Genomic DNA, 56,195 nt, shown 5'->3' on the forward strand with positions numbered 1-56,195 from the left:
TTACGATGCCGCGCTCCAGCGCGTGCAGCGGGCCGGCGACGCCGCGGCATCCACCATCTCGCAGACGGTGTCCAGCGATTCGCTCAACGACTCGTGGTGGGACAACGTCCTGGACTGGGTGAACCAGAACGCGGAGTGGCTGAAGGTCGTCAAGGACATTCTGACGGTCGTCACCGCCATCGTCGGCGTGCTGTCGATCTTCTTCCCCGTGCTCGCACCCATCGCCCTGGGGCTCGCCGTCCTGTCGATGGGGCTCAGCTTCCTGCTGGCCTCGTCGGGCGACGGGTCGTGGTTCGATTTCGCACTGGACGCCATCGGCGTGCTGACCTTCGGCGTCGGCAGCGCCGCGCTGGCCGGCATCAAACTCGGCACCGTCGCCCTGCGCGGCGGCCGCGCGGCCACACTCGCGGTGCGCAGCCCCGGGATGGTGTGGGGCAACGGCGCGCGCCAGGTCATCGGCAATCTGCTCGATCGGGGCCTGGTGGGATCGATCCGCCAGCCGCTGCGGATGGTGGCCGACGAGAGCGCGAGCGTCCTGTCGGCACGGCCGAACTTCGCACAGGTCGTCACGCACTGGGGCGACGACGCCATCAAGGGCATCCGCGAGTCGGACAGCATCATCATCTCCGAGTTCGACCAGATCGCGTCGCAGGCGCGGCTCGGCGCCGGCGGCGCCATCGACAACCTCGTGACGAGCGGCGTCGACAGCCTGAAGGGAGTCGTCGGGACGATGGGCAAGATCGGCTCGTCGCTCGACTCCTACAACCTGGTCGGAATCGGGATCAACCGCAGCGACCAGCTGGTCAACTGGGTTCAGGACCAGACCGGGGTCCAGACACCGCTGGGTACCCTCACGACCGGCCTCAACGAGGTGTACGGATTCGTTCCGGGGCTGTTCGAGGCGCCGATGGGAGCGGACTGGCGCTCCGCCTCCACCCCGTGACGCTCGAGCGCCGCGTGGCATGGGAGGCCCGCTTCGGGGACGGCCTCTTCCTCGCCACCATCCTCTGGATTGTCTTCGGTGCACTCCCGACGATCGGCTTGCTGGTGGGACAGCTCGTGACCGGTTCGTTCGTGAGCAAAGGCATCGTGCCCGACAGCTTTCCCGCCTTCATGCCACCGTGGTGGGCGGCCTACCCCATGACCCTGCTGCTCGTGGTGTTGGCCCTGGGGTCGCTGCCACTGCCCCTGCGGGGTCCGCGGGCAACCACGCGGAGCACACTTCTGACGGTGCTCGTGCTGACCTTCAGCACGACGCTCTACATCGCCGCAGCCGCCGGGGCGGCGGAAGCCCACGAGGGTCGCGTCAATTTCTTCGGGGTCGACAACCTCGTGTTCATCCAGTTCTTCCTGATCCTCGTCACCGTCGCACGCATGCTGCTGAGCGGACTGCGCCTGCTGCCGCGAACGTGGCGGGAGTACAGAGACGACGACGGTACCGTGGTGCCGCCGAAAGAGATCGTGCGTCGCGCCCCGCGCCGCCCGTGGGACTGGAATCGCAACCGGATGCAGCGCCGTCCGCCGGGGCAGTGAAGGACACCATGAACGAGATCGCGCCCCCGCGCTACCGGCTCGTGCTGCCGCCGGGCTTCCTGCTCATCCCCGTCGGCCACTCCACGGACGACGAGATCACCGCCCTCGTCCGTCGGCATTATCGCGACCTGCCTCGCGACAGCTACGGCCCGCAGATCGACCGGACCGCCGCTCAGCTGGTCGCCGCTGCGCGCAGCGCCCGCGAGGCCGGCGTACTCGACCTCATCGTGCCGATGGGCGTGCCGTGGCGCGCGCCGGTGTCGCTGGCGATCGCGATCAGCACCGGCACGGCACCCGCCGTCGACGACCCGGAGCCCTCGGCATCCGAGATCAGCGAGACCGTGACGACATCCGCAGGCGAGGCCGTTCGAGCGACCGAGAGGTTCGCCGTGCCCACAAGAGCCGACGAGATGGCACCGTTGATGAGAGTGCGCTTCCGATGGCCGATTCCCGATAGCGACCGGCAGCTGGTCGCGATCTGCACGATCAGCGGCACGGTCGACCCCGAACTCGCGCCGATCGTCGACGCCCTCGCGGAGCTCGGCGATCTGCTGCTGCAGACGCTTCGCTGGGACTGAGAGGAACTTCATGGCCATCGACATGGACTACGACCTGGACCGCTGGGTCTACGTGCCGAACCTCTTCCCCTGGGAGTCGTTCGGCGACGAGGAGCAGTGGGCGGATGCCGTCGCACGCGCCTTCGGCGGCGAAGGCCGCACGGCCGCACCCGCAGAGCTGGTCGACTGGCTGCGGGCCTACCTGGTCGGCGCCGTGCGCAGCAACCGATCGGGAACGATCCGCTTCGTGCATCTACCGAACATCACCGCACCGCACGCCATCGTCGACGTCTACGACATGCCGCATCGCGACGACGTCGCACTGATCGACCTCACGCATGAGAAGCAGGGACCTGCAGTGCGCGAGCCCGAGGTCGTCCCGTTCGACTCCGAGCATCTCGGCGCGGGGATCAAATCCACGCGATGGGTGCGCACCGAGGCCGACGCGATCGCCCGAGCCACCAACTGGGTCTGGCGCACCGGCGAGCGCGACATCGTGGTGATGACCGCCAGCTCCGACCTCCCTCTCGCCGAGGCTCTCGACCCGGTGGTCGACGAACTGGCCCGTACGATCCGCCTGGCCTGAGGCCGCGATCAGGAGGCCATCGCCTCCAGATCTGCAGGCACCGGCGTCGTGCACGTGAAGCGCGCGCGGTAGGCGGTGGGCGTCAGCCCCAGAGTGCGCCCGAAGTTCTGCCGCAGCACGGCCGCCGACCCGAAGCCGCACGCCGACGCGATGGCGTCCAGGCCCAGGTCGGTCTGCTCGAGCAGACGCTGTGCGTGGATGATCCGCTGGCGTCCCAGCCAGGCCGCGGGCGTCGTGCCGTAGTCGGCTTTGAATCGACGCGCGAAGGTGCGCGGTGACATGTGAGCACGGGCGGCGAGCTGATCCACCGACAGATCGAGGGTGAGGTTCTCGAGCATCCACTCGGTGACCGGTGTGAGCGAGAGCGACGTGGATTCGGGCAGCGGCTTCGCGATGAACTGCGCCTGGCCGCCGTCGCGCTGGGGAGGGACGACCATGCGGCGCGCGATCGTGTTGGTCATCTCGGCGCCGAGCTCGAGGCGCAGCAGGTGAAGGCATGCGTCCAGCCCCGCTGCCGTGCCGGCGCTGGTGATGATGCGCCCGTCCTGGACGTACAGAACGTTGGGGTCGACGTCGATGCGCGGATACATCTCGGCCATCGTGTCGGCGTAGCGCCAATGGGTCGTCGCACGCCGGCCATCCAGCACCCCGGCAGCCGCCACCACGAACGAGCCGCTGCAGACCGTGAGCACCCAGGCGCCTCGCTCGACGGCGCGGCGCACCACGGCGGACACGCGTTCGTCCACGTGCGCCCACTGGTCGCGCGGGATCGGGGTGATCACGACGAGATCGGCCTCGTCGGCGAACGACAGATCGTCGTCGACGTTGATCGAGAAGCGCAGGTTGCTCGGCACCGCGCCCGGGTCGGGCGCGACGACGCGGAAGTCGAAGTTCGGGATGCCGTCGTCCGACCGATCGAGCCCGAACGCCTCGCAGGCCAGACCGAACTCGAAGGGAGCGAAACCGGGCTGGACGACGCAGGCGATGGTCTTCATGGCAGGAATCCTACTCCTTTGAGCAGTTCTGCCACTCGTGACTCTCCGGCTACGGGCATAGCTTTTCTGCCATGCTCATCTTCTTCCTTGTTCTCGCACTCGTCATCGTCGTATCGGTCGGCGCGACCGTTCGCGCCCTCATCACCGACGACTACCGGCCGGTGCGGACCGACCGGTCACGCCTGCCGTGAGGACGCCGCCTACCCGGCGGGCGCCGGGCCCGTGGACTCGCGAACCAGCAGCGCCGTGCTCAACCGCCGCTGATGCACATCGATCGTCGTTTCGTCTGACGCGGCGATAGCCTCCACGAGATACTCCGCCGCCAACCGGCCCTTCGAGACGATCGGCTGGCGCACTGTCGTGAGAGTCGGTCGCGTCCATCCCGCTTCGATGAGGTCGTCGAATCCCGAGACGGACAGGTCGCGCGGAACGTCCACCCCCGCCTCTCGCGCACCGTCGAGCACGCCCACGGCCAGGATGTCGCTGAACGCCACGATGGCCGTCGGACGACGAGATGCCTCCCATGCGCGACGGAATGCGGACGCGCCGCCGGCACGCGTGTTGGGCGCTTCGACGATGTCGATCCCGTCGTCCAACAAGTCGATACCGACCTTCGCCAACGCGCGGACCGCCCCGTCCAAACGCTGTCGGACGGCGCCCCGCCACGCCGCGCGGCCCCCATCGGCCTCCGTCTCGAAGGCGACGAAGGTGAATCGGCGATGTCCGAGACCGACGAGGTAGTCGACGACTTCCTCCATCGCCGCACCATCGTCGATGTCGACGCGGGAGACACCATCGTGATCCTCACTGTCGACAAGCACGAAAGGCACTCCCCGCTGTTGCAGCGCCGTCACTTCGCCCCGATCGAACTCCAGACCGCAAACGATGAAGCCATCCACGGCCGCGTAGGGGATGGCTTTGAGCATCGATCCGCGCAGGGGCGGAGCCAGCAGCAGAGTGAAGCCCTCGCGCTGACACACCTGCCCGATCCCCTGCATGAAGAGCGTGTAGTAGGGGTTTTCCAGAACGCGGTCGAGTTGCTGCGGCAGCAGCAGACCGAGGCTGTCGGTACGGCGCCGACGCAGCATCCGGGCGGCCGGGTCCTGGGAGTACCCGAGCTCGGACGCCGCGGCGAGAATGTTCTCGAGCGTCGTCGCAGAGAGCTTCCGCGGGTCGTTGTAGGCCAAAGAGACGGCCGACTTCGAGACCTTTGCGCGGTCCGCGACGTCCTGCATCGTCGGTCGCCGGTTCATGCGCCGGCCCCGCCGAATGGGCGGCGTGCCATCAGCGCGCCGCCGGCGCGAATGCGCCAGTTCCGGGCCGAGGCGTCTCCGTCGACGTCGACGACCGTCCAGTCCTGATCTCCGCGCAGCTCGGCGTGCGCCGCCGGGTCGACGTCGATGCCCTGTCCCCGATGCACGATCGCCACCACCTGCTCATCCTCCCAGAGACGCGACACGAGGACGGTGTCGGCATCCAGCGCCGACACCTGCTGCGTTCCGCGACGCAGCGCCGGCCACTGCGCTCGCCGTCGCGCAAGCGCACGGACACCCTCGTACAAGGCCGTCGACCAGCGCTTGCGATCCCACACCATGCCCGCCCGGCATCCCGGATCGTTCTGCCCGCGCATGCCGACCTCGTCGCCGTAATAGAGCATGGGCGCTCCCTCGGCGGCGAACAACAGCGTGAACGCAGCGAGAGCCGACTGCTCGTCGTCGCCGTGTCGCGTCAGCAGGCGTTCCGTGTCGTGGCTGCCGAGCAGGTTGAGCATTCCGCGATGGAATCCCTCCGGGATGCGAGCACGCAGGCGATTCATCCCCTCCGCGAACGCGAAGCCGTCGATCGTACGATCCGCGGTGAAACCGAGCACCAGGTCGCGCAGGGTGTAGTTCATGGTCCCGTCGGCGAGGTCACCCGTGAGCCACTGCTCGGGCTCGCGCCACTCCTCCGCGACGATGTAGAGCTGATCGTCGCGGTCCTTCACGATCCGGTGGAATTCGCGCCAGAAGCTCTGGTTGATGAAGTACGGGACATCGAGCCTCCACCCGTCGATTCCCTGGTCGATCCAGTAGCGCGCCACATCGCCGTGGTGCGCGCGCACCTCGGGGTTGTAGGCGTTCCACTTGGGGAGGTACCAGCAGCCGGAGCACGTGCGGTAGTTGGGGTTGCCCTCTTCGACGTTCACCGGAAAGCCTTCGACGGAGAACCAGTTCACGTAGGGGGAGGCCGCCTCACGTTCGACGACGTCACGGAATGCCCAGTGTCCATCGCCGCAATGGTTGAGCACGGCATCGAGCACGACGCGAATGCCGCGCGCGTGAGCATCGTCGATGAGCGATCGGAACGCATCGAGGTCGCCGAGACGATGGTCGATACGAAAGTAGTCGATCGCGTCGTAGCGATGGTTGGTACCTGCCTCGAAGATGGGCGTGAGGTAGATCGCGTTCGCTCCCACTGCGGCGATGTGATCCAGGCGTGCGCGGATGCCAGCAAGATCCCCGCCGAAGAAGTTGTCGCGCGTCGGCTCGGCATCCCAGGCCACCACGTCCGGCGGGTTCAGCGACGGATCCCCGTTGGCGAAGCGGTCGGGGAAGATCTGGTAGAAGACGGCATCGGCGAGCCAATCGGGAGCGGGCATGGTCAATCCTTCAATCCGGTGGTGGAGATGCCGCGAACGAGCGCGCGCTGGAAGACGAGGAACACCACGATGGCCGGGATCGTCGCCGTCAACGTGCCGGCCATCAGATAGTTCCAGCTCGTGCCGTAGCGACCGACGAACGACGAGAGTCCGATCTGGATCGTGCGGAAGTCATCGGTGTTGGTGACGAGCAGCGGCCAAAGGAAGTCGTTCCATGCGAAGAGGAAACTGAAGATCGCGAGGGTGGCGAACGCGGGCCTCGACAGTGGCACGATGATGCGGAAGAAGGTGCCGATCCGGCTGCAACCATCGATGCGCGCGGCATCCTCGAGCTCGGTCGGAATCGTCGAGAAGTACTGGCGCAGCAGCACGATGCCGAACACGTCGGCCAGGCGCGGCACGATCAATCCGGCGTACGAGTCGATCCATCCAAGATCGGCCACGATGGCGTACGCGGGGATCACGGTCACGAACGTCGGGATCAGCAGCATCGCGAGCAGGACCACGAAGAGCGTATTGCGAAGAGGGAAACGCAGGCGCGCGAACGCGTAGGCCGCGAGCGCGTCGAGGACGAGGTGTCCGAGCACGATGCCCACGGTCATGATGATGCTGTTGAGGTAGTACTGGGCGAACGGCGCAGCCTGCCAGGCTCTGACGTAGTTCTCCCAGTGCCACGACGTCGGCAGGATCGATGTGTTGGTGTAGGTTTCCGCACGACTGAGGAGCGACGTCGTGAACATCCACAGGAACGGGACGACCACGACCACGGCCCCCAGAATCAGGACGATGTGGCGCGCCGCGCGTGCACCGAGCGATTGCCTCATCGCGCGTCCTTCCCCGAGCCACTGACCCGCCACTGCACGAGGGTCACTCCGAGCACGAGCAGCAGCGTCACGAACGCGATAGCCGTGCCGTAGCCGAAGTCCCCGAGCCGGAACGCCGTGCGGTACATGAACATCCCCAGCACATCCGTGCCGCCGCGCGGGCCACCTTCGGTGAGGACGTAGACCAGGTCGAACGCTTGGAAGCTGGTGATGAGCGCCTGGACCACCACGAAGAACGTCATGGGCGACAGCAGCGGAATCGTCAGGAACCTCAGCCGCTGTCGTGCCGACGCACCGTCCAGCTGTGCGGCCTCGTAGATGCCGTGCGGGAGGGCTTGCATCGCCGTCAGATACAACACCGCGTTGAACCCGATGTTCTTCCAGACCGTCAACAGGGTGAGTGCCCCCAACGCGAGCCAGCGGTCCTGCAACCAGTCCGGCCCGTCAATGCCGATCTGAGCAAGGAGCGCATTGACGAAGCCCGACGGGTCGAGCATGTAGCGCCAGACGATGGCGGCCGCGACCGAAGACGTGACCGCCGGAAGGAAGTAGATCCCCCGGTAGAGACCGCGCCCGCGCAAGGGCGCGTCGAGCAGCAGGGCCACCGCGAGCCCCGTGACGACGCTCAGGACGCAGACACCCGTCGCGTAGAGCACGGTGACGAAGAGGCTGTTCCAGAACTCGGGATCCTGCGACAGCCGGAGGTAGTTGCCGACACCGATGAACTCCTTCGTGGGGTCGAAGCCGTTCCAGGCCGTGAGACTGATGTACCCGGCCGAAACGATCGGGTAGAGGACGAAGATCGCCAACACGACGAGGGCGGGCGCGAGAAACAGCGCCGCCGTGAACACCTGCTCGCGGTCGTAGCGATGTCTGACGCGGGGGTGGGACCCGCCCGACGTCGCAGACGTCGGACGGGTCCCTCGGGTTGTGATCGTCACCGCAGTGCTCAGCCCTTTGCGATGACGGCGTTGACGGCTTTCTCTGCCGCTGCCAACGCGTCAGACACCGTCGCCTCGCCCGCGAGCGCCTTCTCGATCTGCTGCGCGAACGCGAGCGAGATCTGGGGATAGAGGGGCGTGTTGGGCCGGGCGTGAGCGACAGCCATCTGCTCGACGAACGGTCGCAGCAGGGGCTGAGTCTTATCCACCCAGCCGAGGTAATCCGAGCCGGTGGCTACCGAGTTCAGCACGGGGAGCATGCCGGTCTTCTCGCTCCAATCGGTGACCTGCGCGGGCTGGAGGAACCATCCCAGGAAGTCGGCCGCCGCCTTCGTCTTGGCGTCGGAGTTCTGGAAGACCATCGCCTGCTCGCCGCCGAGATTGGTCGCCGGGGCACCATCCTTCGGATACGGCACCTGCGCGGCGCCGAACTCGAACGGTGGGTCGGCGGCCCAGATGCCGACCATCCACGAGCCCTCCTGCGCGGACCCACCCTGCCCCTTCTCGAACTCGCCCCACCGGGCGTAGGGGCTGGCGCCGGAGGAGATCAGATCGACCCAGTACTGCAGGGCCTTCGCACCCTCTGGGGTGTTGAAGGCCGCCGCCGAATTGTCGGCAGTGAGGAACTCGCCGCCCGCCTGCCACAGGTTGACCTGGAAGTTCCAGGTCAGACCCTCGCCGTTGTCGCCGGCCTGCGTATACAGGTCGTACCCGGGCATGCCGGTGGCGTCGAGGATCTTCTTCGCATCAGCCTTGAGCTCATCCCACGTGGTCGGGGGCTTGTCCGGATCGAGGCCCGCCTTCTGGAAGAGGGTCTTGTTGTACATGTAGCCGAGGTTGTTGGCCGAGACAGGAACGGATACCTGCGACCCGTCGATCGTGCCGAATCCGGTGAGCGCCGGATTGATGTCCGAGAGCGTGTCGGCGGGCAGCAGAGGGGACAGATTCGCAAGCGATCCGATCTGCGCGATCTGTGGGACCCAGACGAGATCGCCGATTGCGACATCGGGAAGCGTCTTCGAGGTCGCGGACGCCCGGAGCTTGGTGAGGAAGTCGGCGTTTGGGACGTTCGTGGTGACGATCTTCACACCCGGATGAGAGGCGTTGTAGGAGTCGACCATGGCATCGAAGGTGTCGGCGTTCGTGCCGTCCCAGTAGTGCCAGATCGTCACGGTGGTGGTGTCGGTGGCCGCGCCGGTCGACGGGGAACAGCCGGCGAAGGCGAGGGTGCCGGCCACCCCCACGGCGAGTGCGGCGGTCATTCTGCGGTGCATCATTGCTCCAATCGGGTGGTGTTCTCAGTGGTGTTCGGGGGAGGTCGGATCGGACGACGCCGGCGCGCGCACGGGCAGCGCGAACCAGGCCGTGCTGTCCGAGGCAACGTTGTCTGGTGCGGCCGGAGCCGTGGCGAGGATGAGCTCGCCGGTGGGCCAGATCTCGGGGATGACGAAAGCGTCCGGCCCCGTGTTGACGACGCACAGCGTGCAACCGCGTTGGAACGCGAGCACGTTGCTCACGCCGGTCTCGAGCCAGAGGAGCGGGTCGGTCGGCGCAAACCGCTCGCGGCGCCGCCGGAGAAGCGTGCGGTAGAGCGAGAGCATCGAATCCGGGTCCACGTCCTGCGCCGCTCGCGCGTAGGCTCCGAACCACGCCGGCTGCGGAAGCCAGGTGGCGCTCGCCCCGCTTCCGAAGCCGAAGTCGCCGGGATCCTTCGTCCAGGGCAGCGGGACGCGACATCCGTCTCGGCCAAGATCCGCGCCCGCAGAGCGGAGCCAGATCGGGTCCTGTCTCGATGCCTGCGGCAGATCGAAGACCTCCGGAAGCCCCAACTCCTCGCCCTGATAGAGGTACACGGTGCCGGGCAGCGCCAGCAGCATCGCGACCGCCGCGGCAGCGCGGCGAGACCCCAGAGCGATGTCGACCGATCCGGTGCGGCGCGCCGCCGAGATCATGTCTGACGGATCGACCGCGTCCAGCAGCTGGGTCTGCCCATATCGGGTGACGGTGCGGTGCACGTCATGGTTGGACAGCGTCCAGGCAGGCGGACCCTCGGACGCGGCGAGCCCCGTCGAGATCGCCTCCCGGAGGCGGGCCGCGTCCCACGGCTGGACGAGGAGATCGAAGCTGAACGCCTGATGCAGCTCGTCCGGTCTGAGGTAGGCCGAGAGTCGGCTCGCCGACGGCACCCAGACCTCACCGACGAAGTACTTCGGGTCGGGGTAGGCGTCGCCCACCGCCCGCCAGTCCCGGTAGATCTCGTGCACTTCCGGCTGGTCCCACATCGCTGCATTGTGACCGCCGGTGCCGTCGTCGGCTCCGGGCCAATCGGGCAGCCCCAGCGCTTTGACGTGGCCGTGCGCGACATCGATCCGGAAGCCGTCGACCCCGCGATCGAACCAGAACCGCATGACGTCGCGGAAGTCCTCGGCAACGTCGGGGTTACGCCAGTTGAGGTCGGGTTGCGCGGAGTCGAACGAGTGCAGGTACCACTGGCCCGGTTGCCCGTCGGCTTCGACGATGCGCGTCCACGCAGATCCGCCGAACACGCTCAGCCAGTTGTTGGGCGGAAGCTCGCCGTCGGGCCCGGCGCCGGCGGCGAAGTGGAAGCGTCGACGCTCTCGGCTGCCCGGCCCCGCCCGCAGGGCCGCTTGGAACCAGGCATGCCGGACGGAGCAGTGGTTGGCGACCATGTCCATGAGGACGCGGATGCCGAGGCGATGGGCGTGCGCCACCAGCGCGTCGAAATCCTCGAGCGTGCCGTAGGTGGGATCGATCGCACGGTAGTCCGCGATGTCATAGCCGTGATCAGCCTGGGGCGAGACATAGCAGGGGTTGAGCCAGATGGCGTCGCAGCCGAGGGCGGCGATGTCGGTGAGACCGGCGATGAGTCCGCGGAGGTCACCGATGCCGTCTCCGTCGCTGTCGCGGAACGACCGCAGGTACACCTGGTAGACGACGGCCCCCTGCCACCAGGCAGGAGCGGGAGTGTCGGTGTCGGTGACGGTGACGGTGTCGGTGACGACGCGTGGTTCGAGAAGAGTCATGGAGATTCCTGAGGTGGTGCCCGGGCGGCGCATATGGCGGCCGCACCGCCCGGGCGGCTGTGTCCTTCCGCTCAGAAGGTGGGATAGATGTCGATCGTGCTTCCGCCGGTGCCGGTGAAGTTGCCTCCGCTGGACCAGGTCGCGTCGTCGATCAGCGGTTTGAACTGGAACGTCTGTCCTGCGGGGATGCGCTCGAGTTCGAACTCCCACACGTCACTGGCGACGTTCCTGGCGCCGCGACCCGCGGTCCAGGTGAAGGGATAGGCATCCCCGCGGATCGCGATCGAGTGGCCGAGCCCGGTGTTGTAATGCACGCGGATCTTCGTCGTGTTGCGCGCGGCGGGCGCGTAGGCCGATACGGGCGTCCCCGGTGCGTACACCTTCGACTCGTGCTCACCGAGGCTCACGGTGATCTGCTTGCCCGTGGTGCCACCGGCGGTCACCGTGACCGTGTCGGAGGTGTTCATGAGGTTCGTGAGCACCGTGCCGACGGGCAGCGAGCTCTCGGCGCGCAGCGGGATCGTGCGGGTCTGCGTGTTCCATGAGTTGGACGAGATCGTGATGGCCTCCGCGCCCGTGGAATCGACACGGCGCGAGAACCCGTAGACGTTGGTGTCCGCCCACATCTCGCGCTGGGTGCCGACCTGCAGGGCCGGGTACGCCTTCTTGATCGCGGTTAGACGCTGGATGTGCGTGTAGATCGGAGAGGTCTGGCTGAAGCTGGACATGTCCTTGCGGTTGTCCTTGTTGGCGATCGGCACCTCACTCGCATTCCCGTTGCCGTTATCGGCCTGCTCGGTGCCGTAGTAGATCACCGGCACGCCGCGAGACGTCAGCAGGAACGTGAGCGAGGAGCGCAGGCGCTGATAGTTGTCGTCCGCCCAGGTCAGAAAGCGCGCCCGGTCGTGATTGTCGAGGAAGGTCTCGAGCCGGTTCGGATTCTGGTACTTGTAGTCCTGCGCGAACAGGGTGCTCAGTCCCGTCATGCTCGTGTCAGCGGCGAAGGCGCTGCGGGCGGCGAAGAAGTAGGGGAAGTCGAGGACGCCCCACTCGTAGTTCTGATAAGGCGCGACGTAGTCGACATCGCCGACGAAGACCTCACCGAACGTGGGAACGCCCATTGCCGTCTGAAAACTTGCCAGCCACGACTGGGGGATGGAGCGCGCGGCATCGACACGGATGCCGTCGAAGCCCATGTCGACCCAGTCCTTGTACGTGTTGATCAGGTAGTTCGACACGGTGGGGTTCGACTGGTCGAGATCGTCGAGTCCACCCAGGTCGCAGTTCTCGATCTGCGTCTGGGTCTCTGTGCCGTTGAACAGGCAGTCGCCGTTGTGATGGAAGTAGGCCGGGTTGTCCAGCGGCGACGCGGGCTTGTAGGTGCTCGGGGAGTAGGTCGTCGCCGTACCCGCGAGGTAGTCCGCCGTGTGGTTCGGGACGACGTCGAGGATCATCTTCAGGCCTTTGGCGTGCGCCGTGTCGATCAGGGTCTGAAGTTCTGCGGTGCTGCCGAAGTGCTGGTTGGGCGTGGCGAAGTTCTTGGTGAAGTAGCCGTGGTAGCTGGCCTCCAGCCCGTCGCGCGACAACGGCTGTTGCTCCGACACCGGCGAGATCCAGATGGCCGTCACGCCGAGCCCGGCGATGTAGTCCAGCTTCTGGGTGAGGCCCTTCCAGTCTCCGCCGTGGTAGAAGCCGAGATCCGACGGGTTGTACTCGCCGGCGCCCTGGTTGTTGTTCGTCGAGTCGCCGTCCGAGAAGCGGTCGACGAGGACCTGGTAGATGACGTCGCCTTCCGCCAGCGGGCCGGGCGACGGGACCGCGGTGGTGGCGGCGGCGGGTGCACTGAGCGCGGGGGTGATGAGCAGAGCGGCCACGAAGGTGGCGATCGCCCCGAGGCCGAGCGCCTTTCGGCGTTTCGTCGGAACGGTGGTGTCTTCACGGATCATGCGGTGGACTCCTTACGACTTCGCTGTCGGAGTGCGTACCGGCCGCCAGGCTTGCACGTGTTTACTGGATCGATGCAACACCGTCGGGGACTGCGGTGTCAAGAGCCAGTTCTGACCCGGTCAGCGCCGTCGCGGCAACCGGTCGAGCGCATCCAGCAGCACGTCGGCCGATCGCTGCCACGAGAAGCGCGCGATGTGCGCCGATCCGGCGGCGATGAGCGCGTCACGACGCTCGGGATCGTCGATCGCACGCACCGCGGCGGCGAAAGCCGCGGCATCCGTGCCCGGCGCGTACAGCGCACCGTCGCCGGCGACCTCTCGGAAGATCGGCATGTCGGTGACGACAGCGGGAACGCCCAGCGCGAGAGCCTCTGCCACCGGAAGCCCGTAGCCCTCGTCGAGGGATGCCGAGACCAGCACGGCCCGCTCGGCCAGAAGCCCGGCGTACTCGGCATCCGTCACACCGTTGTGGAAGCGCACCGCACCCCCGCGGCCATCGACGAGACGCTCGAGCTCGGCGCGACGGTCGGGCGAGATGCGCGACAGCAGATGGAGCGTACGTCCGGGAAGCTCCGCCATGGCGCGGATGAGGGTCTCGACGTTCTTGTACCCCATGAACGAGCCCATGTAGACGAGGTTCTCGGCACCGGGCTCGACCCGGACGCCCGCCGGCAGCAGGTCGCCGAGGCGCTGGGGCGCGTTCGGGACGACGATGACGGGCCGCTTCGTCAGGCGCACGCGGGCGAACTCGGCCGCGCTCGTCTCGCTGACGGTGGCGACCAGATCGGCGGCGTTGAGCGTGAGGCGCTGCGGAACGTATGAGAGATGGAACAGCCGCCAGCCGACGCGGACGTACCAGGGAAGGTTCCGCGGGGGCGTGCGATGCCGGTAGTAGATCGTGTCGTGGAGGGTGAGGATCACACCGAAGCGACGGCCGAGCACCCCGATCGTCTGCATCGGTGAGAACAGGGCGTCCGGACGATACCGGTTCAGCAGGAGCGCCGTGAACGGCTCGCGCACCGAGGTGGGGGCGTGGATGCGCACCACGCGGGCACCGCCGGGCAGAAACGCCCGCTGCGCCTCGTCGTGGATCAGGAAGGCGACGTCGACCTCCCGAGCGGGCGCCGCCGCGGCGACGGCCGCCGCAAGCTCGGCCGAGTATCGGCTGATGCCGTCGTGGAAGTCGGTGCGGATGTACCGCGCGTCGAACAGCAGGCGCATGTCAGCCGTCGAGGGGCTCGCCGCGGTAGAGCTTCTCGAACGTGTCGAGAGTCTTCTCGATGTCGTGGATCTCGACGCCGTCGAGCGACGCCTGCTGCATGCGGCGGTACTCCTCGGGCGTCGCCGTCAGCACGCGACGCAGCTTGTCGGCGAGATCGTCGACATCGCCCGGCTCGAACAGGTAGCCGTTCTCGCCGTCGTGGACGAGGTGCGGCAGAGCCACGGCGTTCGCACCGACGACCGGCAGCCCCGAGGCCATCGCCTCCATGGTGGCGATGGACTGCAGCTCGGCGATCGAGGCGATCGCGAAGACGTCGGCGCGCGTGTACGCAGCGCGCAGCTCGTCTTCCTCGACGCGCCCGTAGAACGTGACCCGATCCTGGATGCCGAGGCGCTGCGCGGCCTGCTCGAGCGCGCGCCGCTGATCACCGCCGCCGACGATGTCGAAGGTGATCTCGGGAATCTCCGGCGCGAGCTTGGCGACCGCGGCGAGGGTCACCTCGACGTGCTTCTCGGTCGTCAACCGCCCCACGAACAGCACCCGGTTGTGCGTGCGCGGCTCGAGGTTGGGCGTGTAGTTGCGTTTGTCGATGCCGCAGCTGATCGGGATGACGCCCTCGATGTCGATCGTGTTCTCGAGGAACTCGGCGGCCTTGCGGGTGGGTGTGGTCACTGCGCGGGACATGTCGAAGGTGCGCTTGGCGTCGTCCCACGCGAGCTTGACGACGACCTTGTCCAGCAGAGGGGGAAGGGTCGTGAAGTCGAGGATGTTCTCCGCCATCACGTGGTTCGTCGCGACGACGGGGATGCCGCGCTGTCGCGCGATGCGCGTGAGGGCGCGTCCGAGCACGATGTGCGACTGGCTGTGGACCACGTCGGCGGCCACCTCGTCGAGAAGTCTGCGCGAGTAGTGCTTGGCCATCCACGGCAGCACGAAGCGCAGCCAGTCGTGCGGAGGCCAGCGCCACCCGGGTGGACGGTGCACGGTGATCCGCTGGCCCTCGATGATCTCGTGGAAGGTGCCGTGCACAGAGTGCTTCACGCTCGGCGTCATGACGTGCACGTCGTGCCCACGAGCGGCGAGGCCGGCCGCGAGGCGCTCCGCGAAGCGCGCAGCGCCGTTGACGTCGGGGCTGAAGGTGTCGGCGGCGATGACGATCGTGAGCGGCCGATGAGCGGGGTGCGGGTCGTCGGGTGTCGCGGAGTCGGTCACGGGGTGCGAGGCCTATCTGTGCGGCGGCGGCAAGACCGCGGATCGCGGAGCCACCCCGAGGAGTCTACCCGAGGGCCCCGTTGCCGCCGGGAACCAGCCGCCCCGCGTAACGTGGTGTCATGGCCCGACTCACCGCCGATGCCGACCCGACACGCTGGGTTCCCGTCACCGACTCCTTCGGGCTGCGGGGCCGCCGCGCGCGCAAGAAGGCGATCCGAATGCTGCTGGGTCAGGCCAACGGCATGCTGGGCGCCGAGCCCCGCCCCGGCGGGGCGTTCGCCGCCTGGGCCATGAGCCAAGCCGCGCCCGCACTGATGCGCAAGGCCGCCGGCCGCGTCTTGGTCTGGGTGTGGAGGTCCGACCCCGAGCTGGTCGTCGTCATGGCGCAGATCCAGCAGCTCACCCCGCAGTTGCGCACCGCGCGAGCCATGATGCCGATGGAGTACGACGACACCGAAGACTTCCGCGGAACGTACCTGGGCACGGGAGAACGGCTGGTCATGCCGACGCCGCCGGCCCGGAGCGGCACCGCGACGCCGCCGCCGTTCGCCACCTACACCTGGGACACCGGGACGCATCTGATCACCGTGACGGCGACCGGGGGCGATCGCGAGCGCTTCGGCACGGTGATCCCCGCCGTCGACGAGCTCGCCCGATCGCTCCGGGTCGTCGATGACGTCATCAGCGGCGAAGCGGGGCCGGTGCTGCGGATCGACCCCGCATGATCTTTCTGCAGCCGGCGGACGGCCCCGCCGATCCGCCCTCCTCGCGCCCCCATGCCGGTGTGCTCGGCGGCCAGGTGCACCGCTTCGCGTTCCGCCCCGCGGACGGCGAACAGCGCCTCTGCGCGCCGGGACTGGATGCGCTCCGCTGCACACCCGACACGGTGCTGCACTGGGCGTTCTACGCCGACGGGGATGCCGCGGTCAGCGCACCCTGGGCACCGCTGGCCGTGACGGTCGACGCCCGCGCCGGCGAAGAGCGGCTCAGCGACGACACGCGCGTGCGCGACCGCTACGGCTTTCGCCTCGACGCGGACAGCCAGTTCGCGGCGGCCTGGAGCATGCCCGAGCAGTGGAACGCCGACACCGTGAGCCTCGCCCCCTTCGCAGGGCGGATCGCGGAGGTCGAGATCGTCCTGGGAACGAGCGCGCTCGCGACCGATGCCGGCACCCCCGACGAGGTGACCGGTTTCGTCGAGCTTCGTGTCGAGGAGCTGTCGGCATCCACCCCCTCACCCGCCGAACGCGTGGACACCCGGCGGGGCTCGCACGCCGGCGACCGGTTCTCGCGCGGCAACACGGTGCCGGCGGTCGCGGTGCCCCACGGGTTCACCTTCCTCACCCCGGCGACCGACGCCCGCGACCAGCGCTGGCCGTACCGCCCCTTCGTTCACGACGACGAGCGGGGTCGCCGCGTCGAGGCCGTGCAGTTCTCCCACCAGCCGAGTCCGTGGATCGGCGACCGCGGCGTGCTGCAGGTCATGCCGTTCGACGGCATCCCGGTCTCGGCGCCGACCGCGCGGCGACGTTGGATCGCCCCGGGCAGCGAGCGCGCCCACCCGCACGTCTGGTCGGCGATGCTCGACGGCGGCCTGCGCATCGAGACGACGGCGACCGACCACGTGGGCCTCTTCCGCGTCGAGGGCGACGACTCCGACGCGGAGGTCGGCTTCATCATCGACCAGCCGGGAGCCCACGGCACCGTCATCGCGCAGGGCGACAGCGTGCGGGGCTGGGTGGGCGAGGCCGACCCGTGGTGGGGCAACGGGCCACGGACGTTCTTCGCGGGTGTCGTGCGAGGTCATGCGGCCCGCTCGGGTCGCCTCGATGACGACGGGCGAGGCGAACGCGCGGGCTTCGTCGCCGGCTCGGGCGCCCTCGAGCTGCGAATCGCGATCTCCTTCATCTCCCTCGAGCAGGCACAGCGCGCGCTCGCCCTGGAGGCACCGGAAGAGATGACGTTCGACGAGATCCGCGATCGTTCCCGCGGCGCCTGGGACGCGGTACTCGACAGCGTGCAGATCCCGCAGCTCACGGCATCCGAGCGCCCCTTCCGCGGCCTCGCCGACACCGACCTCCGTGCGCAGCTCGCTTCGGCGCTGTACCGCCTGCACCTCTACCCGAACGCGGCGGAGGAGAACGTCGGATCCGCTGAGAGTGCGCGGTGGGCGTACGCCGATCCGTTCATCCCCGCCGGGGCGCACACCGACACGCGCACCGGAGCGCCGATCGCGGCCGGGCGCCTCCCCGTCAACAACGGGTACTGGGACACCTACCGCACGGCGTGGCCGATGATGAACCTGGTCGACCCGGTGCGGGCCCGGGAGCTGCTGGACGGGATACTGGAGCCGCAGCGACGTCACGGCTGGATGCCGCGGTGGACGGCGCCCGGATACGTGGACGCGATGGTGGGCACCTCCAGCGATCAGATCCTCGCCGACGGCGAGAGGTGGGGACTGCTCGACGACCCGCGCACCGCCCTGTCGTCGGGATGGCGCAACGCCGCCGAGCGCGCACCCGACGCTCGCCGCGGACGCAAGGGCATCGAGCGGGGACGCTTCCTGGGTTTCATCCCGCGGGCCATCCACGAGGGCATGAGCTGGAGCATCGAGAACGCCGTCAGCGACGCCGCGCTGGCGCGGCTGGCAGACCGACTGTCGGCGGCGTCAGCGGGCGACGACGCCGCGCGCGCTGAGGCGCTGTCGCGCTGGCTGGGAAACCGCGCCCTCGCCTACCGGCAGCTGTTCGATCCTGTCGTCGGCTTCTTCCGCGGACGAGACGCCGACGGCCGGACGGCGGGCGGGCGCTTCGATCCGCGCGTCTGGGGCGGCGACTACGTCGAGACGAACGCCTGGGGGATGTCGGTGAGCGCGGTGCACGACCGCGCCGGCCTGGCCGCCCTCTACGACGGCCGACAGGGCCTGCGCATCCACCTCGATCGCCTGTTCGCCGAGCCCGAGACCGCGGATGCCGCGTTCGCCGGCGCCTACCGTCAGGTCATCCACGAGCAGCGCGAGGCGCGGGCGCTGCGCAGCGGCATGTGCGCGATCTCCAATCAGCCGGCGCATCACATCCCGTACATGTACACCGGGACCGATCAGCCCTGGCTCGCCGGCGCGACAGCACATCGGTTGGCACGCCGCCTGTTCGCGGGCGGCCACATCGGGCAGGGCTTTCCCGGTGACGAGGACAACGGCGAGATGAGCGCGTGGTGGCTGTGGGCGGCGATCGGACTGTATCCGCTCGAGCTGGCTTCCGGCGAGCTCCTCATCGGCTCGCCGCTGCTCGACGACGTGACCGTCGCGCGCAGCGACGGGTCGCGTCTGCGCATCCGCTCGCAGCGACCGCACGCGGACGCCCATGTGCTGCGCGCCGTCCGGGTCAACGGTGCGCCGCTCACCCGTGCCGTGCTGGAGGTGGATGCGCTCGGCGCCGACGTCGACCTGGAGCTCGAGTTCGGCGACGACCCCGCCGAGAGCCTGGGCGCCGACGAGCCGACCCCCGTGCGCCCGTGGCACCCCGATCTGACGGGCGGGTCGGGTCGCATCGTCCACGCGCCCGGCGTGCGCCACGCCCGCCGACTCGTCGACGACGGCGCTGCGGGCGGCGACCGCGGCGTGCGCCTGCGGCCGGGGGCCTGGGTGGGGTGGCTGTTCCCCGAGATCACGTCCGTGACGGATGCCACCCTGACCGCCGTGGACGCGGTGGGCGACGACGCGCTGGAGTGGCAGTGGTCCGCCGACGGGACGTCGTGGCATGCGGCCGAGGTCACGGCTCCGACGCCGCTCGCCGCCGATCGGACGACCCCCTTCCGCTTCACCGACGCTCTCGCCGCGCGCGCCGTGCGCGTCCGAGCGGCGCGCGCGGTGCGTGTGCGCCAGATCGAGCTGTTCGACCTCGACGCCGACCACTGATCGCGTCCTCCGATCGCGCGAGCGTCGGCCGCTATCGTGGCGTTATGAGCGAGCGGGAGCGTCCCCGGCGAACCCTGTCACCGCGTGTGCTGCGCTGGGAGGATCGCACGGCGTGGCCGATGTTCGCTCTCTCCCTGCTCTTCTTCGCGGGATGGGTCTGGAGCCTCGCCGACACGAAGCTCGATGGCCGTCAGCAGAGCCTCCTGCTGGGCGCGATCGGTGTGCTGTGGGCGGTCTTCATCGCCGACTTCCTCGTGCGCCTGAGCATCTGCGGGTCTCCGCACGAGTTCTTCCGCACGCGCTGGTTCGAGGCCGTCTCGCTGGTGATCGTGTACCTCCGCCCGTTCGTCATCCTCGCCTACCTCTGGCGTCTGCCCTGGTTTCGCCTACGCCCGTCTCGCCAACGCGTGCGCCTGGTCATTCTCGTGTCCCTGTTCACCCTGCTGTTCGTGTTCACCGCCTCGACTCTCGTCTGGCTCGCGGAGCGGCAGGACGCGCATGCGAACATCGTCGACCTCGGCGACGCGATCTGGTGGGGCTTCTCGACTCTGGCGACCGTCGGGTACGGCGACTACGTCCCTGTCACCCCGCTCGGGCGCACGATCGCGGTCGGGCTGATGATGGGCGGGCTCGTCGTGCTGGGCGTCACCAGCGCCACGGTCATCTCCGCCCTCACCGACCAGATGCAGCGCGTGGGGCAGCGGCTCGAGGACGACCGGGCGGCAGCGATCGGACGCGGCACGGCGTCGGCGTCTGCCCCCACCCCGGACCGCGCGGACGCAGACGCCGCGGGCGGCCCCGATTCGGTGCCATCATGAGCGCATGACCACCGCCGCCTGGACCGCGCCCGCCTCTCGCCAGGTCGCCTTCGACCAGGGCCGCGCGCTGCGGAGGGAGCTGCCCCGCCGGATGCTGGCGGAGCTGCCGACACGTCCGCGTGATCCCCTCGGCATCCTGGCCGCGCAGGCCGCCACGCGGGTCGCCGAGCTCCTGCCCCTCCGCGATGAGCGGATGTCCGCCAGCCCCTTCGCGTTCTACCGGGGCACGGCGGCGCTGATGGCGGACGACCTCGCCGCCGGACCGCGCAGCGACATCCTCGTCGCCTCCTGCGGCGACGCGCACGTTGCCAACTTCGGTTTCTACGCGTCTCCGCAGCGCACGCTCGTGTTCGATCTCAACGACTTCGACGAGTCGGCGTGGGCGAGCTGGGAGTGGGATCTCAAGCGCCTCGTGACGAGCATCGTCGTGGCAGGTCAAGCGACCGGGCGCGACGATGCGGTGACCGCGGATGCCGCGCGCGCCGCCGTCCGCCGTTACGCTCGCGCCTTGGCCGTCGGCGAGGAAGTCACTCCGCTCGCCCGGTTCTACCAGCACTTCGACGCCGCGGGCGCGCTCGTCACGAGCGACAAGGCGTCGCGCAAGGTGCTGCGCGCCGCGATCGCGGATGCCGAGAAGCGCACCGGCGACAAGGCCGTGCGCAAGATCACGGAGGCCGATGCCGATGGGCGACTGCGCTTCGTCGAGCAGCCTCCGACGCTGACGCGCGTCACGCCCGACGTGGCGGCCGCGGTCGATGCGTCCCTGGCCCAGTACATCGCGACGACGCGCGCGGATGTGCAGCTCGTGCTCTCCCACTACACCTTCTCCGACGTGGCGCGTCGGGTCGTCGGGGTGGGCAGCGTGGGCACCCGCTGCTACATTGCCGTCTTCGTCGACGGAGACGGCGCCGCACTGCTGATGCAGGTGAAAGAGGCGGGGCGCAGCGTGCTCGAGCAGTACGGCGGCTGCGCACAGCCGGAGGAGCTCACGGCGTTCGTCGACCGCCACGGTCAGGGCGGGCGTGTCGTGGCGCTACAGCGCATCCTGCAGGGGTCGTCCGACCCGTTCCTCGGACACTTCCGCGGTGAGCGCGCCGACTACTACGTGCGCCAGTTCCGCGACATGAAGGGCGGCATCGACGCCGAAACGCTCGAGGACGGCCCGTTCCGTCTCTACGCGCAGGCGTGCGCGACGGTGTTGGCCCGGGCCCACGGCCAGTCCCCGAACGCCGCGAAGGTCATCGGGTACCTCGGTGAGGGGCGCGCGTGCGCCGAGGCCATCGTGGAGTGGGCCTACGGCTACGCCGCCCTCTCGCGGGCGGACTACGGCGCGTTCGTGGATGCCGTCGCCGCCGGCACCGCCTCGTAGCGGCTAGTCGTCGGACTCGGCATCCGCCGACGGAAGCGGACGCCACAGCACCACCTCGGTCGCCCGACGCACGCGCGTGCCGTGGCGGAGGGTCACGACCGATCCCGTCGCCCCCGCCGCGAAGACGCGGGAGCGACGGGCCAGTTCCTCCTGCAGACGCTGCTCGAGTTCGGCGACGCGACGGCGCAGTCCGCGCGCCTCGTTCTCGAGCTCGATCAGGCGCGAGATCGCCGGCAGACTCATACCCTCGGCCGAGAGGGCGGCCACCTCGCGCAACTGCTTCACGTGCCGCAGCGAATACCGCCGCGACCCGCCCTGCGTGCGCCCGGGAACGACGAGGCCCAGCCGATCGTACTGACGGAGGGTCTGCGGGTGCATGCCGGCAAGCTCCGCCGCGACGGCGATCGCGAAGATCGGCGCTTCCTCATCGGGGTGCTCGTCGACCATGCTCACTCCCGGGCCTTGGCCATGAGGTCGGCGCGCGGGTTCTCCTTCGGCTCCAGCTCGTGGAAGCGCTGCAGTGCCTCCTTCGCCTGGTCGTCCAGATGCGACGGCACCGCCACCTGCACCTCGGCGAGAAGGTCGCCGGCGCCCTTCGCCGTGTGCACACCGCGACCCTTGACGCGCAGCACACGCCCGGAGGGCGTACCCGGCGCCACACGCAGCTTGACCGGATCTCCCCCCAGAGTCGGCACCTCGATCGTGGCGCCGAGCGCGGCTTCCGTGAAGGTGACCGGAACCGTCACGCGCAGGTTCAGCCCGTCGCGGACGAATACCGGGTGCGGGCGCACCGAGACGCTCACGACGATGTCGCCGGACTCGCCGCCGTCCGGCGACGGGCGCCCGCGTCCACGCAGGCGGATCTTCTGTCCGTCGGCGACGCCGGCGGGGATCTTCACCTTGAACGGCTTGCCGTCCTCGCCCGCGAGGGTGATCGTCTCGCCCTTGACCGCGGTCTGGAAGTCGAGGGTGGTCCGTGCGGTCACGTCGGCGCCGCGCTGCGGGCCGCCGTAGCCTCGGAATCCACCGGTGGACTGCCCGAACCGTCCGGAGCCGAAGCCGCCGCCCTGGCCGAACATCGAGAACAGGTCGTCGAAGTCGGCCGACTGCGCCGATCCGCGCGACTGACCGAAGCGGCTGAAGACGTCCTCGAACCCGCCGGAACCCGCGCCGGGCGCCTGGAAGCGCGCACCACCGGCGCCCATCGCGCGGATCTGGTCGTACTCCTCGCGCTGGCTCTTGTCGGAGAGCACGGCGTACGCCTCGCTCATCTCCTTGAACTTCGCCTCTTTGGCAGGATCACCCTGCGTCGAGTCGGGGTGATACGTCCGGGCGAGCTTGCGGTACGCCTTCTTCAGGTCGGCCTCGGACACGTCCTTGGAGACGCCCAAGACCTTATAGAAGTCCTTGTCGAACCAATCCTGACTGGCCATGGACACCTCCTCCCGTCAGTCAGCGGAACCGGCGACGACGACCTTGGCCGGTCGCAGTTCGATCGTGCCCAGGCGGTAGCCGACCTCGACGACGTCGAGGATCGTGCCGTCCTCGACCCCTCCGGGGTTCGGGGCGTGGAAGATGGCCTCGTGCTGCTGCGGGTCGAACACCTCGCCCACGACGCCATAGGTCTCCACACCGAGGCGTGCGACCACGCCCCGCAGCTTCTCCGCAATCGCCGCCAGCGGCGAGCCTTCGACCAGGTCGCCGTGCTTCTCGGCACGGTCGAGGTCGTCGAGCACCGGCAGCAGCCCCTTGGCGACCGATCCCTTGGCGCGGGCGATCTCCACCTCGCGCTGGTCCTCGGTGCGACGACGGTAGTTGGCGTACTCGGCCTGCACCCGCTTGAGGTCCAGGAGCAGGTCGCGGTCCTCGGGCGAAGCCTCTGCGACGGCGGCCTCGTCGGTCTGCGGCGCGTCGAGGATGTCGTCGACGGTCAGGTCGTCGCCCTCGCGCGCGTCCCCCTGCGAGTCGGGGCCGGAGGCGTGCGCCTCCGACCCCTCGTCACCGGGGACTTCGTCGATGGGCTCTTCGAAGTCCTTGTTCGTCATGGCTCGATTCTCTTACTTCTTCTCGTCCTCGTCGTCGACGACCTCGGCGTCGATGACGTCCTCTTCGGGGTTCGGCACGCTGCCGTTGCCCGGGTCGGCGACCGTCGGGTCGGCCGGCTCGCCGGCGGCCTGCGCCGAGGCGTAGATGGCCTCGCCGAGCTGCTGCTGCGATGCGTTGAGCTTGTCGAACGCCGTCTTCACGGCATCCTCGTCGTCGCCCGCGAGCGCGGTCTTGAGCGCATCCACGTCAGCCTGGACGGAGGTCTTCACCTCGTCGGGGAGCTTGTCCTCGTTGTCCTTGATGAGCTTCTCGATCGAGTACGAGAGGGTCTCGGCCTGGTTGCGGACCTCGGCGGCCTCGCGGCGCTTCTTGTCCTCGGCCGCGTGCTCCTCGGCTTCGCGCACCATGCGCTCGATGTCGTCCTTCGGCAGCGACGAGCCGCCGGTGATCGTCATCGACTGCTCCTTGCCCGTGCCCTTGTCCTTCGCGGACACGTGCACGATGCCGTTGGCGTCGATGTCGAAGGTGACCTCGATCTGCGGGATGCCGCGGGGCGCGGGCGCGATGCCGGTCAGCTCGAAGGTGCCGAGCGGCTTGTTGTCGCGCGTGAAGTCGCGCTCGCCCTGGAAGACCTGGATGGCGACCGACGGCTGGTTGTCGTCGGCGGTCGTGAAGGTCTCGCTGCGCTTGGTCGGGATGGCCGTGTTGCGCTCGATGAGCTTGGTCATGATGCCGCCCTTGGTCTCGATGCCGAGGCTCAGGGGGGTGACGTCGATGAGCAGCACGTCCTTGCGCTCACCCTTGAGGACGCCGGCCTGCAGGGCGGCGCCGACGGCGACGACCTCGTCCGGGTTGACGCCCTTGTTGGGCTCCTTACCGCCGGTGAGCTGCTTGACCAGCTCGGTGACCTGCGGCATACGGGTCGAACCGCCGACGAGCACGACGTGGTCGATGTCACCGACCTTGATGCCCGCTTCGGCGATGACGTCGTTGAACGGCTTCTTCGTGCGGTCGAGGAGGTCCTTGGTGAGGTCCTCGAACTTGGCACGGGTCAGCGTCTCGGACAGCGACACGGGGCCCGAATCGGTCAGCGAGAGGTACGGCAGGTTGATCGACGTGCTGCTGGAGCTGGAGAGCTCCTTCTTCGCCTGCTCGGCCGCCTCCTTCAGACGCTGCAGGGCGATCTTGTCACCCGAGACGTCGACGCCCGTGGTGTCCTTGAACTGCTTGATGAGGTAGTCGACGACGCGCTGGTCCCAGTCGTCGCCGCCGAGGCGGTTGTCACCGGCCGTGGCGCGCACCTGGATGGTGGAGAAGTCGTCGTCCTTGCCCACCTCGAGCAGGGACACGTCGAACGTGCCGCCGCCGAGGTCGAAGACCAGGATGAGCTCGTCTTCCTTGCCCTTGTCGAGGCCGTAGGCGAGGGCCGCGGCGGTCGGCTCGTTGATGATACGCAGGACGTTCAGGCCCGCGATCTCACCGGCATCCTTGGTCGCCTGACGCTCGGCGTCGTTGAAGTAGGCGGGGACGGTGATGACCGCGTCGGTCACGCTGTCGCCCAGGTACTCCTCGGCGTCGCGCTTGAGCTTCTGGAGGATGCGCGCGGAGATCTCCTGCGGCGTGTACTGCTTGCCGTCGATCGCCTGCGTCTTCCAGTCGGTGCCCATGTGGCGCTTGACGGAGGAGAGGGTGCGGTCGACGTTGGTGACGGCCTGGCGCTTGGCGGTCTCGCCGACGAGCACCTCGCCGTCCTTCGTGAAGGCGACCACCGAGGGGGTGGTGCGGAAGCCCTCGGCGTTGGCGATGACCTTCGGCTCGCCGCCCTCGAGGACGGAGACGACGGAGTTCGTCGTCCCGAGGTCGATACCCACTGCACGTGCCATGTCTGTTCCCTTTCGTGAAACGGCTCTGAGAAGTCTGCGGGGTTGAGTCTTGACGGCTCAACTTCAATGACTTCCACGATAGCCGCGGCGCTTCGGGGTGTCAAACGCAAGTTGATATGAATAGGCTCAACTTTCGATCGCGCGCCTTGTCCCACTTGCGACATCCCTTGTCCCATTTGCGGCGCAGAGCGTCCCACTTGCTGTCCCTTCTGGCCTCCGTGGACAGCAGTAAGTGGGACACGCCCCAGCGGATGCCGCGGCTCGCCACCCCGCTCCTTAGCGCAGAACGGCGGGATGCCGCGAGTAACGTGACCTGCACGCGCGACGACGCGCCACCCGGTGTTCACCGAAGGGACATACCGTGACGAACATGTCACTGCCCGACCAGCCCGCGCGCCGGGCATCCCCGACGACCACTCACCCGATGGCGGCCCCTCGTCGCGCCGTCATCGCGTGGGGGCTGTGGGACTGGGGCTCGGCTTCGATCAACGCGGTCGCGACATCTTTCGTGTTCACCGTGTATCTCACCGGCAGCGCCTTCGGTGACGCGGCGACCACGTCGCAAGCGCTCTCGCTGGCCCTCACCCTCGCCGGACTGGTCGTTCTCGTCACGGCGCCCATCACCGGACAACGCTCGGACGCCTCGGCGCATCGCAAGCGCTGGCTGGGCATCAACACCGGCGTGGTCGTGCTCATGCTGGCCCTGATGGTCCTCGTCCGCGAGGACACCGCCTACCTGTGGTTCGGACTCACGCTGCTCGCGGTCGGCACCGTCTTCTATGAGTTGGCGAGCGTGAACTACAACGCGATGCTCTCCCAGATCTCCACACCGCGCACGGTGGGCAAGATCTCCGGCTTCGGCTGGGGGATGGGCTACTTGGGGGGCATCGTGCTGCTACTGGTGCTCTACTTCGGCCTCATCAAGCCCGACGTAGGACTGTTCGGGGTCACGGGGGCGGACGGCATGGCTGTGCGCGTGTCGATGCTCCTCGCCGCGATCTGGTTCGCCCTGTCAGCCCTCCCACTGCTGTTCACGGTGCCGGAGAACACGCCGTCGACGCCCGGCGCGGCGCGCATCGGCTTCTTCGCGTCGTACCGTGTGCTCTTCGGAACGGTCGCCTCCCTGTGGCGTGAGAGCCGCACGACCGTGTGGTTTCTGCTCGCCAGCGCGATCTTCCGCGACGGCCTCACGGGAGTCTTCACGTTCGTCGGGGTGCTGGCGACCGGCACGTTCGGGCTCACCGCCGCGGACGTGCTGATCTTCGCCATCGCCGCCAACGTCGTGGCGGGCATCGTGACCATGGCGTCGGGCTTCTTCGACGACCGGTTCGGACCGAAACCGGTCATGATCGTCTCGCTCGTCGCGCTCGTTGTCGGCGGCATCCTGATCTTCGTGCTCCACGACGGAGGGCCCGCTGTGTTCTGGGGGCTCGGCTTGGCGATGGCGATGTTCGTCGGCCCGGCCCAGTCCGCGTCGCGTACTTTCCTGGCCCGCAGCATCCCCGCCGGTCGCGAGGGAGAGGTGTTCGGCCTCTATGCCACGACCGGCCGCGCGGCCGTCTTCCTCGCTCCGATGATGTTCGGCGTCTTCGTCACGCTCGGAGGCGATCAGTACTGGGGCGTTCTCGGGCTCGTCGCCGTGCTGCTCGTCGGGCTGGCGCTGCTGCTGCCAGTCCGCTCGCCGGCTCGCTGATCACCACCCCAGGGCGCCGCCCAACCGAACTGCAAGGTGAGCAATGCGACACCCCGCCGCGCGGCTCATACGCTCGGCGCGTCGCCGGGGATCCCTTGCAGTTGCGCTCGCGACTCGAGCACGGCCCGGATGCCGAGCCGCGCTCAATCGCGGCGCGGGCGCCGATCGCCGCGGTCGTCACGGTCGCGGTCCGGACGCTTGGCGGAGCGCTGGAAGCGGTCGGGCTTGATCTCGATCAGGCGACCGCTGATGCGGGTGCCCTCCAGCCGCTGGAGCGTCTCGCGGGGAAGGTCGGCGGGCAGTTCGACCAGCGAGAAGTCGGGACGGATCTGGATCGCGCCGAAGTCCTCACGGCGAAGACCGCCTTCATTGGCGAGCGCTCCCACGATCTGACGCGGCTCGACCTTGTGCCGACGACCGACCTCGATGCGGTAGGTCGCGGTCGGGCCTCCCGAGCGACGGCGATCGTCGCGGCGGGGCCGGTCGTCGCGGTCGCGGTCGCTGCGGTCGCGTCCGCGATCGTCGCGCTCGAACCGTTCGCGGCGCGCCGGAGCGGGCGGGTCCTCGTCCAGCAGCAGCGGGGTCTCCCCCTGTGCGACGACGGCGAGCGCCGCCGCGACATCCGCCTCGGGCACGTCGTGGTGGGTGACGTAGTGGTTGATGATGTCGCGGAAGCGGTCGATGCGCTCGGTCTCGGCGAGCGCCGCCGTGATGGCGTCGTCGAAGCGGGTCAGACGCGTCGCGTTGACGTCGTCGGCACTGGGCAGCGCCATCTCGGTGAGGGGCTGGCGCGTCGCCTTCTCGATCGACGCCAGCATGCGGCGCTCGCGCGGCGTCACGAAGCTGATCGCGTCGCCCGAGCGGCCCGCACGGCCGGTGCGGCCGATGCGGTGCACGTACGACTCGGTGTCGATGGGCAGATCGAAGTTGACGACGTGGCTGATGCGCTCGACGTCGAGGCCGCGCGCGGCGACATCGGTCGCGACCAGGATGTCGAGCTTGCCGTCCTTGAGCTGATTGACCGTCCGCTCGCGTTGCGCCTGCGCGACGTCGCCGTTGATGGCGGCAGCCGCGTACCCGCGGGCGCGCAGCTTCTCGGCGAGGGTCTCGGTCTCGTTCTTGGTGCGGGTGAAGACGATCATGCCCTCGAAGTTCTCGACCTCGAGGATGCGGGTGAGCGCGTCGACCTTCTGCGGATACGACACGATCAGGTAGCGCTGCGTGATGTTCGTCGCGGTCGAGGTCTTCGCCTTGACGTTGATCTCCTCGGCATCCTTCAGATACGTGCCGGCGAGGCGGCGGATCTGCGCAGGCATGGTCGCGGAGAAGAGTGCGACCTGCTTGCCGGCGGGGGTGTCGGCGAGGATCGTCTCGACATCCTCGGCGAAGCCCATCTTCAGCATCTCGTCGGCCTCGTCGAGCACGAGGAAGCGCAGTTCGGAGAGGTCGAGCGTGCCCTTGTCGAGGTGGTCCATGATGCGACCGGGGGTGCCGACGACGATGTGCACGCCGCGGCGGAGCGCCGACAGCTGCTGCCCGTAGCCCTGGCCGCCGTAGACCGGCAGCACGTGCACGCCGCGCAGGTGCCCCGCGTAGGACTCGAAGGCTTCGCACACCTGCAGCGCGAGCTCGCGCGTGGGGGCGAGCACGAGCGCCTGCGGCGTCTTCTGGGCGAGGTCGAGCTGCGAGAGGATCGGCAGCGCGAAGGCCGCCGTCTTGCCCGTGCCGGTCTGCGCGGTGCCCAGCACGTCGCGGCCGGCGAGCAGCGGCGGGATCGTCGCCGCCTGGATCGCCGACGGCGTCTCGTAGCCGACATCCTTCAGCGCCTTCAGCACGGCGGCGTCGAGGCCGAGATCGGCGAAGCCGGGGGTCGACGGGATGTCGGTGGATGCCGCGGAGTCGGCGTCGGTCTGGGTGTCGGGCGCGGGCGCGGCCTCGAGGGGATCGGTCAAGCTGTCAGAGGCCATACACCCACGGTAGCCGTCCGGCGCCGTCACCACCCCATCGAACCCGGGATGCCCTTGTACGGGCCGAGCACGTTCGCCGTGATCCAGCCGCCGTAGAAGCCACCCGGCTGCGGCGTGACGACTTCCCCATCGACCGTGCACTCGTCCATCGCAGCGGCGTAGACCGCCACCCGATCGCTCAGCGCCGCGTACCCCGGCGCGGGATGCGGATAGTTCCACGCGGCCTGTGCCCGCGTGATGCCGCCGCCGACCACGTCGAGATAGCGCGCGGCGCCCTTGAACTCGCAGAACGACGACCCCTCGGCATCCACGAGGGAGCCCGGCGCGAAGTCGGCGATCGGAAGGTAGTAGACGGGCGGGTGGCTCGTCTCGAGCACGCGCACGGCATCGTGGGTGTCGGCGATGAGCTGGCCGCCGAGACGGATGGTCACACGCACGGGCACCGGCTCGACGCGCGGCGGGCGCGGATAGTCCCAGACCGACTCCTGTCCGGGGCCGGGAACGTCGGGGCGGATCGATGCGGGAAGGCGAGGCACGCGCCCACTGTACGTCCGTCGGTGTTGACTGGGCGCATGACCGTCATGCCGATGTTCCCTCTCGGATCGGTGCTCTTTCCCCACACACCCCTGCCGCTGCGCGTCTTCGAGCCGCGCTACCTGCGCCTGATGGGCGAACTGCTCGACAGCGATGATCCGCAGTTCGGGGTCGTCCTCATCGACCGCGGGCACGAGACCGGCGGCGGCGACCAGCGCTCCGGCATCGGCACACTGGCCCGCCTGGTCGATGTCGCCGCCGGCGCCGATGCCCTCCAGGTGGTCGCCATCGGCACCGACCGCTTCACCGTCGACCGCTGGCTCGACGACGACCCGTACCCCCGGGCGGAGGTCTCGCTGCAGGAGCCGCTGGCCTGGAACGACGCACTGACGCCGCTGCGCACCGAGGCCGAGGCCATCGTGCGCCGCGTGCTCGGCCGCTTTCCCGATGCCCCCTGGGGCGCGCACATCGAGCTGTCGTCCGATCCCGTCGCCGCCGCCTGGCAGGTCGCCGCGATCGCGCCCCTGGTGGAGTACGACCAGCAGCGCCTGCTGCGGGCAACGACCATGGGCGGGCTGCTTCAGCAGATCATCGATCTGACGCTCGAGGTCGACGAGATCTGGCCCGAGGGGTGAGTCCCCGCCTCAGTCGCGCGGCCAGGCCGCAGCGAGCTTCGTGAGCAGGCGGGCCAGCTCCGCACGCTCGTCCGCGCTGAAATCGCTCAACGCCGCGGTCAGATGCTCGCGGCGCCGGCCCCGGAACCCGCGCGCGAACTGCTCTCCCACGGGCGTGAGAGCGATCCGGGTGCGACGGGCGTCGTCGGGGTCGGCTTCGCGCTGCACGAGGCCCATCTCGACGCTCTGCTGCACCAGCCGCGACGCCCGGGGTTGATCGACACCGATCGCCTCGCCCAGTTCGCTCACGCTCAGGGGGTGGGATGCCGCGTGCAGCGCCTCGATCAGACGCAGGCGCGCGGGGCCGCCGCCCATCCGCATCGCGGGGCCGCCCTCCGGCGGAGCGGGCCAGTGCCCGCGGGGGCCGAACCCGTGCGGAGCGCCGCGATGGCCTCCGGCGCCACCGGGCCGGGGTCCCCGCCCGCGCAGCCGGCCGAGGGCCGCATCGATCGCGTCGAGGTCCGTGGCGGAGGAGGGGGAGTCGGCATCCGTCATCCCTCAAATTTACATGTCGCTTGACATGTTCTCAGACTGCATGTCACACTACATGCACATGCACTTTGACATGCAAATGAGATCGCCCGGCGATCACCCGATGAAAGGACCTCCCATGGAGACCCCCACCGACACCCCTGACAGCACCCCCACCACCCCCGACCCCCGCGACTTCGTCCGCAGCGTCCGCGCGGTCGATCGCGCCCTCTGGCACGATCGCGCCCGGGCCCTCGCCGCCGACGGCATCCGTCCGCGCGAGGCGCGCCTTCTGCGTGCTCTCGCCTCCGAACAGGCGGCGGAACTGCTCACGCGCCTTCGCCAGCACCCCCATGGCGGCAAGGGCCTGCGTCGACTCGCCGAACGCGGCTGGATCGCCGAGACCGACGGCACCTGGTCGCTCACCGATGCGGGGCGCGACGCCGCGGACGGGCTGCGCCGGCACGCCGAGCAGTTCGACGCCCGCCTGCACGAGGCCGCGTCCGCGGAGGAGCTGGCCGCCGCCGGCGCCACCCTCGACGCCGTCGCCCGCGCGCTCGGCGCGCCGGACGACCTCGATGACGGCGGCCACCCGCGCCACCGTCGTGGATTCGGCCCCCGCGGGCACCGCTTCGGCCCCCACCAGCACGGCTTCGTACCCGGCGGACCGGGATTCGGACGCGGCATCCACCACCACGCCGGACCCGACGGCGAAGGATGCCGCGACCACTCACCCCGCCAGCGCGCCGCCGAGGGCGCCTACGAGCGCGGCTTCGCCGCCGGATTCAGCGCAGGGCGCTCCGCTGCGAGCGCCTGACCGCCTGCCCGCGCGGTCAGCGGGGCGGGCGGCGCCACCATCCCGGCATCCGTACGCCCTGCTCGTTGCCGTGTTCGACGTCGAGCCCGTAGTGCTCACCGACGTAGTCGACGAGCTGAGCACGCTGCGCACGGTCGTAGACCCGTCGCTCGCGCCGGAAGGCGATCACCGTCGACCAGCAGATGAGAAGCATCACGACGCTGAACGGCAGGGCGATCGTGACCGCCGCGGTCTGCAGCGCCGACAGCCCCCCGGCCAGCAGCAGGGCGACGGCCAGCACCGCCGTCGCGAGCGTGAAGAACACCCGCACCCACCGCTTCGGCTCGACGTCGCCGCCGGTGGCCAGCATGCCCATCACGAGCGCACCCGAGTCTGCCGAGGTGACGAAGAAGATGCCGATCAGCAGGATGGCGCCCACGGTCAGCACCGGTCCGGCCGGCAGGTGGGTGAACAGCTGGAAGAGTGCACCCTGCAGATCGACCGTGCCGTCGGCGGCGAGCATCGAGCCGGGCACGGTGAGCTCCTGGTACAGCGCCGAGCCTCCGAGAACGGCGAACCAGAGGATGCCGACGAGCGTGGGAACGATGAGCACGCCCAGTACGAACTCACGGACCGTCCGCCCCTTGCTCACCCGGGCGATGAAGATGCCGACGAAGGGCGCCCACGAGATCCACCAGCCCCAGTAGAACGACGTCCACGACGCCTGCCACTGCTCGCCGGCTGCGCCCTGGAAGGCGCTGACCGTGAAGCTCAGCCCGACGAAGTTCTGCAGGTAGGCGCCGATCGACTGCACCCACTCCCGCAGGAGGTACTCGGTGTGCCCCGCGAAGAGGATGAACACGAGCAGCGCCGCGGCGAGGATCAGGTTGAAGCTCGACAGCCACTTCATGCCCCTGCCGACGCCCGACAGCACGGAGAACAGCACGAAGACCGTGATCACGCCGATGATCACGATCTGCATCGCGGTGTCGGGCGTACCGAGGCCCGCGCTGGACAGGCCCGCGCCGATCTGCATGACGCCCAGCCCCAGTGAGGTCGCGACACCGAAGACGGTGCCGACGAGAGCGAGGGTGTCGATCGCGTTTCCCCATGCCCCGCGCACGCGATGGCCGAGCAGCGGCTCCAGCGCCCAGCGGATCGAGATCGGACGGCGCCGGCGGTGGATCGCGTAGGCGAGGGCGACACCGATCACGACGTAGATCGCCCACGCCTGCACACCCCAGTGCAGGTAGGTCTGGGTCAACGCGCTCTGCGCCAGCTGCGCGTCGGTGCCGGTGACGCCGGGACGCGGTGTGACGTAGTGGCTGAGCGGTTCGCTGACGCCGTAGAAGACGAGACCGATGCCCATCCCCGCCGCGAACAGCAGCGAGAACCAGGCTCCCAGGGAGAACTCGGGCTCGTCCTCGTCCTTGCCGAGTTTGATGTCGCCGAAGCGGCTGAAGCCCAGGACGAGCGCGAACGCGACGAAGAACGCGGCGATCAGGACGTAGTACCAGCTGAAGGTCCGGATGATCGCCCCCTGGATGGTGGCGAACGCGGCCTCCGCCGCCGCGGGGAAGAGCACCGCGAAGGCCGCGACGGCGACGATGATGACCACGGCCGGCCAGAACACCCAGCGGGCGAGGGGACGAGGAGCGAGCGGGTCGGCGGCCGGGGCGATCTCCGTCATCGTTCCAGGGTAGCCAGGCCGGCGGCGACGACCGAGACCTGGCCTCCGCGCGGCCACTCTGCTAGAGCGACGGGCCCGCCCGTCGTGCGCTCAGGCCCCCCGCGACCCGGCGTCCGTCGCGCCGACATCGGTGCGGTGGAAGTTCTGGAACGACCGCGACGCGGTCGGACCCCGCTGACCGTGATAGCGGTTGAGGTACGGGCCCGTTCCGTAAGGGTTCTCTGCCGCAGAGGACAGACGGAAGAAGCACAGCTGACCGATCTTCATCCCCGGCCACAGCTTGATCGGCAGCGTCGCGACGTTCGACAGCTCGAGGGTGACGTGACCGGAGAATCCGGGGTCGATGAAGCCCGCGGTCGAGTGCGTCAGCAGTCCGAGGCGCCCGAGCGAGGACTTCCCCTCCAGGCGCGCGGCGATGTCGTCGGGCAGCGTCACCTGTTCGAACGTCGAGCCGAGGACGAACTCGCCCGGGTGCAGGATGAATGGCTCGTCGGGGCGCACCTCGATGAGGTGGGTGAGATCGGGCTGGTCCTCGGCGGGATCGATGAAGGGGTACTTGTGGTTGTCGAACAGCCGGAAGTAGCGATCCAGACGCACGTCCACGCTCGACGGCTGCACCATCGCGGCATCCCACGGGTCGAGTCCGACGCGGCCGGAGGAGATCTCGGTGCGGATGTCGCGGTCACTGAGCAGCACGCGGCCAGCCTACTGGCCGCACGGCGACAGCGCGGCGCGCTCAGCGGTCGACGGATGCCGCGATCGCCAGCGCCGAACGCGACAGGAAGGCGACGATCTCACCGGCGGGCCGGTCGGATTCGAGCCCGAGCTCGATGAGCACGTCCTCGGCGAACGCGACCCAGGCGCGTGCGGCCACCGACAGCATGGGCGAGTCGGCGTGACCCAGCTCGTGGAACACGTCGACGATGCGGTGCGCGTTCTCGTCGCGGGCCTCGTCGACGAGTTGGCGGACGACGGGGTCGCCGCTGGCGACACCTCGCACCAGCGAATAGAAGGTGCCGCGATGCGCGCGCACGAAGGCGACGATCCGCTCGATCGTGTCGTCGAGGCGGGCGCGCGGAGCCAGCTCCGCGCGCGGGGCGGATGCCGCGATCAGCGCGTCGCGGGCGGTCGTGACCACCGCGGTGTGCAGGCCCTGCCGGGTGCCGAAGTAGTGGAACACGAGTGCGCGCGAGACATCCTCGCGCTCGGCGAGCGCCTCGATGGTCAGCTCGTCCAGCGGCTGCGACGCGAGGAACGCGACGCCCGAGGCGATCAGCTGGGCACGCCGATCCTCGCGCGACAGACGACGCCGCTGCTCCGTGGACATGTCCTCGACCCTACCGAGGCGGTGGGCGCGGTCCCACGGCCACTTTTCGTGAGAGTTCTCTCACAGAGGCGCCTCCCTTATTGACTGATTGTCAATTGAGGCGCACAGTCGATGATCGAACGCGTCGGCAGCGGAGCCGGCGCCCCGGCATCCGGAGGATCGATGAGACTCTCGAACCCGACTCGCTCCCGCGCGGGACGCATCACCCTCGCCACCATTCCCGTCGTCCTCGCCTCCACGTTCCTCCTCGGCGGCGTCGCGCAGGGCGCCGTTCCGGTCTCCTTCGCCGTCTCCGGCAGCCAGTTCCAGATCAGCGCGTCCAAGCTCGAGGGCACCGGGTTCTCGCAGTACGCGGGCGTGACGCAAGACACGGCGGGCGGCTCGCACAACGTCGCGATCGCCAACATCGCGTCGGCGCAGCTCTACGATCTCTGCCAATCCGTGATCTCCGACACCCCGCTCGGCAAGGTGGGTGTGCTCATCACGGCCGGTGGCGGCGGCAACCCCGCCACCGCCAGCGACCTGCAGATCGGCATGACCGACCTCAAGGGCGATTCATCGTTCTCCAACATCCGCATCGGCGTCGACGCCTCCACCGTGAACACCGCGGCGAAGGGCTCGGCGGGAGACTTCGCCCAGGATGCCGACAGCGTCACGATCAACAACCTCCAGCAGATCTCGTGGAGCACGCAGGCTTCGGTCTTCACGCTCACCGGAATGTCGCTGAAGCTGACGGACGGGTCGAGCGGATGCTTCTGACACGCCGGGCCGCGCGCACCGCTGAGCCCACTGCCGAGCCCGCATCCGAGCCCGAGGACCGGACAGAGCCGACGCCCACGGCCGATCGACCGGCGCGCGCGTGGCGGAAGGATCGGCCGCTCGTGGGCGGCATCCTGCTCATCGTCGGCGGCCTCGCGATGTTCGGCTCGAGTCAGCTCGACTTCGGACGCCTGCACATCCACCTCGGCATCGAGGGACTGCAGGCGGTCGTGATCCCGCTGCTGCTCATCGTGCTGGGCGCCCTCGTGATCGCCACGCCGGCGCACCGCATCCTGTACGGCGTGATCGCGCTGGCGACGAGCGTCTACTCGATCGTGGGGGTGAACCTCGGCGGGTTCCTGATCGGGTTCGTGCTGTCGGCGGTCGGCGGCATCCTCGCGGTGTCGTGGATGCCGAGAGCCGCGCGCACCGCCGAGTCGGAGCCGACGGCTGAGGCGGATGCCGAGGAGGCGATCGTTTCCGACGAGGCGGTCACGCGATGACCACGCGGCGCGCTCGTTCCGCGCTGCTGGCGGCCGCGCTCCTCGCGCTCGCGCCGAGCGCGGTGGGTGCCGCAGCCCTGCCCGCGGCCGCCGCCGAGACCTCCGGTGCGCGACCCACCGAGTGGTGCATTCCGATCATCATGCCCTGCCACTCGTCGCCGTCCCCGACGCCCAGTCCGTCACCGTCGGCGAGCGCGTCGGTTCCCGGCATCCCGAGCCTGCCGACCATCCCCGGTCTTCCGGAGCCCGGGCAGCCCTCGCCGTCTCCGTCGCCGTCGGAAGGCACCACCCCGCCGGCGGTGGCGCCCATCGCCGACGAGCAGGGTCCCGTCTTCACGCAGCCGTCGGCCCAGCTCGGGTCGAAGTCGCTGTCGTTCAGCGGGCTGCGCGGCATCTCGGTCGTGACCGTTCCCCTCGCGGACGGGTCGCGGACGACGGCGTTGAAGCTCGAAGCCGACCGCATCACGATCTCCGGATTCAGCCTGACCGTCCGGCGCGACACCGGCCCCATCTTGACGACGACGGCCGACACGATGACCCTCGACGGGCACGTGGCCGTCTACATCAACTCGCTCAGCGCGACGCTTCCGGGCGGAAAGCTGCTCACGCTGGGCGCCGACACCCCGCCGCCCGCCGAAGGCCTCGACTCGATGTTCGGCGTGACCCTCGGCCTCGTCGGATCGACGGCCGATTCGATCACCTACACGAACACGGTTCAGCACCTGTCGGAGTGACGGGGAGTGCGGCGCCCGGCGCGCAGCGGGCGGTTCGCGACCGGGTGGTCAGGACTGGATGAACGCGAGGATGTCGGGGTTGATGACGTCCGCGTGCGTGGTCAGCATGCCGTGCGGGTAGCCCTCGTAGATCTTGAGGGTCGAGTTCTGTAGCAGCTCGTGCTGCAGAAGGGCCGCGGCCTTATACGGCACGACCTGGTCGTCGTCACCCTGCAGCACGAGCACCGGCACCGTGATGGCCTTCAGGTCTTCGGTCTGGTCGGTCTCGGAGAACGCCTTGATGCCGAGGTAGTGGGCCTGCGCACTACCGGTCATTCCCTGCCGCCACCAGTTGTCGATGACGGGCTGGGACGGCGTGACACCCTCGCGGTTGAATCCGTAGAAGGGGCCGGACGCCACGGCCTCGAAGAACTCGGCGCGGTTGGCTGCGAGAGCCTCACGGAAGCCGTCGAACACCGCCAGCGGGGTGCCCTCGGGGTTGCTGTCGCTCTGCAGCATGATCGGGGGCACGGCGGCGACGAGCACGGCCTTGGCGACGCGCCCCTGGGGCTCGCCGTACTTCGCGACGTAGCGCGCGACCTGGCCGCCTCCGGTGGAGTGGCCGATGTGGACGGCGTTTCGCAGGTCGAGGTGCTCGACGACGGCGCTCACGTCACTGGCGTAGTGGTCCATGTCGTGACCGGTGCCGATCTGCGACGAGCGCCCGTGGCCGCGGCGGTCGGAGGCGACGACGCGGTAGCCCTTGTCGAGGAAGTAGAGCAGCTGCGCGTCCCAGTCGTCGGACGAGAGGGGCCAGCCGTGGTGGAAGACGATGGGCTGGGCGTCGGCGCTGCCCCAGTCCTTGTAGTAGATCTCCGCGCCGTCTTCGGTGGTGACGTAGGCCATGATCGGTCCTCCGGGTCGTGTGGATGGGTGCGCTCGATCTGAGCGTGTTCACGCTAACCGCGGCATCCGCCGACGTGTTCCTACATCTGTACAGACGTTCGGGGCTGCGGCTTTCGTGGGTATGCTGGACGGGCACGGCCGTCAGGTCGTCACGGGGCTGTAGTTCAATGGCAGAACTTCTGCTTCCCAAGCAGACAGCGCGGGTTCGATTCCCGTCAGCCCCTCCACTGGCTCCCCCACCGGCCTCATAGGCTGGACGTCATGAGCCTCACCGACCCGAAAGCCGCGGCCGCCGAGCGGGATCGAAAGCTCGTCGGCTCCGGACGCGCACTGACCGCAACGATCGTGTGGGGGCTCGCGGGGTTCGCCGCGGCGGCGATCGTCGGCTTCGGCATCGGCGGTTTCTTCGACCAAGTGCGCATCGTGTCACTCAACAGCGTGTTCAGCACCTGGGACGGCGGCATCCCCGTCGCCGTCCGATCGACGGCGCTGCCGGTGGGCATCATCGGCAGCATCATCACGATGGGCGCCTACTCGGCGTGGAACCACCGCTACACGGGCCGGCGCACGTACTACGCCTTTCTCGGCCCGGCATCGATCGTCCTTCTCGGCCTCGCGACCGGCGTGCTCCTCTCGCTGCCGATGTGGGCGACGCCGGATGCCGTGGGCGTCGCCGTCGACCCCGTCTTCCACGAGGACGAGGCCTGGGGCGTCGGCGCGTGGATCATGTACGCGGGCATCTGGTGGCTGCCGGGCATCTTCATCGCCCTGGGTCTCACCAGCATCATCGGCCGCCTGCGCGCCCAGCGCTTCCGCCGGCGCAACACCGACCTGGCCGCCGAACTCCTCGCCAGCGGCCGCCTCGTCGACGCGGAGGTCACCTCGTCGCCGCTGCTGTCGGCGGAGGCCATGACCGCCTCGCGCGCGGCCGTCTCCCTCACGTTCGCGTTCGACGACGGGCAGGGTTCACGGCGCTGGGTGACGTGCCTCGCCCTCCTGCCGCCACGCGAAGTACCCGCCGAGGGCGAGACGCGTCCGCTCGTGTTCGACCCCCGTACTCCGGCGAATGCGAAGCGCATCTTCGTCTCGCCGACCGGCGATCTCGAGCCCTCGGCATTCGTCGCCGTGCGCGCCGCGTAACACCGTCGACCCCTCACACCCGGGCCACCGGCCTCCCTGATGCGTTCGCATAGATTCTGCTATGTTTCGTGGGAGCGCTCTCTGAGAGCGCTCCCACGCGTCGCAACGACGGCGGCGTCATCACAGAGCGAAGGAGCCTGCATGCATGCGAGAAGAGGGCGCCTCCGGCGCCTGACGGCCGTCCTCGTCGTCGGAGCCCTGATCGGAGGAGCCGCTGCCGCGCTTCCCGCAGCGGCGTCGGCGGTGGGCGTCGAGAACCTGGTCCTCAACGGAGACATCGCCGCCACGACCGATCACTGGTGGTCGAGCGCGGGCTCCCTCACGACAGAAGACGGCGCCCTGCGCGCTGACTTCCCCGCCTCCACGAACCCCTGGGAGGTGATCGTGGGGCAGGGCGGCGTCGCGCTCGTCGCCGGCACCGAATACTCGTTCTCGGCCAAGGTCCGCGCCGACCGCGCCGGAATCACGCTACGCACGCAGGTCGCGCCCACGACGCCCAACGCCACCTTCAGCACCTACACCGCGATCGAGACGCCGCTCACCGCCGACTGGCAGCAGGTGACCGCGACGTTCACGGCCGAGGACTTCGGGCAGGGCACCGCCTCCGACGTGCAGTTCCGTCTTGGTGGCAACGCCGCCGGCACGTTCTGGCTCGACGACGTCTCGATCGTCGCGACCGGCACCGGCGGTGGAGACGGCGGCGGCACCGGCCCCACCGAGCCCACCGAACCGACCGTCGGCACCGATCAGCTGCTGCCCAACCCCACCTTCGCGACGGGGACGAGCCCCTGGTGGACGGCCGGAGCGGTCACCCTCTCCAACCCCGATCAGCAGATGTGCGCCACCATCGGCGCCGACACCGCCAACGTGTGGGACCTGCTACTCGGCCACAACGACATCCCGATGCCCGGCGACACCGCCTTCCGGCTGAGCTTCACGGCATCCGCCGTCGCCCCCGGCGGATCGCCCGCCACGCTGAACGCCTCGACGCAGGTCGGCACGTACTCCGGCCCCGACCAGGTGTCGTGGCTGCAGAAGTCGTTCGAGCTCACCGCCACGCCCACCACGCAGGCGTTCACCTTCACGACCACCGCGGTCGACACCTTCCACCTCGGGCAGATCCAGTTCCGCATCGGCGGGATGCCGAGCGGCACCGTCGTCTGCGTCGACGACGTCACCCTGACCGGAACGAAGTACACCTACCGCGCCGACACCGGCCCCGCCGTGAAGGTGAACCAGGTCGGCTACCTCACACGAGGGCCCAAGCGCGCGACGGTCGTCACCGAGGCCACCACGCCGTTGGAGTGGTCGCTGCAGGCGCCGGGCGGCGCGGTCGTCGCCACCGGCACGACCACCCCTGCCGGCCTCGATCCGAGCGCGGGCACGAACGTGCACACCGTCGATTTCAGCGGCGTGCAAGCCCCCGGCGCCGGGTACACCCTCCACGTCGGCGATCAGCAGAGCTTCCCGTTCACCATCTCCGACGACGTGTTCCAGTCGCTGCGCGCAGACTCGCTGCGCTTCTTCTACACGAACCGGTCCGGCATCGCGATCGACGGCGCCATCGCCGGCGCCGAGTACGCGCGTCCGGCCGGTCACCTCGGCGTCGCTCCCAACCAGGGCGACACCGATGTGGCCTGCCTCGAGCCGCAGACCTGGTCGGACGGCTGGACGTGCACCGACCGCCACGACGTGAGCGGCGGCTGGTACGACGCGGGCGACCACGGCAAGTACGTCGTCAACGGCGGCATCGCCGTCGCGCAGCTGCTGTCGGCGTGGGAGCGCGCCAAGGCCGCCGGCACGACGGCATCCCTCGCCGACGGCACTCTCGCGGTGCCCGAGCACGGCAACGGCGTGCCCGACATCCTCGACGAGGCCCGGTGGGAGCTCGAGTGGATGCTGAAGATGCAGGTACCGGCCGGCGACCCGCTCGCGGGTATGGCGTGGCACAAGGTGACCGACCGCAACTGGACCGGACTGCCGCTGCTGCCCGACCAGGATCCGCAGGAGCGCCTGCTGCACCGCCCGTCGACCGCGGCGACGCTCAACCTCGCCGCGGTCGCGGCACAGGGCTCGCGCCTGTTCGCCGAATTCGACCCCGCGTTCGCGGCCCGGTTGCTCACCGCGGCCGAGACGGCGTACGAGGCGGCTCGCACCAACCCGGTGCTGCTCGCCCCGGCGGAAGACGGCACCGGCGGCGGCACGTACGACGACGACGACGTGACCGACGAGTTCTACTGGGCGGCCGCCGAGCTGTACCTCACGACGGGCGCGGGCGACTACCGCGCCGACGTCGAGACGAACCCCCTGCACCTCGCGATGAACACCGATGCCGACATCTTCACCGCCGGCGGGTTCTTCTGGGGCGATGTCGCGGCGCTCGCACGCATGCAGCTCGCACGCTTCGGGACCGACCTGCCGGACATTGCGCAGATCCGCCAGTCGGTGGTGGATGCCGCCGACGCGCTCATCGCGGATCAGAAGGCGCAGCCGTTCGGTCAGCCCTACGCGCCGAAGGAGGGCCTCTACGACTGGGGATCCAACTCGGCCGTGCTCAACAACCAGGTCGTCATCGCGACGGCGTTCGACCTCACGCACCGGCCGCGCTACGCGGACGCCGTCATCGAAGGCTACGACTACCTGTTCGGGCGCAATGTGCTCGCACAGTCGTACGTCACCGGCTACGGCACGAAGTACTCGCAGAACCAGCACAGCCGGTGGTACGCCCACGCGCTCGATCCGTCGCTGCCGCACCCCCCGAAGGGCACGGTGGCGGGTGGGCCGAACTCCTCCATCCAGGACCCGGTGGCGGGCGCCTGGCTGCAGGGGTGCGCTGCGCAGGCCTGCTACGTCGACGACATCGGAGCGTGGTCGGTCAACGAGATCACCGTCAACTGGAACTCGGCACTCGCCTGGGTCGCCTCGTTCGTCGGCGATCTCGGTGACGGCTACGTCGCCGTGACCCCGATCGCACGCCCCGACACGGCCAGCGGCCCCGCGGGCGCACCGATCAGCATCGCACCGCTGGCGAACGACGAACCGGGCGATCCCGACGTCCCGTTCGACCCCGCCACCCTCACCCTCGCCGAATCGGAGGAGTTCGAGACGTTCGCCCGCGCGAGCGTCACCGCGGCGGATGCCGGGATCGTCCGCCGTATCACCGTGACCGGCGGCCGGTACGACCTCGTCGGCGACCGGATCGTCTTCACCCCCGATGCCGGCTATACGGGAAGCCCGGCTCCCGTGACCTATCGGGTGGCCGACACCCGTGGCACGGTCGTCTCCTCGACGTTCGCCCCCACCGTGACGGCGGTCGTGGACGGCGGGACCGATCCGGGCGCCGGGACGGGCACGGCAGGAACGGCCACGGGAACGACCGGGACGTCGGCGGCATTGGCGAGCACCGGGGGCGACGCCCGCCCCTGGACAGCCCTGGCGGGCATCGCCGTGCTGCTCATCGCCGCGGGCGCGGTGCTCCTGCGGCGCCGCCGCGCCTGAGCCACCGCGACCCGGTGGGGTCGGGGACACGCTCCCCGGCCCCACCGACGTCGACGCGCCTGGTATCTTTCCCCGTGCCGCGCACCGCACGGAGGCGGCGATCGGGGGATCATGACGCACGACGCCGCTCCGCACCGCACACGCTGGGGCCTGCGACGGATGACAGCGCGCGACGCGGGCGAGCAACACCGCGCCGCCAGCCCGCTCGAGCTCTTCTTCGACCTGGTGTTCGTGGTCGCCGTGTCGCTGTCGTCCCAACAGTTGCACCACATGGAATCGCACGGCCACCTCGGCGCGGGGGTGGGCAGCTACCTCATGCTCTTCTTCGCCATCTGGTGGGCGTGGATGAACTTCACCTGGTTCGGCACCTCGTTCGCGGTGGACGACTGGGCCTACCGCGTGACGACCATCGTGCAGATGGCGGGAGTGCTCGTCCTGGCCAGCGGCAGCGCCGCCGCGATGGAACATCAGGACTTCACGATCGTCACTCTCGGCTACGTCATCATGCGGTTGGCGATGGTGGGGCAATGGCTGCGCGCGGCGGCATCCGTGCCCGAGTTCCGTCGCGTCTGCCTGCGCTACGCCGCCGGCATCACCGTCGTGCAGCTCGCATGGGTGCTGCGGCTGCTGCTCCCGCCGACGGCGGGCCTCGTCGCGTTCTTCGTGCTGGTGGCGGCCGAGGTGCTCGTGCCGGTCTGGGCCGAGCATCGCGAACACGCGCCGTGGAACGCCCACCACATCACCGAGCGCTACAGCCTGTTCACCCTCATCCTCCTCGGCGAGTCGATCCTGGCCTCGGCGGGAGCCATCATCGCCGCGCTCCAGGAGCAGGAGCACCTGACCGAGCTGATCGTCGTGTCGGCAGCGGGCCTCGTCATCGCCGCCGGCATGTGGTGGGTGTACTTCTCCCGCGAGCACACCGGACACATCCGCACCCTCGGCTCCTCGATCCGCTACGGATACTTCCACTACGCGATCTTCGCCGCCGCCGGCGCCTTCTCGGCCGGCATCGAGATCGCGGTCGACGACATCGGTCATGAGGCGCACCTGTCGAGCATCGCCGCCCATGCGACCCTGACGGTTCCCGTGGTGCTCTTCGTTCTCGGCATCTGGGCACTGAACCTGCGCAGCCAGCTGACCGCGACCGGAAACACGATCCTGCTGCTCGGGGCCGCCGCGATCGTGGGCGCCACCTTCGCACCCTCGACACTCGGCATGCTGCTCACCGCCGCAGCAGGAACCGTGGCCGCGGTCGTCGCGGTCGAGACAGGACGACCCCAGAGGCACGCCCGTCAGAGGCAGGTGTCGACGACGGTCTGATCGTCGAGCACGGCGACGATCCGCTCGGCCAGCGGCCAGTACGGGGCGTAGTGCGTCGGATCGCGATTGATCTGCACCCGATGGGCGACCTCCGTGGGCGCCGTCGCCGACCGCTCGGGCTCGGGCACCTTCTCGACCATGGCGCGGTAGAACAGGCTCGCCGCCGTGTAGGGATCGAGCCGCTGCTCCCGCGTTCCCCAGCCGTCCTGCTGCTGGAAGAGACCGATCGAGGTCGTGCGTGAGCCGTCGGGGTTGGTCACCCCGCTCGTCTCCCAATCGCCGTAGTCGATGTTCTGCAGACTGGACTCCCCCAGCGCCGTCATCACTGCGATCGTCTGGTCGCGCGCAGGCAACCCCGCGTCGCGTCCGGCCGCCACGATGCTGCGCGCGTTGTCCAGCTGCTGCCGTCCGAATCCCTCCGCCTCCGCGCAGACCGCGGCATGACGGACGGCCTGACCGATCGCCACCCCCGCGACGCCGAGACCGGTGGCGAGCACCGCCACGACCGCCCACGCGAGTGCCCGGCGACGTCGCAGCTGACGTCGCCGCCGGGCGCTGAGGGCCGGACGGCGACGAACGGGCCGACGCCTCGTCGAGCCGCCGCGGCCGGATGTCGAGGAGCGCGAGGTCACCGCGGCATCCTGTCACGCGCGACTATCCGTCACCCGAACGTCGGCTGATCACCGCCCGCAGGGCTTCCGGCAGCGGGGAGGCTTTCGACTCAACCGATGGGCTCGACGGCAGCGCGAACACGGCGTCCAGCGGCGCGCACGGCTCCGATGGATGCCGCGATCACCATCACGATTCCCACGATCTCGAGCCACGCCAGGTGCTGTCCGAGCAGCGCCCACCCGGCCAACGCCGCCACTGCCGGGGCGAGCGACATCAGGATGGCGAACGCCGCCGCCGGAAGCCGGCGCAGGGCGATCAGCTCGAACGCGTACGGCAGGGTCGACGACAGCAGGGCGACCGCAGCGCCGAGCCCGAGCATCTCCGGTCGCAGCAGCGCTGCGCCCGCCTGGACGATGCCGAACGGCAGCGACAGGAGGGCGCCGATGGCCATCGCGACGGCCAGACCGTCCAGGCGCGGGAACGCCGCGCCGACACGCGCCGACGCAAGGATGTAGATCGCCCAGCTCGCCGCGGCTCCGAGGGCGAACAGCACCCCGAGGACGTCGAGTCGATCCCATCCGCCGCCGGCAAGGGCGACGACGCCGACGAGCGCGATGCCGGCCCAGAGCCAGGACGAGCGACGTCGCCCCGCGATGATCGACAGCGTGAGCGGTCCGAGCACCTCGATCGTCACGGTCACTCCCAGCGGAAGCCGCTGCAGCGCGAGGTAGAACAACCCGTTCATCGTGCCGAGAACGACCCCGAACACGATGACGTCGCGCCACGCCCGCGCCGCGTGGCCGCGCAGCCGTGGCCGCGCGACGGCGAGGAGGATCAGCGCGGAGAACGCGAGGCGCAGCATCATCATGCCGAGCGGGCCGACGTGCGGAAAGAGCGTGACCGCGATCGCGGCGCCGCCCTCCTGACACACGAGGCCGGCAACGACGAGGCCGACCGCGCCCGGCGCCCCCGAAGCAGGTGGTCGCGCGGCGCTCATCGGCGGCTCACGCGGCGCTCGGACTCACGGGATCGGGCAGACCGCGGCGGCCGTCACCTGCGCGGCCATGTCCTCCGCGGTCCAGGGCAGCCCCGCTTGCGGGGCGGTGCGTCCCGCCGCCGCCGGCGCCTTCGACGCGATGGCAGCGAGCTCCCAGGCGAGACTGCGGACGAGGTCGGCCGATGCCCGCGAGTTGTTCAAGGTGACGACGACGCTCATGCCGGTCGTGCGGTCGGCGAACGCCGCCGTCAGCGCGCCGGGGACCGAGCCGTACTGCCCGATGAGGCTGCCGGCTTGGTAGCTCCCCCCGCGCGCCGTGAACCAGGACGGGCCGTTCGCCACCGCCGGCAGCGGGTTCTCGAAGCGGCCGGGGGCGTCGTAGGGACGCAGCCCCATCGCCAGCGCCTGCACGTATCGGCCCACATCGGCGAGGTCGCTGATGACCCCGGATGCCGTGAAGCCGGCGCTCGAGGACAAGCCGACGATCGGGGTCGGCGCGGTGCACGCGGCGGTGCCGTCGGCCGCCGCGCCCGTCCACAGGCCGTTCAGGTCGGCGGTGCCGTTGTCGGGCAACGACGTGGAGGTCATCCCGTTCGGGCCGAACACGTACTGCTGATAGAGCTGCGCCGCCGTCTTGCTGGTCGCGCGCTCGAGGGCGAACCCGAGCAGCACGTAACCGGTGTCGGAGTCGGCGAACACGGTGCCCGGCTGCACGTTCGATGCCTGGGACATTCCGAAAGCCATCAGCTCCCGCGGAGTCCAGACGCGGGAGGGCGTGGCACGCATGCGCGCATCGACGGTCGGATCGTACGCGCCGATACCCGATGTCGAATCGCAGAGCTGACCGAGCGTCAGGCCGTCCCGAGCACCCTGATCGCCCAGACCCGTCACGTATTTGCCGACCGGGTCGTCCAACGAGACCACGCCGTCGTGGACGAGGCCGTAGAGCACGTCGCATGTCATCGACCGCGTCGCCGCGCCGGCGTGAAAGGTCATGGCGTCGTTCACCGCAGCGCCGCCGGGAGCGACCGTACCTACTCCCGCGTCCCAGACACCCGCCCACGGGACCCGCACGCCCACGATCGCGGCCGACGCGCCCGACGCGGCCACGGCGCGCTCGACGGCCGTCTGCAGCTGGGCCTGAACATCGCCACCGATGGCGGCATCCACCTGGTCCGGCAACGGCAACGACACCGTTTGGCTCGACGAGCACGCAGCCAGCGCGAGCGCCAGCGCGAGCGTACCGGCCATCGCCGCAAGACGCCGCGATCGACGAAGAGCCCGCATCCTCACCCCCTGGTCAGTCCTCTCAGCGTAGATCACGATGCGCATACGACCCGACCGCCGTGACGCTCCTGTGACGATTGCGTCGCGGGGCCATTGCCCCGGGAGGGGGGCCGTCGCGCCCCGTGCACCCGCCCCTAAGGTGGGTGCCATGGCGCACACCTTCGACGACGACACTCTGACCGGCGTTCTCGGCCACATGAACGACGACCACTCCGACGACAACCTGCTCATCGCGCGGGCATTCTCCCCCGATGCCGATGTCGTCGCCTCCGAGATGGTCACGTTCGACGGCGAGGCCGGCCAGTGGCATGTCACTCGCGCCGACGGTGGTGACGACGTCATCCGCATCCCCTGGCCTGGCGGCCAGATCAGCGAGCGACGGGACGTGCGCCGCGAGATCGTCGCCCTGTACGACGAGGCGTGTGCACGTCTGGGGATCACGCCACGCCCGCACGGGTAGTCGGGGCGGACCGGGCGCTCAGCGATCCCGCAGGCAACCTTCAGTTTAGGTGAGCCTTAGTTTCAACTACACTGACGGTTGTGACCCAGCCGATCCCGTTCTCCACCGCCCTGCGCGAGCGTTCGCGTACCGCCCACTCCGGCAGCGAGCACGCCGGATTCATGGACGATCTGATGCGCGGTCGCGGCACGCGCGACGACTACGTCGCGCTCGTCGCACAGCACTGGTTCATCTACGAGGCACTCGAGGCCGCCGCCGAGACCATGCGAGACGATCCGATCGCGGCGCCGTTCATCAGCGAGAAGCTCACGCGCCTGCCCGCGATCGAGTCCGACCTCGCCTTCCTGATCGGCGACGACTGGCGCGAACGGATCGCGCCGCTTCCGACGACCACCCGCTACGTCGAGCGCATCCGAGAAGTCGGCGCGAGCTGGCCGGGCGGTTTCGTTGCCCACCACTACACCCGGTATCTCGGCGACCTGTCAGGAGGCCTGTTCATCGGAAAGCTGATGGCACGCCAGTTCGGCTTCGAGACGAACGGCATCGGCTTCTACCTCTTCGACGAGATCGCCGACCCCGCCGCCTTCAAGGACGTCTACCGCGAGCAGCTCGACGCCGTCGCCTGGGATGCCGCGGAGCGCGAGCGCGTCATCGACGAGGTGCTCGCCGCGTACCAGTTCAACACCGACCTCTTCGTCGATCTCGCCACCGCCAAGGCCGCCGCCGCGGCATCCGCCTGACCCCGCGTTTCACCCGAGGGTCAGAAGCCGGCGGCGCGGACCCCGGCCATGAACCGGCGGACGTCGGCATCCACGAGGATGTCGCTCGGACGCAGCGGGCGCGACAGGTAGAGGCCGTCGAGCGAGGTCAGCCGTGACAGCGCCACGTAGGTCTGCCCCGGCGCGAACGCCCCCGAGCCCAGGTCGATGACGGCGCGGTCGTACGTCTTGCCCTGCGACTTGTGGATCGTCACCGCCCATGCCAGTCGCAGCGGGAACTGAGTGAACTCGGCCACGATCTCGCGGGTGAGCTTTCGCGAGCCGGGATCGTACGCATAGCGGAACCTCTCCCAGACGGCCGGCTCGACGTCGACCTCCTCGCCGTCGAGCTCGACGCGCACCGTGCCTCCGGCGATGCGCGTGACGGTGCCGATCGAGCCGTTCACCCACCGCGGGCCGTCCCCACGACCGCCCACATCGTTGCGGAGGAACATGACCTGCGCGCCGACCTTGAGCTGCAGTTCGGTGTCGGCGGGGTACGACGCCTCACCGCGCCCGAAGTCGCCACTGACGTCGGCGCGCGCCGTCTGCACCGGACCGGGCAGGGCGTCGAGATGACGCTGGTTGATGCGCGAGACGATGTCGTTGCGCGTCGCGAGCGTGATGATCGGAGGCTCGCCCTCGACCGGCTCGGGCACCGGGCGTGCTCCCGCCGCGTTCAGCATGCCCGCGATCTCTGCGGTCACCACCCCGTGGCGCACGGCGTTCAGCATCGCCTTGAACCCGTCGTCGGCCTGGCGATGGATCTGACGCAGTTCGCGGATGTGCAGCGGCGCCCCGACCCGGCCGAGGTCGAGCAGCCCGTCGGAACGGATCGCGGAGCCGTCCGTCGACGGGCCCGCCCACACCTGCGCGTCGAAGAACCAGAACGACCGGTAGTGGTCCTGGATGTAGCGCAGCTCATCACCGCGCGGCGGCACGGGAGAGAGCTGGTAGGGGTCGCCGAACATGATGATCTGCACGCCGCCGAAGGGTTCGGAGCGGCGCCCCCGCGCCTGACGCAGTGAGCGGTCGATGGCATCCATCAGATCGGCGTTGACCATCGACACCTCATCGATCACGAGGGTGTCTATCGCTTTGAGCACGCGACGCGCAGGCTCGGACTGCTCGAGCTCGCTGTCGGCGATGAGTCCGATCGGCAGCCGGAAGAGGGAGTGGATCGTCTGCCCCTCGACGTTCAGGGCGGCCACTCCTGTCGGGGCGCAGACGGCGATCTGCTTCTCGGTGTTCCAGGCGAGGTGCTGGAGGAGGGTGGACTTCCCCGTTCCCGCGCGCCCGGTCACGAACACGTGCTCCCGCGTGTCCTCGATGAGGCGGAAGAGCTCCTCCTGCTCGGCGGAGAGGGAGGGGATGGTCACCGGATCCATGCTAGCCATCAGGAAGGGTTTCCTAGACTGGAGCTGTGGACGGGGTGGTGGGTGAGCAGGCGCGCGCCGCAGAGGCGGGTACGGATGCCGCGACGCGCCCTTCCCCGGCCCGTCGCAGAAGCCGTCGGCTGGCGTTCGACCTGGCCGCCCTGTCCGTCGTCGGGCTGCTCCTGGTCGGCGCGATCGGGGCGGCGACCGTCACGGTGTACCGCGACCTGTACAGCCCCGGCGCTTTCGTCACGCGCTATCTCAGCCTGCTCAGCGAGGGGCGGGTCCCCGAAGCGCTCGCCCTGCCCGGGGTGCCGATCGCATCCTCCGATCTCACGGATGCCGGGCTTCCCGGCGACGCGAGCGAAGCGCTCTTGCGCCGCGCGGCGCTCGCTCCGCTCAGCGACATCCGTGTCGTGGGCGAGCAGGCGTCCGACGGCGTCGAGCTCGTGACGGTGTCGTACCAGGCCGGCCCGCACGCCGGGACCTCCACGTTCCGCGTGGAGCGGGCGGGATGGGTCGGACTGGCCCCCACCTGGCGATTCGCGCAGAGCCCGCTGGCGGTGATCGATCTGACCCTGCGCGGTGCGACCGCCTTCTCCGTGAACGGGTTCGCGGTCGACACCCGCCAGGTCTCGCCCGACGGCACGAAGGCCGATCCTCTGGCACCGGTCGCGTTGCTCGTGTTCTCGCCCGGCCTCTACTCGATCTCCGTCGACACGCCGGTCTCGTCCAGCCCAGGGGTGGCGGTTCTCTCCGATACGCCCCAGGCCGAGGTGCCCGTGGACATCCAGACTCAGCCGACCTCCACCTTCGTCGACGTCGTGCAGGAACGTGTGGAGTCGTTCCTCACCGCGTGCACGACGCAGCAGGTGCTGCAGCCCACCGGCTGCCCCTTCGGTCTGCAGGTACGCAACCGGATCCTCGAGCCGCCCGTGTGGTCGATGGTCACCCCGCCCAAGATCGCCCTGCGGCCCGACGGCGCCGGATGGTCGATCGTCCCCGCGGATGCCGCGGCGCACGTGGTCGTCGACATCAAGTCGATCTTCGACGGCACGGTGACCCACGTCGACGAGGATGTGCCGTTCCGGGTCGGCGGCACGATCACGATGCTGCCCGACGGCACCGCCTCGATCCAGGTGCAGTCCGCCGGTTGATCCCGACGGGCCGCCGCCCTCAGCGTGTGAGGCGGGCCTCCCGCGCATCGCGGGCTGCGAGCTGGGCGAGCTTCGCGTTGTAGGCCTCGAGCTCGGCATCCCCCGTCCGATCGGCGTGGCGATCGCCGCGACGCTGGGCACGTTCGTCGGTGCGGCTCCACTGGATCGCCACGGTGATCGCGAGGATCAGGGTCGGGATCTCGCCGATCGACCACGCGATGCCACCCCCGGTGTACTGGTCGACCAGCGGCGGCTCTCCCCACGTGCGTCCCATCGAACCGAACCACTCGGCGACGAACAGCCCCGACGACATCATGATCGAGATGCCGAAGAACGCGTGCATGGCCATGACGCCGATCAGCGTGAGCAGCCGGAACGGGTAGGGGTAGCGCAGGGGCACCGGGTCGATGCCGACGAGCGACTGCACGAACAGGTAGCCCGAGATGAGGAAGTGGGCGACCATCCACTCGTGTCCGAGGTGATCGTAGAGCGTCCAGCGGAAGAGATCGGTGTAGTAGAACGCCCAGAGTGATCCGACGAACATCGCGGCCGCGAACAGCGGATGGGTGACGACGCGCGCGAACGGCGTGTGCACCGCCCACAGGATCCACTCGCGCCCGCCGCGCGAGCCGTCGTCGCGCTTGGCGATGGCCCGCGAGGCGAGCGTCACGGGGGCACCGAAGACGAGCATCATCGGAATGGCCATCGTCAGCAGCATGTGGCCCATCATGTGCATGCTGAACAGATAGTCCTGGTACGCGTTGATCGGACCGCTCGTCACCCACAGCAGCGAGAGCATGCCCAGGACCCACAGCAGCGTGCGGTACACCGGCCAGCGGTCGCCGCGGCGATGCAGGCGCCACGCGCCGGCGAGGTAGAAGAAGAGGCCGAAGCCGACGGCGAACACCCACAGGATGTCGATGTCCCACTGCGTGAACCAGCGCGAGATGGTCAATTCGGGCGGCAGCGGCACCTCGGTGAGGATCTCCGCGGGCGTCTTGACGTCGGGAAGGCGCGTGTCGACCGGTGGGGGAGTTCGCGACAGCGCGACCGCCGCCCCGCTGGCGATGCCCATGAACACGAGCTCGAGCGTGACCAGACCCCAGAACCGGCGCGACGAGCGCTCGCCGCTCGGCTTCTCGTCCCGCTGGATACGCGAGATCAGCCCGGTGCGGTACCGCGCGCCGAGCGCCCCCATCAGCAGCAGCGCGACGACCTTCACGCCGAGCAGGGCCCCGTAGGCCGACAGCAGATACTTGGGCTCGACGACGCCGACGGCGGCACGTGCGACGCCCGACAGTGAGACGACGACGAAGGCCACGAGGGCGATGCTCGAGTACCGCGCCAGGACGTCGCCCAGCTCGGCTCCCCGCAGCTGGGGTCGCAGCACCATCAACAGCAGCAGGCCGCCGAGCCAGGCGGCGGCGGCGATGATGTGCAAAGCGAGTGCGGAGACGGCGATGTTGTGGCCGGCGTCGTCGCCGGAGTGGCCCTGGGTGGCCATCGGCACGAGGCTGGCGATCGCCAGGGCGGCCACGAACAACGTCGAGGTCCATCCACGGACGGCGAAGGTGAGCACCGTCAGCGCGGCTCCGGCAAGGGTGGTCAGCGCCCAGGCGCGACCGGGGTCGGTCGACACCAGGAAGCGCCCCAACTGGCCACCGAACTCGGCGCCGGCGTTCGGGGTGGCATTGAAGATGTTGACGAACGTGAAGAAGGCGGTGAACCCGCTCGCGACCGTGAAGAGGGCGGCCGAGATGGATGCCACGTCCAGCGCCGTGTCGAAGGGGCGCTCCCCCGCGCGCAGCGCGAACAGCGCGAGCACGAGCGATCCGATCATGCCCGCCGCCGACAGGTTCACGCCGAGAGTGACGATCGGCAGCCCCCAGCGCACGACCGGGCCGGCGTCACCGACGAGCAGCGGGGCGGCACCCCCGCCGAACACGAGCCCGAGCACGAGGGAGACGAGGGCGGCCGCGACGAGGATCGCCGGGCCCACGAAACGCATCACACGGGTCGGGATCACCCGTCCAGCCTACGCGGCGCCGGACACGCCGAAGGGGGGATGCCGAACGGCATCCCCCCTCGTGCAGGGCCGTACTTACTTGACGGCGGCCTTGAGCTTGGAGCCCGCGGTGACCTTGACGCGCTTGCCGGCGGCGATCTTGATCTCCTCGCCCGTCTGCGGGTTGCGGCCCGTACGCGCGGCGGTGGCGACCTGCTCGAACGAGAGGAAGCCGGGGATCGTGACCTTCTCGCCCTTGGCGACGGCCTCGGAGACAGCCGAGAACAGGCCGTCGACGACGCGGCCGACGGTGGCCTGGCTCTCGCCGGTGGCGCTGGCGATGCTTGCGACGAGCTCAGTCTTGGTGATAGCCATTGGGGTTGTCCTCCAGACGGCAGCGAATGCCGCCTTCAGTGAGATCGGACCGGACGACGAGCGCCCGGTTTGGTCGATGGGACCGCCCCCGAATATACCCACGATCCGCGGAAATCCGCGGATTTACGCCCTCCAGACGTCATTCTCCCCGGCGTGTCGGCGTCGTACGGTGACGGATGGGGCTGGTGTGACTACGGCATCCGCTGGCCGCGCGGCCGCGGATTCGGACATCGACACCAGAATCGGATGCCGAGGGCCGCCCCGTCCGCATCCGATGACGGTCTCCGAATCCGGCGTCGGGTGGGAACGCAGAAGGCCCGTCCCTGACGGGACGGGCCTTCGAGACGTGTGCGTCGGTGCTTACCAGCTCGACTTGGTCACACCGGGCAGCTCGCCCTTGTGCGCCATGTCGCGGAAGCGAACACGCGAGATGCCGAACTTCGACAGGTAGCCGCGGGGGCGACCGTCGATGGCGTCGCGACCACGCAGGCGCACGGGCGACGCATTGCGGGGCAGCTTCTGCAGGCCGACACGGGCGGCCTCGCGGGCCTCGTCGGTCGCGTTCGGGTCGACGAGGGTCTTCTTCAGCTCGGCACGCTTCTCGGCGTAACGGGCGACGACCTCCTCGCGCTGGTTGTTGCGCGCGATCTTGCTCTTCTTGGCCATGAGATCAGCGCTCCTCTCGGAATTCGACGTGCTTGCGGATCACCGGGTCGTACTTCTTGAGCACGATGCGGTCGGGGTTGTTGCGACGGTTCTTACGCGTCACGTAGGTGTACCCCGTGCCGGCGGTCGACCGGAGCTTGATGATCGGACGAACGTCCTGAGCCTTCTTCGCCATTAGAGCTTCACACCCTTCGCGATGAGGTCCTTGACGACCGACTCGATGCCGCGGGCGTCAATGACCTTGATGCCCTTGGCCGACACGTTCAGCGTGATCTTGCGACCGAGCGAAGGAACGTAGTAGGTCTTCTTCTGCACGTTCGGGTCGAAGCGACGCTTCGTCCGGCGGTGCGAGTGCGAGATGTTGTGACCGAAGCCGGGAACTGCTCCGGTCACCTGGCACACTGCTGCCATAGTGATTCTCCTTAGTACCGTGACACCGGACGGTGCCACCCAAGATCCCTTGTCTGCATCCCTCTGAGAACACAGGGATACGAACTGCGTGCTGGAGTGCGCGCAGACAAAGAGTCAGTCTAGCACGGCCGGGCGTGTCGGCTTGACGTCGCGCCGTCGCCGATCACGCGGCGAGGCGGCGCACCATGCGAGGTGTCGCCACCGAGATCAGGACGAGCACCAAACCGGCGAAGACCCCGAGGACGACGGGCAGGGCGAGCCACGCGAGGGCGGCTCCGATCAGCAGGGTCGGGACGGCGAGTCCGACGTAGGCGATCAGGAAGATCGCGGCGAGCACCTCGCCGCGAGAGCCCGCCGGCGCGAGCGAGCCGGCGACACCCAGCGACGCACGGAACATCACGCCCACGCCCGCTCCCGCCGCCACACCGCCGATCACGAACGCGGCCAGGGCGCCCATCGCGACGGCGACCGCGACGAGCACGATCCCGACACCCATCAGGATCCACGACAGCAGCAGTTGACGACGCAGGCTGAGTCGTACGGTGACCACCTGGGCGACCGCTGCCGACATGAAGACGGCGAACGGCACGGCTCCGGCGGCGAGTCGCGACGTGACGCCCATGGCCTGCGCCAGCACCGTCGGGGTGAGCGCCATCATCAGACCGAAGACAGCGAAGCCGGTGAAGGCGCCGGTCCCCGCCGCCCAGAACGCGCCCCGCGCGGCGGCCGGAATCGCGACGCGCTGCGGACGGTAGCTCCGGCGCTGCTGCCCGCGGTCGACGGTCTCGGGAATCACCGCTGTCGCCACGAGAGCGAGGACGAGCAGCCCGAGGAACACCGCGTAGGGCGTCTCCAGCGGAGCGGGCACCCAGGTGATCAGCGCACCGGCGACGAGCGGCCCGACGGCCAGTCCCCCGATGTTCGCGAAGTTGGAGACGACCGGGGCGATCGTCGACGACGGCACCGCCACGGCGCGCAGTTCGGCGATGTGCGCCGTCGCAGTGGCGGTCAACCCGCCGATGCCGACGCCGGAGACGAAGCGGGCCACGATGAGTCCCGTGACGTCCTGCCAGAGCAGGAACATCACGGCGGCGACGATCTCGACGGCGAGCGCGGCGATGAACACGACGCGGCGGCCCCACCAATCGCTGACGTGGCCGACGAGGTACAGGCTCACGGCGACACCGACGGCATATGCGGCGAAGATGACGGTCACCACGATCGGCGAGAAGCCGTCGCGCTGCTGATAGAGCGCGTAGATCGGGGTGGGAATGGTCGAGAACGCCATCGCGATGGCGAAGGCGAGCACGGCCGTCCAGAAGCCGGCGGAGTGCGCCGCACGCGAGCGGCGCGGGGAGGACGCGGATGCCGAGGCGGGCGACCCGGCGGCGGGGAGGCTGGTGGTGGTCATGACCTCAGGATGCGCTTTCCGTCGCATCGAGTCCAACGAATTCGATTGATGCTATTCATCGACATCATCGATAGTTTGTCTCCATGGACACGAGGCTGCTGGAGTACTTCGTCGCCGTCGCCGAGGAGTCGAGCTTCACGCGCGCCGCGGCTCGGCTGTACGTCGTGCAGTCGACGGTGTCGGCCGGCATCCAGACTCTCGAGCAGCGCATGGGAACCCGGCTCATCGAACGTTCCGGCCGCCGCGTCGCGCTGACGGCCGCCGGTGAGCACCTGCTGGAGCCCGCTCGGGAGATCGTCGATGCGACGAGCCGATTGCAGAGCGCAGTGACCGGTCGCATCGAGGGCCTGCTGCGCGTCGGGATCTTCGTCAACCTTCCGACCCTGCGCATGCCCGAGCTGTTCGCCGCCTTCCGCGCCCAGCATCCCCTCGTGCGCCTACGACTCGTCTCGTCGCCGTCCGGTTCCACCGGGCTCGCCGACGAGCTGCAGCGCGGACGGATCGACCTCGCTTTCATGGGGCTGCCGTCGACGGAGCTGCCCGATCTGGAGACGGTCGAGCTCGTGCGCTCGCCCTTCGTCGCGCTTCTCCCCGACGCTCACGAGCTCAGCGCGCTGGCGGAGATTCCTCTGGAGCGTCTGGCGACCGAGGCCTGGATCGACGCACCGCACGGCTTCGGTCACCGCGTGCTCCTCGAGCGAGCACTCGCGCGCGCCGGCCTCGTGCGCGAGGTGGCGACGGAGGTCTCCGCCGTCGGCGACATCCCGTCGTTCGTCGCCGCCGGCTTCGGCGTGGCGCTGGTGCCCGAGGGGCTCGTCGTTCCGACGGCCGGTACGATCGCGGTGCCCGTCACACCGGTGATCGAGTGGCCGCTGAGCGTGAGCACCCGACCACACGCCGGTCCGGCCGCGATCGCACTGCGCGAGGTCATGGTGCAGCGGTTCGCCGTCGACTGAGAGCTCAGAGCGTCGGACCGGCTCCGCGCCCCCAGCGAAACGGCGAGACGGTCGGATCCCCCGAGATCCAGAACCGCCACGGGAATGCGGCCGTCCCCGCGACGCCCGCCACTCCGACGCGGGGACCCGCCTCGACGTCGGCGCGGGCCACCACCGGCAGCCACAGTCGAGCGGACGCGCCGGCCCGCGGACGAGCGGTGACC

General features: G+C 69.4%; 53 protein-coding genes and 1 tRNA gene (2 of these 54 only partly in view). 22 read left to right on the forward strand and 32 right to left on the reverse strand.

Features of this window, described 5'->3' with window-relative positions:
• The 4 genes in view from CEP17_RS09045 to CEP17_RS09060 are tightly spaced (at most 10 nt apart) and all read left to right on the forward strand, a layout consistent with a single transcriptional unit that may run on beyond the window.
• Window positions 1-943 carry the 3' portion of a hypothetical protein gene (locus CEP17_RS09045; RefSeq protein WP_112932015.1) on the forward strand. It extends 464 nt beyond the left edge of the window, so only the last 943 of its 1,407 coding nucleotides appear in the window; its start codon lies off the left edge, out of view; its stop codon occupies window positions 941-943.
• Complete coding sequence (locus CEP17_RS09050) at window positions 940-1,533, forward strand: hypothetical protein (RefSeq protein ID WP_112932016.1); 594 nt, start codon at window positions 940-942, stop codon at window positions 1,531-1,533. Before CEP17_RS09045 ends, CEP17_RS09050 begins: the two co-directional genes overlap by 4 nt.
• Before the next feature lie 8 nt (window positions 1,534-1,541).
• Window positions 1,542-2,111 carry a hypothetical protein gene (locus CEP17_RS09055; RefSeq protein ID WP_112932017.1) on the forward strand — a complete coding sequence of 190 codons (570 nt, stop codon included), beginning with the start codon at window positions 1,542-1,544 and terminating at the stop codon, window positions 2,109-2,111.
• A gap of 10 nt (window positions 2,112-2,121) precedes the next feature.
• Window positions 2,122-2,676 carry a hypothetical protein gene (locus CEP17_RS09060; RefSeq protein ID WP_112932018.1) on the forward strand — a complete coding sequence of 185 codons (555 nt, stop codon included), beginning with the start codon at window positions 2,122-2,124 and terminating at the stop codon, window positions 2,674-2,676.
• Window positions 2,677-2,684: 8 nt separating this feature from the next.
• Here CEP17_RS09060 and CEP17_RS09065 read toward each other — a convergent pair whose 3' ends face one another.
• The 10 genes from CEP17_RS09065 to CEP17_RS09110 all read right to left on the reverse strand — a co-directional run bounded on the left by CEP17_RS09065 (window position 2,685) and on the right by CEP17_RS09110 (window position 15,498).
• Window positions 2,685-3,671, reverse strand: a complete 987-nt coding sequence (locus tag CEP17_RS09065; protein ID WP_036320462.1) for a helix-turn-helix domain-containing protein — start codon at window positions 3,669-3,671, stop codon at window positions 2,685-2,687.
• Window positions 3,672-3,871: 200 nt separating this feature from the next.
• Window positions 3,872-4,924: a LacI family DNA-binding transcriptional regulator gene (locus tag CEP17_RS09070; RefSeq protein WP_005051831.1), complete on the reverse strand. Its 1,053-nt coding sequence runs from the start codon at window positions 4,922-4,924 to the stop codon at window positions 3,872-3,874.
• Complete coding sequence (locus CEP17_RS09075; protein ID WP_112932019.1) at window positions 4,921-6,309, reverse strand: glycoside hydrolase family 13 protein; 1,389 nt, start codon at window positions 6,307-6,309, stop codon at window positions 4,921-4,923. The genes CEP17_RS09070 and CEP17_RS09075 overlap by 4 nt, the downstream gene beginning before the upstream one ends.
• 2 nt (window positions 6,310-6,311) lie before the next feature.
• Window positions 6,312-7,133, reverse strand: a complete 822-nt coding sequence (locus CEP17_RS09080; protein WP_036320471.1) for a carbohydrate ABC transporter permease — start codon at window positions 7,131-7,133, stop codon at window positions 6,312-6,314.
• A complete protein-coding gene (locus tag CEP17_RS09085) occupies window positions 7,130-8,074 on the reverse strand; it encodes a sugar ABC transporter permease (RefSeq protein WP_112932020.1) in 945 nt (314 codons plus the stop codon). Before CEP17_RS09085 ends, CEP17_RS09080 begins: the two co-directional genes overlap by 4 nt.
• Window positions 8,075-8,082: 8 nt before the next feature.
• Window positions 8,083-9,336: an ABC transporter substrate-binding protein gene (locus CEP17_RS09090; protein ID WP_239498486.1), complete on the reverse strand. Its 1,254-nt coding sequence runs from the start codon at window positions 9,334-9,336 to the stop codon at window positions 8,083-8,085.
• Between the two features lie 36 nt (window positions 9,337-9,372).
• Window positions 9,373-11,118, reverse strand: coding sequence for a glycoside hydrolase family 13 protein (locus tag CEP17_RS09095; protein ID WP_112932021.1), 1,746 nt, complete (start codon window positions 11,116-11,118; stop codon window positions 9,373-9,375).
• 71 nt (window positions 11,119-11,189) lie between these two features.
• The gene (locus tag CEP17_RS09100; RefSeq protein ID WP_112932022.1) at window positions 11,190-13,064 is read right to left on the reverse strand and encodes an alpha-amylase family glycosyl hydrolase; all 1,875 of its coding nucleotides are present in this window, start codon (window positions 13,062-13,064) and stop codon (window positions 11,190-11,192) included.
• A gap of 120 nt (window positions 13,065-13,184) precedes the next feature.
• Window positions 13,185-14,285, reverse strand: a complete 1,101-nt coding sequence (locus CEP17_RS09105) for a glycosyltransferase (protein WP_112932023.1) — start codon at window positions 14,283-14,285, stop codon at window positions 13,185-13,187.
• A gap of 1 nt (window position 14,286) precedes the next feature.
• Entirely contained in the window at window positions 14,287-15,498 is a 1,212-nt protein-coding gene (locus CEP17_RS09110; RefSeq protein ID WP_039416198.1) for a glycosyltransferase, read from the reverse strand.
• Window positions 15,499-15,617: 119 nt separating this feature from the next.
• Here CEP17_RS09110 and CEP17_RS09115 point away from each other — a divergent pair, with 119 nt between their 5' ends.
• Genes CEP17_RS09115 through CEP17_RS09130 form a run of 4 tightly spaced genes read left to right on the forward strand, consistent with a single transcriptional unit; the run spans window position 15,618 to window position 21,601 of the window.
• The gene (locus tag CEP17_RS09115) at window positions 15,618-16,223 is read left to right on the forward strand and encodes a hypothetical protein (RefSeq protein WP_112932024.1); all 606 of its coding nucleotides are present in this window, start codon (window positions 15,618-15,620) and stop codon (window positions 16,221-16,223) included.
• The gene (locus tag CEP17_RS09120) at window positions 16,220-19,414 is read left to right on the forward strand and encodes a glycoside hydrolase domain-containing protein (protein ID WP_112932025.1); all 3,195 of its coding nucleotides are present in this window, start codon (window positions 16,220-16,222) and stop codon (window positions 19,412-19,414) included. Before CEP17_RS09115 ends, CEP17_RS09120 begins: the two co-directional genes overlap by 4 nt.
• A 44-nt stretch (window positions 19,415-19,458) precedes the next feature.
• Window positions 19,459-20,232, forward strand: coding sequence for a potassium channel family protein (locus tag CEP17_RS09125; RefSeq protein ID WP_112932026.1), 774 nt, complete (start codon window positions 19,459-19,461; stop codon window positions 20,230-20,232).
• A gap of 4 nt (window positions 20,233-20,236) precedes the next feature.
• Window positions 20,237-21,601 carry a DUF2252 domain-containing protein gene (locus CEP17_RS09130; protein WP_204359820.1) on the forward strand — a complete coding sequence of 455 codons (1,365 nt, stop codon included), beginning with the start codon at window positions 20,237-20,239 and terminating at the stop codon, window positions 21,599-21,601.
• A 3-nt stretch (window positions 21,602-21,604) separates the two neighbouring features.
• Here the strand turns inward: CEP17_RS09130 and CEP17_RS09135 are convergent, their stop codons facing one another.
• The 4 genes from CEP17_RS09135 to dnaK are packed head-to-tail and all read right to left on the reverse strand — an operon-like array spanning window position 21,605 to window position 25,530.
• Window positions 21,605-22,048: a MerR family transcriptional regulator gene (locus CEP17_RS09135; protein WP_112932027.1), complete on the reverse strand. Its 444-nt coding sequence runs from the start codon at window positions 22,046-22,048 to the stop codon at window positions 21,605-21,607.
• Window positions 22,049-22,050: 2 nt separating this feature from the next.
• On the reverse strand, window positions 22,051-23,034 hold the full coding sequence (locus CEP17_RS09140) for a DnaJ C-terminal domain-containing protein (protein ID WP_036320982.1): 984 nt from the start codon (window positions 23,032-23,034) through the stop codon (window positions 22,051-22,053).
• Between the two features lie 15 nt (window positions 23,035-23,049).
• The gene (locus CEP17_RS09145) at window positions 23,050-23,646 is read right to left on the reverse strand and encodes a nucleotide exchange factor GrpE (protein ID WP_112932028.1); all 597 of its coding nucleotides are present in this window, start codon (window positions 23,644-23,646) and stop codon (window positions 23,050-23,052) included.
• Between the two features lie 12 nt (window positions 23,647-23,658).
• Window positions 23,659-25,530, reverse strand: coding sequence for a molecular chaperone DnaK (dnaK, locus tag CEP17_RS09150; RefSeq protein ID WP_039413913.1), 1,872 nt, complete (start codon window positions 25,528-25,530; stop codon window positions 23,659-23,661).
• A 370-nt stretch (window positions 25,531-25,900) separates the two neighbouring features.
• On the opposite strand from dnaK, the gene CEP17_RS09155 reads away from it, so the two are divergent.
• The gene (locus CEP17_RS09155; RefSeq protein ID WP_112932925.1) at window positions 25,901-27,223 is read left to right on the forward strand and encodes an MFS transporter; all 1,323 of its coding nucleotides are present in this window, start codon (window positions 25,901-25,903) and stop codon (window positions 27,221-27,223) included.
• A 143-nt stretch (window positions 27,224-27,366) separates the two neighbouring features.
• Here the strand turns inward: CEP17_RS09155 and CEP17_RS09160 are convergent, their stop codons facing one another.
• Entirely contained in the window at window positions 27,367-29,190 is a 1,824-nt protein-coding gene (locus CEP17_RS09160) for a DEAD/DEAH box helicase (protein WP_112932029.1), read from the reverse strand.
• A 26-nt stretch (window positions 29,191-29,216) separates the two neighbouring features.
• Window positions 29,217-29,726: a DUF427 domain-containing protein gene (locus CEP17_RS09165; protein WP_082784326.1), complete on the reverse strand. Its 510-nt coding sequence runs from the start codon at window positions 29,724-29,726 to the stop codon at window positions 29,217-29,219.
• A gap of 36 nt (window positions 29,727-29,762) precedes the next feature.
• Between CEP17_RS09165 and CEP17_RS09170 the strand changes: the two genes are divergently transcribed.
• Window positions 29,763-30,359, forward strand: coding sequence for an LON peptidase substrate-binding domain-containing protein (locus CEP17_RS09170; RefSeq protein WP_036320217.1), 597 nt, complete (start codon window positions 29,763-29,765; stop codon window positions 30,357-30,359).
• Window positions 30,360-30,368: 9 nt separating this feature from the next.
• Here CEP17_RS09170 and CEP17_RS15180 read toward each other — a convergent pair whose 3' ends face one another.
• Window positions 30,369-30,893 carry a MarR family winged helix-turn-helix transcriptional regulator gene (locus tag CEP17_RS15180; RefSeq protein WP_204359821.1) on the reverse strand — a complete coding sequence of 175 codons (525 nt, stop codon included), beginning with the start codon at window positions 30,891-30,893 and terminating at the stop codon, window positions 30,369-30,371.
• A gap of 115 nt (window positions 30,894-31,008) precedes the next feature.
• On the opposite strand from CEP17_RS15180, the gene CEP17_RS09180 reads away from it, so the two are divergent.
• Window positions 31,009-31,686 (forward strand): hypothetical protein, encoded by a 678-nt coding sequence (locus CEP17_RS09180; RefSeq protein ID WP_051039618.1) that lies wholly within the window; start codon window positions 31,009-31,011, stop codon window positions 31,684-31,686.
• 16 nt (window positions 31,687-31,702) lie between these two features.
• On the opposite strand, the gene CEP17_RS09185 is transcribed toward CEP17_RS09180, so the two are convergent.
• From CEP17_RS09185 to CEP17_RS09195, 3 genes are all read right to left on the reverse strand, one after another.
• The gene (locus CEP17_RS09185; RefSeq protein WP_112932030.1) at window positions 31,703-33,355 is read right to left on the reverse strand and encodes a BCCT family transporter; all 1,653 of its coding nucleotides are present in this window, start codon (window positions 33,353-33,355) and stop codon (window positions 31,703-31,705) included.
• Window positions 33,356-33,445: 90 nt separating this feature from the next.
• Window positions 33,446-34,051, reverse strand: coding sequence for a dCTP deaminase (gene dcd, locus CEP17_RS09190; protein WP_036320211.1), 606 nt, complete (start codon window positions 34,049-34,051; stop codon window positions 33,446-33,448).
• Window positions 34,052-34,091: 40 nt separating this feature from the next.
• Complete coding sequence (locus CEP17_RS09195) at window positions 34,092-34,682, reverse strand: TetR/AcrR family transcriptional regulator (RefSeq protein ID WP_036320209.1); 591 nt, start codon at window positions 34,680-34,682, stop codon at window positions 34,092-34,094.
• A 162-nt stretch (window positions 34,683-34,844) separates the two neighbouring features.
• On the opposite strand from CEP17_RS09195, the gene CEP17_RS09200 reads away from it, so the two are divergent.
• The 3 genes from CEP17_RS09200 to CEP17_RS09210 are packed head-to-tail and all read left to right on the forward strand — an operon-like array spanning window position 34,845 to window position 36,678.
• On the forward strand, window positions 34,845-35,441 hold the full coding sequence (locus CEP17_RS09200) for a DUF6230 family protein (RefSeq protein WP_016464019.1): 597 nt from the start codon (window positions 34,845-34,847) through the stop codon (window positions 35,439-35,441).
• Window positions 35,432-35,944 (forward strand): DUF6114 domain-containing protein, encoded by a 513-nt coding sequence (locus tag CEP17_RS09205; protein ID WP_112932031.1) that lies wholly within the window; start codon window positions 35,432-35,434, stop codon window positions 35,942-35,944. Before CEP17_RS09200 ends, CEP17_RS09205 begins: the two co-directional genes overlap by 10 nt.
• Complete coding sequence (locus tag CEP17_RS09210) at window positions 35,941-36,678, forward strand: hypothetical protein (RefSeq protein WP_112932032.1); 738 nt, start codon at window positions 35,941-35,943, stop codon at window positions 36,676-36,678. The genes CEP17_RS09205 and CEP17_RS09210 overlap by 4 nt, the downstream gene beginning before the upstream one ends.
• A gap of 48 nt (window positions 36,679-36,726) precedes the next feature.
• Here the strand turns inward: CEP17_RS09210 and CEP17_RS09215 are convergent, their stop codons facing one another.
• Window positions 36,727-37,563 (reverse strand): alpha/beta hydrolase, encoded by an 837-nt coding sequence (locus CEP17_RS09215; protein WP_112932033.1) that lies wholly within the window; start codon window positions 37,561-37,563, stop codon window positions 36,727-36,729.
• Between the two features lie 153 nt (window positions 37,564-37,716).
• On the opposite strand from CEP17_RS09215, the gene CEP17_RS09220 reads away from it, so the two are divergent.
• The 4 genes from CEP17_RS09220 to CEP17_RS09235 all read left to right on the forward strand — a co-directional run bounded on the left by CEP17_RS09220 (window position 37,717) and on the right by CEP17_RS09235 (window position 43,521).
• Window positions 37,717-37,790 (forward strand) — tRNA-Gly (locus CEP17_RS09220).
• A 34-nt stretch (window positions 37,791-37,824) separates the two neighbouring features.
• Window positions 37,825-38,703: a hypothetical protein gene (locus CEP17_RS09225; RefSeq protein ID WP_112932034.1), complete on the forward strand. Its 879-nt coding sequence runs from the start codon at window positions 37,825-37,827 to the stop codon at window positions 38,701-38,703.
• Window positions 38,704-38,844: 141 nt separating this feature from the next.
• Entirely contained in the window at window positions 38,845-42,201 is a 3,357-nt protein-coding gene (locus tag CEP17_RS09230) for a glycoside hydrolase family 9 protein (protein WP_162722425.1), read from the forward strand.
• Between the two features lie 111 nt (window positions 42,202-42,312).
• Window positions 42,313-43,521, forward strand: a complete 1,209-nt coding sequence (locus CEP17_RS09235; RefSeq protein ID WP_239498487.1) for a low temperature requirement protein A — start codon at window positions 42,313-42,315, stop codon at window positions 43,519-43,521.
• Here the strand turns inward: CEP17_RS09235 and CEP17_RS09240 are convergent.
• The 3 genes from CEP17_RS09240 to CEP17_RS09250 form a co-directional block, all read right to left on the reverse strand.
• Window positions 43,494-44,153, reverse strand: a complete 660-nt coding sequence (locus CEP17_RS09240; protein WP_239498488.1) for a peptidase M23 — start codon at window positions 44,151-44,153, stop codon at window positions 43,494-43,496. The two genes, CEP17_RS09235 and CEP17_RS09240, sit on opposite strands and share 28 nt — an antisense overlap.
• A gap of 89 nt (window positions 44,154-44,242) precedes the next feature.
• Window positions 44,243-45,130, reverse strand: a complete 888-nt coding sequence (locus CEP17_RS09245) for an EamA family transporter (protein WP_112932036.1) — start codon at window positions 45,128-45,130, stop codon at window positions 44,243-44,245.
• 24 nt (window positions 45,131-45,154) lie between these two features.
• Window positions 45,155-46,417: a serine hydrolase domain-containing protein gene (locus tag CEP17_RS09250; RefSeq protein ID WP_112932037.1), complete on the reverse strand. Its 1,263-nt coding sequence runs from the start codon at window positions 46,415-46,417 to the stop codon at window positions 45,155-45,157.
• 148 nt (window positions 46,418-46,565) lie between these two features.
• Here CEP17_RS09250 and CEP17_RS09255 point away from each other — a divergent pair, with 148 nt between their 5' ends.
• Window positions 46,566-46,877 (forward strand): DUF2470 domain-containing protein, encoded by a 312-nt coding sequence (locus CEP17_RS09255; protein ID WP_039413877.1) that lies wholly within the window; start codon window positions 46,566-46,568, stop codon window positions 46,875-46,877.
• An 80-nt stretch (window positions 46,878-46,957) separates the two neighbouring features.
• Window positions 46,958-47,617, forward strand: a complete 660-nt coding sequence (locus tag CEP17_RS09260) for a biliverdin-producing heme oxygenase (protein WP_112932038.1) — start codon at window positions 46,958-46,960, stop codon at window positions 47,615-47,617.
• 20 nt (window positions 47,618-47,637) lie between these two features.
• On the opposite strand, the gene CEP17_RS09265 is transcribed toward CEP17_RS09260, so the two are convergent.
• Window positions 47,638-49,023: an AAA family ATPase gene (locus tag CEP17_RS09265; protein ID WP_036321378.1), complete on the reverse strand. Its 1,386-nt coding sequence runs from the start codon at window positions 49,021-49,023 to the stop codon at window positions 47,638-47,640.
• Between the two features lie 47 nt (window positions 49,024-49,070).
• Between CEP17_RS09265 and CEP17_RS09270 the strand changes: the two genes are divergently transcribed.
• Window positions 49,071-50,168: a hypothetical protein gene (locus tag CEP17_RS09270; RefSeq protein ID WP_112932928.1), complete on the forward strand. Its 1,098-nt coding sequence runs from the start codon at window positions 49,071-49,073 to the stop codon at window positions 50,166-50,168.
• A gap of 19 nt (window positions 50,169-50,187) precedes the next feature.
• Here CEP17_RS09270 and CEP17_RS09275 read toward each other — a convergent pair whose 3' ends face one another.
• The 6 genes from CEP17_RS09275 to CEP17_RS09300 all read right to left on the reverse strand — a co-directional run bounded on the left by CEP17_RS09275 (window position 50,188) and on the right by CEP17_RS09300 (window position 55,036).
• The gene (locus CEP17_RS09275) at window positions 50,188-52,176 is read right to left on the reverse strand and encodes a cytochrome c oxidase assembly protein (RefSeq protein WP_204359887.1); all 1,989 of its coding nucleotides are present in this window, start codon (window positions 52,174-52,176) and stop codon (window positions 50,188-50,190) included.
• 93 nt (window positions 52,177-52,269) lie between these two features.
• Window positions 52,270-52,548 carry an HU family DNA-binding protein gene (locus CEP17_RS09280; protein ID WP_005051774.1) on the reverse strand — a complete coding sequence of 93 codons (279 nt, stop codon included), beginning with the start codon at window positions 52,546-52,548 and terminating at the stop codon, window positions 52,270-52,272.
• Window positions 52,549-52,908: 360 nt separating this feature from the next.
• Window positions 52,909-53,214 carry a 30S ribosomal protein S14 gene (gene rpsN, locus CEP17_RS09285; RefSeq protein ID WP_005051773.1) on the reverse strand — a complete coding sequence of 102 codons (306 nt, stop codon included), beginning with the start codon at window positions 53,212-53,214 and terminating at the stop codon, window positions 52,909-52,911.
• A gap of 4 nt (window positions 53,215-53,218) precedes the next feature.
• The gene (rpmG, locus tag CEP17_RS09290) at window positions 53,219-53,389 is read right to left on the reverse strand and encodes a 50S ribosomal protein L33 (protein ID WP_005051772.1); all 171 of its coding nucleotides are present in this window, start codon (window positions 53,387-53,389) and stop codon (window positions 53,219-53,221) included.
• Window positions 53,389-53,625, reverse strand: a complete 237-nt coding sequence (rpmB, locus tag CEP17_RS09295) for a 50S ribosomal protein L28 (protein ID WP_005051771.1) — start codon at window positions 53,623-53,625, stop codon at window positions 53,389-53,391. The genes rpmG and rpmB overlap by 1 nt, the downstream gene beginning before the upstream one ends.
• A 163-nt stretch (window positions 53,626-53,788) precedes the next feature.
• Complete coding sequence (locus CEP17_RS09300) at window positions 53,789-55,036, reverse strand: MFS transporter (RefSeq protein WP_112932039.1); 1,248 nt, start codon at window positions 55,034-55,036, stop codon at window positions 53,789-53,791.
• 83 nt (window positions 55,037-55,119) lie between these two features.
• Here CEP17_RS09300 and CEP17_RS09305 point away from each other — a divergent pair, with 83 nt between their 5' ends.
• Complete coding sequence (locus CEP17_RS09305; RefSeq protein WP_112932040.1) at window positions 55,120-55,992, forward strand: LysR family transcriptional regulator; 873 nt, start codon at window positions 55,120-55,122, stop codon at window positions 55,990-55,992.
• A gap of 4 nt (window positions 55,993-55,996) precedes the next feature.
• Here the strand turns inward: CEP17_RS09305 and CEP17_RS09310 are convergent, their stop codons facing one another.
• On the reverse strand, window positions 55,997-56,195 hold the 3' portion of the coding sequence (locus CEP17_RS09310) for a DNA-3-methyladenine glycosylase (protein WP_112932930.1). Its footprint extends 473 nt past the window's final position; the window shows 199 of its 672 coding nt (coding positions 474-672); the start codon falls outside the window, past its right edge; it ends in the stop codon at window positions 55,997-55,999.

This window comes from Microbacterium sp. PM5 (genome assembly GCF_003293595.1).
Lineage (GTDB): Bacteria > Actinomycetota > Actinomycetes > Actinomycetales > Microbacteriaceae > Microbacterium.

Coding starts and splice junctions, on each gene's coding strand:
- CEP17_RS09055 (WP_112932017.1), top strand. CDS start 1,542: ATGAACGAGATCGCGCCCCCGCGCTACCGGCTCGTGCTGCCGCCGGGC.
- CEP17_RS09060 (WP_112932018.1), top strand. CDS start 2,122: ATGGCCATCGACATGGACTACGACCTGGACCGCTGGGTCTACGTGCCG.
- CEP17_RS09065 (WP_036320462.1), bottom strand. CDS start 3,671: ATGAAGACCATCGCCTGCGTCGTCCAGCCCGGTTTCGCTCCCTTCGAG.
- CEP17_RS09070 (WP_005051831.1), bottom strand. CDS start 4,924: ATGAACCGGCGACCGACGATGCAGGACGTCGCGGACCGCGCAAAGGTC.
- CEP17_RS09075 (WP_112932019.1), bottom strand. CDS start 6,309: ATGCCCGCTCCCGATTGGCTCGCCGATGCCGTCTTCTACCAGATCTTC.
- CEP17_RS09080 (WP_036320471.1), bottom strand. CDS start 7,133: ATGAGGCAATCGCTCGGTGCACGCGCGGCGCGCCACATCGTCCTGATT.
- CEP17_RS09090 (WP_239498486.1), bottom strand. CDS start 9,336: ATGACCGCCGCACTCGCCGTGGGGGTGGCCGGCACCCTCGCCTTCGCC.
- CEP17_RS09095 (WP_112932021.1), bottom strand. CDS start 11,118: ATGACTCTTCTCGAACCACGCGTCGTCACCGACACCGTCACCGTCACC.
- CEP17_RS09100 (WP_112932022.1), bottom strand. CDS start 13,064: ATGATCCGTGAAGACACCACCGTTCCGACGAAACGCCGAAAGGCGCTC.
- CEP17_RS09105 (WP_112932023.1), bottom strand. CDS start 14,285: ATGCGCCTGCTGTTCGACGCGCGGTACATCCGCACCGACTTCCACGAC.
- CEP17_RS09115 (WP_112932024.1), top strand. CDS start 15,618: ATGGCCCGACTCACCGCCGATGCCGACCCGACACGCTGGGTTCCCGTC.
- CEP17_RS09120 (WP_112932025.1), top strand. CDS start 16,220: ATGATCTTTCTGCAGCCGGCGGACGGCCCCGCCGATCCGCCCTCCTCG.
- CEP17_RS09125 (WP_112932026.1), top strand. CDS start 19,459: ATGAGCGAGCGGGAGCGTCCCCGGCGAACCCTGTCACCGCGTGTGCTG.
- CEP17_RS09130 (WP_204359820.1), top strand. CDS start 20,237: ATGACCACCGCCGCCTGGACCGCGCCCGCCTCTCGCCAGGTCGCCTTC.
- CEP17_RS09135 (WP_112932027.1), bottom strand. CDS start 22,048: ATGGTCGACGAGCACCCCGATGAGGAAGCGCCGATCTTCGCGATCGCC.
- CEP17_RS09140 (WP_036320982.1), bottom strand. CDS start 23,034: ATGGCCAGTCAGGATTGGTTCGACAAGGACTTCTATAAGGTCTTGGGC.
- CEP17_RS09145 (WP_112932028.1), bottom strand. CDS start 23,646: ATGACGAACAAGGACTTCGAAGAGCCCATCGACGAAGTCCCCGGTGAC.
- dnaK (WP_039413913.1), bottom strand. CDS start 25,530: ATGGCACGTGCAGTGGGTATCGACCTCGGGACGACGAACTCCGTCGTC.
- CEP17_RS09155 (WP_112932925.1), top strand. CDS start 25,901: ATGTCACTGCCCGACCAGCCCGCGCGCCGGGCATCCCCGACGACCACT.
- CEP17_RS09160 (WP_112932029.1), bottom strand. CDS start 29,190: ATGGCCTCTGACAGCTTGACCGATCCCCTCGAGGCCGCGCCCGCGCCC.
- CEP17_RS09170 (WP_036320217.1), top strand. CDS start 29,763: ATGACCGTCATGCCGATGTTCCCTCTCGGATCGGTGCTCTTTCCCCAC.
- CEP17_RS15180 (WP_204359821.1), bottom strand. CDS start 30,893: ATGACGGATGCCGACTCCCCCTCCTCCGCCACGGACCTCGACGCGATC.
- CEP17_RS09180 (WP_051039618.1), top strand. CDS start 31,009: ATGGAGACCCCCACCGACACCCCTGACAGCACCCCCACCACCCCCGAC.
- CEP17_RS09185 (WP_112932030.1), bottom strand. CDS start 33,355: ATGACGGAGATCGCCCCGGCCGCCGACCCGCTCGCTCCTCGTCCCCTC.
- CEP17_RS09195 (WP_036320209.1), bottom strand. CDS start 34,682: ATGTCCACGGAGCAGCGGCGTCGTCTGTCGCGCGAGGATCGGCGTGCC.
- CEP17_RS09200 (WP_016464019.1), top strand. CDS start 34,845: ATGAGACTCTCGAACCCGACTCGCTCCCGCGCGGGACGCATCACCCTC.
- CEP17_RS09205 (WP_112932031.1), top strand. CDS start 35,432: ATGCTTCTGACACGCCGGGCCGCGCGCACCGCTGAGCCCACTGCCGAG.
- CEP17_RS09210 (WP_112932032.1), top strand. CDS start 35,941: ATGACCACGCGGCGCGCTCGTTCCGCGCTGCTGGCGGCCGCGCTCCTC.
- CEP17_RS09215 (WP_112932033.1), bottom strand. CDS start 37,563: ATGGCCTACGTCACCACCGAAGACGGCGCGGAGATCTACTACAAGGAC.
- CEP17_RS09225 (WP_112932034.1), top strand. CDS start 37,825: ATGAGCCTCACCGACCCGAAAGCCGCGGCCGCCGAGCGGGATCGAAAG.
- CEP17_RS09230 (WP_162722425.1), top strand. CDS start 38,845: ATGCATGCGAGAAGAGGGCGCCTCCGGCGCCTGACGGCCGTCCTCGTC.
- CEP17_RS09235 (WP_239498487.1), top strand. CDS start 42,313: ATGACGCACGACGCCGCTCCGCACCGCACACGCTGGGGCCTGCGACGG.
- CEP17_RS09245 (WP_112932036.1), bottom strand. CDS start 45,130: ATGAGCGCCGCGCGACCACCTGCTTCGGGGGCGCCGGGCGCGGTCGGC.
- CEP17_RS09250 (WP_112932037.1), bottom strand. CDS start 46,417: ATGCGGGCTCTTCGTCGATCGCGGCGTCTTGCGGCGATGGCCGGTACG.
- CEP17_RS09255 (WP_039413877.1), top strand. CDS start 46,566: ATGGCGCACACCTTCGACGACGACACTCTGACCGGCGTTCTCGGCCAC.
- CEP17_RS09265 (WP_036321378.1), bottom strand. CDS start 49,023: ATGGATCCGGTGACCATCCCCTCCCTCTCCGCCGAGCAGGAGGAGCTC.
- CEP17_RS09275 (WP_204359887.1), bottom strand. CDS start 52,176: ATGCGTTTCGTGGGCCCGGCGATCCTCGTCGCGGCCGCCCTCGTCTCC.
- CEP17_RS09280 (WP_005051774.1), bottom strand. CDS start 52,548: ATGGCTATCACCAAGACTGAGCTCGTCGCAAGCATCGCCAGCGCCACC.
- rpsN (WP_005051773.1), bottom strand. CDS start 53,214: ATGGCCAAGAAGAGCAAGATCGCGCGCAACAACCAGCGCGAGGAGGTC.
- rpmG (WP_005051772.1), bottom strand. CDS start 53,389: ATGGCGAAGAAGGCTCAGGACGTTCGTCCGATCATCAAGCTCCGGTCG.
- rpmB (WP_005051771.1), bottom strand. CDS start 53,625: ATGGCAGCAGTGTGCCAGGTGACCGGAGCAGTTCCCGGCTTCGGTCAC.
- CEP17_RS09300 (WP_112932039.1), bottom strand. CDS start 55,036: ATGACCACCACCAGCCTCCCCGCCGCCGGGTCGCCCGCCTCGGCATCC.
- CEP17_RS09305 (WP_112932040.1), top strand. CDS start 55,120: ATGGACACGAGGCTGCTGGAGTACTTCGTCGCCGTCGCCGAGGAGTCG.